The 57,230-nt window shown below is 69.3% G+C and carries 51 protein-coding genes (2 of these 51 running past the window's edge); 28 read left to right on the forward strand and 23 right to left on the reverse strand.

All coding sequences use genetic code 11. The features are described from left to right. A protein-coding gene (locus LWF15_RS08305; protein WP_232809813.1) for an alpha/beta fold hydrolase crosses the window boundary here: on the reverse strand, positions 1–70 show its start. 734 nt of this gene lie to the left of the window's left edge; 70 of the gene's 804 nt are visible here — the first part of the coding sequence; it begins with the start codon at positions 68–70; the stop codon falls past the left edge of the window. Between the two features lie 162 nt (positions 71–232). Here LWF15_RS08305 and LWF15_RS37370 point away from each other — a divergent pair, with 162 nt between their 5' ends. Further along, positions 233–982 (forward strand): GAF and ANTAR domain-containing protein, encoded by a 750-nt coding sequence (locus LWF15_RS37370; RefSeq protein ID WP_232809814.1) that lies wholly within the window; start codon positions 233–235, stop codon positions 980–982. Positions 983–1,100: 118 nt separating this feature from the next. Next, the gene (locus tag LWF15_RS08315; RefSeq protein WP_232809815.1) at positions 1,101–2,036 is read left to right on the forward strand and encodes a GAF and ANTAR domain-containing protein; all 936 of its coding nucleotides are present in this window, start codon (positions 1,101–1,103) and stop codon (positions 2,034–2,036) included. Between the two features lie 129 nt (positions 2,037–2,165). Here the strand turns inward: LWF15_RS08315 and LWF15_RS08320 are convergent, their stop codons facing one another. Then, a complete protein-coding gene (locus LWF15_RS08320; protein ID WP_232809816.1) occupies positions 2,166–2,540 on the reverse strand; it encodes a hypothetical protein in 375 nt (124 codons plus the stop codon). A 247-nt stretch (positions 2,541–2,787) separates the two neighbouring features. On the opposite strand from LWF15_RS08320, the gene LWF15_RS08325 reads away from it, so the two are divergent. From LWF15_RS08325 to LWF15_RS08335, 3 genes are all read left to right on the forward strand, one after another. Continuing rightward, complete coding sequence (locus tag LWF15_RS08325) at positions 2,788–3,474, forward strand: TetR/AcrR family transcriptional regulator (protein WP_232809817.1); 687 nt, start codon at positions 2,788–2,790, stop codon at positions 3,472–3,474. Positions 3,475–3,515: 41 nt separating this feature from the next. Continuing rightward, entirely contained in the window at positions 3,516–5,987 is a 2,472-nt protein-coding gene (locus LWF15_RS08330; protein WP_232809818.1) for an MMPL family transporter, read from the forward strand. Between the two features lie 106 nt (positions 5,988–6,093). Further along, positions 6,094–6,885: a hypothetical protein gene (locus LWF15_RS08335; protein ID WP_232809819.1), complete on the forward strand. Its 792-nt coding sequence runs from the start codon at positions 6,094–6,096 to the stop codon at positions 6,883–6,885. 171 nt (positions 6,886–7,056) lie between these two features. Here LWF15_RS08335 and LWF15_RS08340 read toward each other — a convergent pair whose 3' ends face one another. Beyond that, on the reverse strand, positions 7,057–7,407 hold the full coding sequence (locus LWF15_RS08340; protein ID WP_232809820.1) for a hypothetical protein: 351 nt from the start codon (positions 7,405–7,407) through the stop codon (positions 7,057–7,059). Between the two features lie 296 nt (positions 7,408–7,703). On the opposite strand from LWF15_RS08340, the gene LWF15_RS08345 reads away from it, so the two are divergent. Further along, positions 7,704–8,372 carry a hypothetical protein gene (locus LWF15_RS08345; protein ID WP_232809821.1) on the forward strand — a complete coding sequence of 223 codons (669 nt, stop codon included), beginning with the start codon at positions 7,704–7,706 and terminating at the stop codon, positions 8,370–8,372. Positions 8,373–8,438: 66 nt separating this feature from the next. Here LWF15_RS08345 and LWF15_RS08350 read toward each other — a convergent pair whose 3' ends face one another. Genes LWF15_RS08350 through LWF15_RS08400 form a run of 11 tightly spaced genes read right to left on the reverse strand, consistent with a single transcriptional unit; the run spans position 8,439 to position 19,007 of the window. Continuing rightward, the gene (locus LWF15_RS08350) at positions 8,439–10,202 is read right to left on the reverse strand and encodes a sensor histidine kinase (protein ID WP_232809822.1); all 1,764 of its coding nucleotides are present in this window, start codon (positions 10,200–10,202) and stop codon (positions 8,439–8,441) included. Continuing rightward, on the reverse strand, positions 10,199–10,882 hold the full coding sequence (locus LWF15_RS08355; protein ID WP_232809823.1) for a response regulator transcription factor: 684 nt from the start codon (positions 10,880–10,882) through the stop codon (positions 10,199–10,201). Before LWF15_RS08355 ends, LWF15_RS08350 begins: the two co-directional genes overlap by 4 nt. Then, entirely contained in the window at positions 10,875–12,074 is a 1,200-nt protein-coding gene (locus tag LWF15_RS08360) for an ABC transporter permease (protein WP_232809824.1), read from the reverse strand. Before LWF15_RS08360 ends, LWF15_RS08355 begins: the two co-directional genes overlap by 8 nt. Beyond that, on the reverse strand, positions 12,061–12,732 hold the full coding sequence (locus LWF15_RS08365; protein ID WP_232809825.1) for an ABC transporter ATP-binding protein: 672 nt from the start codon (positions 12,730–12,732) through the stop codon (positions 12,061–12,063). The genes LWF15_RS08360 and LWF15_RS08365 overlap by 14 nt, the downstream gene beginning before the upstream one ends. After that, a complete protein-coding gene (locus tag LWF15_RS08370) occupies positions 12,729–13,931 on the reverse strand; it encodes an efflux RND transporter periplasmic adaptor subunit (protein WP_232809826.1) in 1,203 nt (400 codons plus the stop codon). The genes LWF15_RS08365 and LWF15_RS08370 overlap by 4 nt, the downstream gene beginning before the upstream one ends. A gap of 6 nt (positions 13,932–13,937) precedes the next feature. After that, positions 13,938–14,507 (reverse strand): hypothetical protein, encoded by a 570-nt coding sequence (locus LWF15_RS08375; RefSeq protein WP_232809827.1) that lies wholly within the window; start codon positions 14,505–14,507, stop codon positions 13,938–13,940. A gap of 60 nt (positions 14,508–14,567) precedes the next feature. Continuing rightward, complete coding sequence (locus tag LWF15_RS08380; protein WP_232809828.1) at positions 14,568–15,143, reverse strand: hypothetical protein; 576 nt, start codon at positions 15,141–15,143, stop codon at positions 14,568–14,570. A 34-nt stretch (positions 15,144–15,177) separates the two neighbouring features. Next, a complete protein-coding gene (locus tag LWF15_RS08385; protein ID WP_232809829.1) occupies positions 15,178–16,386 on the reverse strand; it encodes an ABC transporter permease in 1,209 nt (402 codons plus the stop codon). After that, positions 16,383–17,153, reverse strand: coding sequence for an ABC transporter ATP-binding protein (locus LWF15_RS08390; protein ID WP_232809830.1), 771 nt, complete (start codon positions 17,151–17,153; stop codon positions 16,383–16,385). Before LWF15_RS08390 ends, LWF15_RS08385 begins: the two co-directional genes overlap by 4 nt. Then, entirely contained in the window at positions 17,150–18,367 is a 1,218-nt protein-coding gene (locus LWF15_RS37375; protein WP_232809831.1) for an efflux RND transporter periplasmic adaptor subunit, read from the reverse strand. Before LWF15_RS37375 ends, LWF15_RS08390 begins: the two co-directional genes overlap by 4 nt. Then, positions 18,354–19,007: a hypothetical protein gene (locus LWF15_RS08400; protein ID WP_232809832.1), complete on the reverse strand. Its 654-nt coding sequence runs from the start codon at positions 19,005–19,007 to the stop codon at positions 18,354–18,356. The genes LWF15_RS37375 and LWF15_RS08400 overlap by 14 nt, the downstream gene beginning before the upstream one ends. A 100-nt stretch (positions 19,008–19,107) precedes the next feature. Here LWF15_RS08400 and LWF15_RS08405 point away from each other — a divergent pair, with 100 nt between their 5' ends. Continuing rightward, positions 19,108–19,806, forward strand: coding sequence for a response regulator transcription factor (locus LWF15_RS08405; protein ID WP_232809833.1), 699 nt, complete (start codon positions 19,108–19,110; stop codon positions 19,804–19,806). Continuing rightward, positions 19,796–21,571: a sensor histidine kinase gene (locus LWF15_RS37380; protein WP_232809834.1), complete on the forward strand. Its 1,776-nt coding sequence runs from the start codon at positions 19,796–19,798 to the stop codon at positions 21,569–21,571. The genes LWF15_RS08405 and LWF15_RS37380 overlap by 11 nt, the downstream gene beginning before the upstream one ends. A gap of 226 nt (positions 21,572–21,797) precedes the next feature. Here the strand turns inward: LWF15_RS37380 and LWF15_RS08415 are convergent, their stop codons facing one another. After that, complete coding sequence (locus LWF15_RS08415) at positions 21,798–22,739, reverse strand: NAD(P)H-binding protein (RefSeq protein WP_232809835.1); 942 nt, start codon at positions 22,737–22,739, stop codon at positions 21,798–21,800. A gap of 70 nt (positions 22,740–22,809) precedes the next feature. On the opposite strand from LWF15_RS08415, the gene LWF15_RS08420 reads away from it, so the two are divergent. Together LWF15_RS08420 and LWF15_RS37385 are read left to right on the forward strand one after the other, a co-directional pair. Continuing rightward, positions 22,810–23,244, forward strand: coding sequence for a MarR family winged helix-turn-helix transcriptional regulator (locus tag LWF15_RS08420; RefSeq protein WP_232809836.1), 435 nt, complete (start codon positions 22,810–22,812; stop codon positions 23,242–23,244). A 69-nt stretch (positions 23,245–23,313) separates the two neighbouring features. Beyond that, positions 23,314–24,177, forward strand: a complete 864-nt coding sequence (locus tag LWF15_RS37385) for an AraC family transcriptional regulator (RefSeq protein ID WP_232809837.1) — start codon at positions 23,314–23,316, stop codon at positions 24,175–24,177. Here the strand turns inward: LWF15_RS37385 and LWF15_RS08430 are convergent. The 3 genes from LWF15_RS08430 to LWF15_RS08440 form a co-directional block, all read right to left on the reverse strand. Next, positions 24,155–24,913 (reverse strand): class I SAM-dependent methyltransferase, encoded by a 759-nt coding sequence (locus LWF15_RS08430; RefSeq protein ID WP_232809838.1) that lies wholly within the window; start codon positions 24,911–24,913, stop codon positions 24,155–24,157. The two genes, LWF15_RS37385 and LWF15_RS08430, sit on opposite strands and share 23 nt — an antisense overlap. Before the next feature lie 204 nt (positions 24,914–25,117). Continuing rightward, positions 25,118–25,615 carry a WapI family immunity protein gene (locus LWF15_RS08435; RefSeq protein WP_232809839.1) on the reverse strand — a complete coding sequence of 166 codons (498 nt, stop codon included), beginning with the start codon at positions 25,613–25,615 and terminating at the stop codon, positions 25,118–25,120. 66 nt (positions 25,616–25,681) lie between these two features. After that, positions 25,682–26,665, reverse strand: a complete 984-nt coding sequence (locus tag LWF15_RS08440) for an MsnO8 family LLM class oxidoreductase (RefSeq protein WP_232809840.1) — start codon at positions 26,663–26,665, stop codon at positions 25,682–25,684. Between the two features lie 182 nt (positions 26,666–26,847). Here LWF15_RS08440 and LWF15_RS08445 point away from each other — a divergent pair, with 182 nt between their 5' ends. From LWF15_RS08445 to manD, 5 genes are all read left to right on the forward strand, one after another. Then, positions 26,848–27,585, forward strand: coding sequence for a FadR/GntR family transcriptional regulator (locus LWF15_RS08445; RefSeq protein ID WP_232809841.1), 738 nt, complete (start codon positions 26,848–26,850; stop codon positions 27,583–27,585). Between the two features lie 114 nt (positions 27,586–27,699). After that, positions 27,700–28,986, forward strand: a complete 1,287-nt coding sequence (locus tag LWF15_RS08450; protein WP_232809842.1) for an extracellular solute-binding protein — start codon at positions 27,700–27,702, stop codon at positions 28,984–28,986. Continuing rightward, positions 28,986–29,873, forward strand: coding sequence for a carbohydrate ABC transporter permease (locus LWF15_RS08455; RefSeq protein WP_232809843.1), 888 nt, complete (start codon positions 28,986–28,988; stop codon positions 29,871–29,873). The genes LWF15_RS08450 and LWF15_RS08455 overlap by 1 nt, the downstream gene beginning before the upstream one ends. Further along, positions 29,870–30,682: a carbohydrate ABC transporter permease gene (locus LWF15_RS08460; protein ID WP_232809844.1), complete on the forward strand. Its 813-nt coding sequence runs from the start codon at positions 29,870–29,872 to the stop codon at positions 30,680–30,682. Before LWF15_RS08455 ends, LWF15_RS08460 begins: the two co-directional genes overlap by 4 nt. Positions 30,683–30,697: 15 nt before the next feature. Next, entirely contained in the window at positions 30,698–31,924 is a 1,227-nt protein-coding gene (gene manD / locus LWF15_RS08465; protein ID WP_232809845.1) for a D-mannonate dehydratase ManD, read from the forward strand. A gap of 181 nt (positions 31,925–32,105) precedes the next feature. On the opposite strand, the gene LWF15_RS08470 is transcribed toward manD, so the two are convergent. Beyond that, positions 32,106–32,786, reverse strand: a complete 681-nt coding sequence (locus LWF15_RS08470; RefSeq protein ID WP_232809846.1) for a nitroreductase family protein — start codon at positions 32,784–32,786, stop codon at positions 32,106–32,108. Between the two features lie 47 nt (positions 32,787–32,833). Here LWF15_RS08470 and LWF15_RS08475 point away from each other — a divergent pair, with 47 nt between their 5' ends. From LWF15_RS08475 to LWF15_RS08485, 3 genes are read left to right on the forward strand one after another with little or no spacing between them, the layout of a single operon-like run. Beyond that, positions 32,834–33,676 carry an LLM class flavin-dependent oxidoreductase gene (locus LWF15_RS08475; protein WP_232809847.1) on the forward strand — a complete coding sequence of 281 codons (843 nt, stop codon included), beginning with the start codon at positions 32,834–32,836 and terminating at the stop codon, positions 33,674–33,676. Between the two features lie 4 nt (positions 33,677–33,680). Beyond that, positions 33,681–34,973 carry an NtaA/DmoA family FMN-dependent monooxygenase gene (locus LWF15_RS08480; protein WP_232809848.1) on the forward strand — a complete coding sequence of 431 codons (1,293 nt, stop codon included), beginning with the start codon at positions 33,681–33,683 and terminating at the stop codon, positions 34,971–34,973. 12 nt (positions 34,974–34,985) lie between these two features. Further along, the gene (locus LWF15_RS08485) at positions 34,986–35,537 is read left to right on the forward strand and encodes a hypothetical protein (RefSeq protein ID WP_232809849.1); all 552 of its coding nucleotides are present in this window, start codon (positions 34,986–34,988) and stop codon (positions 35,535–35,537) included. A 54-nt stretch (positions 35,538–35,591) separates the two neighbouring features. On the opposite strand, the gene LWF15_RS08490 is transcribed toward LWF15_RS08485, so the two are convergent. Next, positions 35,592–35,990 carry a winged helix-turn-helix transcriptional regulator gene (locus tag LWF15_RS08490; RefSeq protein WP_232809850.1) on the reverse strand — a complete coding sequence of 133 codons (399 nt, stop codon included), beginning with the start codon at positions 35,988–35,990 and terminating at the stop codon, positions 35,592–35,594. A 130-nt stretch (positions 35,991–36,120) separates the two neighbouring features. Between LWF15_RS08490 and LWF15_RS08495 the strand changes: the two genes are divergently transcribed. Next, complete coding sequence (locus LWF15_RS08495) at positions 36,121–36,975, forward strand: SDR family oxidoreductase (RefSeq protein WP_232809851.1); 855 nt, start codon at positions 36,121–36,123, stop codon at positions 36,973–36,975. Between the two features lie 51 nt (positions 36,976–37,026). On the opposite strand, the gene LWF15_RS08500 is transcribed toward LWF15_RS08495, so the two are convergent. Continuing rightward, positions 37,027–41,175 carry a bifunctional nitrate reductase/sulfite reductase flavoprotein subunit alpha gene (locus tag LWF15_RS08500; RefSeq protein ID WP_232809852.1) on the reverse strand — a complete coding sequence of 1,383 codons (4,149 nt, stop codon included), beginning with the start codon at positions 41,173–41,175 and terminating at the stop codon, positions 37,027–37,029. A gap of 563 nt (positions 41,176–41,738) precedes the next feature. On the opposite strand from LWF15_RS08500, the gene LWF15_RS08505 reads away from it, so the two are divergent. After that, positions 41,739–42,332, forward strand: a complete 594-nt coding sequence (locus LWF15_RS08505) for a hypothetical protein (RefSeq protein ID WP_232809853.1) — start codon at positions 41,739–41,741, stop codon at positions 42,330–42,332. A 33-nt stretch (positions 42,333–42,365) separates the two neighbouring features. On the opposite strand, the gene LWF15_RS08510 is transcribed toward LWF15_RS08505, so the two are convergent. Then, positions 42,366–43,550: an MFS transporter gene (locus LWF15_RS08510; protein ID WP_232809854.1), complete on the reverse strand. Its 1,185-nt coding sequence runs from the start codon at positions 43,548–43,550 to the stop codon at positions 42,366–42,368. A gap of 828 nt (positions 43,551–44,378) precedes the next feature. On the opposite strand from LWF15_RS08510, the gene LWF15_RS08515 reads away from it, so the two are divergent. From LWF15_RS08515 to LWF15_RS08530, 4 genes are all read left to right on the forward strand, one after another. Then, the gene (locus LWF15_RS08515; protein ID WP_232809855.1) at positions 44,379–46,031 is read left to right on the forward strand and encodes a family 43 glycosylhydrolase; all 1,653 of its coding nucleotides are present in this window, start codon (positions 44,379–44,381) and stop codon (positions 46,029–46,031) included. A gap of 288 nt (positions 46,032–46,319) precedes the next feature. Then, entirely contained in the window at positions 46,320–47,636 is a 1,317-nt protein-coding gene (locus LWF15_RS08520) for an ABC transporter substrate-binding protein (RefSeq protein ID WP_232809856.1), read from the forward strand. Positions 47,637–47,639: 3 nt separating this feature from the next. Continuing rightward, positions 47,640–48,590, forward strand: coding sequence for a carbohydrate ABC transporter permease (locus LWF15_RS08525; protein ID WP_232809857.1), 951 nt, complete (start codon positions 47,640–47,642; stop codon positions 48,588–48,590). Then, positions 48,587–49,453, forward strand: a complete 867-nt coding sequence (locus LWF15_RS08530; protein WP_232809858.1) for a carbohydrate ABC transporter permease — start codon at positions 48,587–48,589, stop codon at positions 49,451–49,453. The genes LWF15_RS08525 and LWF15_RS08530 overlap by 4 nt, the downstream gene beginning before the upstream one ends. On the opposite strand, the gene LWF15_RS08535 is transcribed toward LWF15_RS08530, so the two are convergent. Beyond that, positions 49,450–50,316, reverse strand: coding sequence for an AraC family transcriptional regulator (locus LWF15_RS08535; RefSeq protein WP_232809859.1), 867 nt, complete (start codon positions 50,314–50,316; stop codon positions 49,450–49,452). The two genes, LWF15_RS08530 and LWF15_RS08535, sit on opposite strands and share 4 nt — an antisense overlap. Positions 50,317–50,400: 84 nt before the next feature. Here LWF15_RS08535 and LWF15_RS08540 point away from each other — a divergent pair, with 84 nt between their 5' ends. The 4 genes in view from LWF15_RS08540 to LWF15_RS08555 are tightly spaced (each overlapping or abutting the next) and all read left to right on the forward strand, a layout consistent with a single transcriptional unit that may run on beyond the window. Further along, positions 50,401–53,643, forward strand: coding sequence for a DUF5107 domain-containing protein (locus LWF15_RS08540; protein ID WP_232809860.1), 3,243 nt, complete (start codon positions 50,401–50,403; stop codon positions 53,641–53,643). Next, positions 53,640–54,869, forward strand: a complete 1,230-nt coding sequence (locus tag LWF15_RS08545) for a cellulase-like family protein (protein WP_232809861.1) — start codon at positions 53,640–53,642, stop codon at positions 54,867–54,869. Before LWF15_RS08540 ends, LWF15_RS08545 begins: the two co-directional genes overlap by 4 nt. Beyond that, positions 54,862–57,105, forward strand: coding sequence for a beta-galactosidase (locus LWF15_RS08550; protein ID WP_232809862.1), 2,244 nt, complete (start codon positions 54,862–54,864; stop codon positions 57,103–57,105). The genes LWF15_RS08545 and LWF15_RS08550 overlap by 8 nt, the downstream gene beginning before the upstream one ends. Then, on the forward strand, positions 57,102–57,230 hold the start of the coding sequence (locus tag LWF15_RS08555) for an aldose epimerase family protein (protein ID WP_232809863.1). It continues 780 nt past the right edge of the window; the window shows 129 of its 909 coding nt (coding positions 1–129); its start codon is at positions 57,102–57,104; the stop codon falls past the right edge of the window. Before LWF15_RS08550 ends, LWF15_RS08555 begins: the two co-directional genes overlap by 4 nt.

Consider the following 57,230-nt stretch of genomic DNA (forward strand, 5'->3'; position numbering starts at 1 on the left):
GGGCAGGTCCCTCGTCGCTGAGCCGGTCGTAGCCGATCGACGTGCCGTCGGCCGAGTGGACGTGCGGCATATGAACTCCCTGGGGGTCGGGACTCCCAAGCTAGACGAAACCGGCGCTCGGCAGGGCCTGCTGTCCGGCCGGGAGTCGGGCATGCGTTCTGTCCGGTAACGTCGGCCGGAAGGACTTTGCGGATTGACCAGATGCCACGCCTTCGTACCAAGGAGCCCCCTTGTGGACGCACACTCCGGACACGGAACGGACGTCGAGGCCCCGCGCGAGCATCACGGTGAACAGGCCGGGGGATTCCTGCGGGAGCTGTCCACCCTGGTCCTCGGCAGTCAGCCACTGAACCTGATCCTGACCCGGATCGCGGTCCTGGCCGCCGAGCACGTGCCCGGCACGCGGGAGGTGTCGGTGACCTTGATCGAAGGCGAGAAGCCGCGCACCATGGCCTTTTCCGGCCAGCTCGCGGCCGGGCTCGATGAGCGGCAGTACCAGGACTTCCGGGGCCCGTGCCTGCATGCTGCTGCCAGTGGGACGGTTGTGGCGATCGAGGACACCGGCACTGACACGACCTATCCGGAGTTCTGCCGGCAGGCGGTCCGGGCGGGGGTCGGGCACGTGTACTGCGTGCCCCTGTGGTCCGCGGTGGCCGGCCACCTGGGGGCCCTGAACTTCTACGGCAGCGGTGAGCCGATGGATGCCCCGGCCCGGGTGCTGGCCGACCAGGTCGGGGCCTACGCAGCGGTGGCGCTGACCAACGCCAGCCTCTACACCGGAGCCGTCGCCGAGGCCGAGCACCTGCGCGCGGCCATGGCTGCCCGGGCAGTGATCGAGCAGGCCAAGGGCATCATCATGGCCGGGCGCGGCTGCACCGCGGAGGAGGCGTTCGAGGTGCTGCGCACCGAGTCCACCCACACCAACCGCAAGCTGCGCGACATCGCCCAGGACCTGGTCACCTCGGTGCTCAGACCGCGCTGACCTTTCGACCGCGGGTGCCGGCCATGCCGGGGATCACATCCTGGGCCGGTTGGCCGCCCCCGGTGATCATTGACTAATATTGTTCGGCACCTCATGCAGCGGGGCGTATCAACGCTGAATGGGAGGTTTCGTGCAGGAGCAGTCGGTACCGGAAGCGGCCCGGCATGAGACGCCACCGGGTCCACGTCCGGGAGGCCTGGAGGTCAGTTCGGTCGACGGCGCAGCAGGCCCGATCGTCCTGAAAGATTTTTCAGAAGATGGTGTCTCGAGCCCCGAGCACCAGGCTGAGATCGCGATCGCGGAGCTGGATGCGTTCGGGGCCGACGGGCTGCGGCCGGCGCTGACCCGGCTGAGCGAACTGGCGTGCCAGCTTCTTCATCAGGTGGACGCGGTCTCGATCGTCCTGGGTTCTCCCGACGAGCCGTACCTGACGGCCACCTCCTCGCCCCTGGCCCAGAAGGCCGACGGTGCCCAGCTCATGACGGCCTCGGGGCCCAGCCTGGAGGCCATGAAACAGCTGTCGGCCGTCACCGTGGATGATCTGAGCGCCGACCCGCGCTGGCCGCGTCTGCATCATCGGTTCTTCTCCGCCGACATGCCGGTGCGCAGTTGCCTGGCCCTGCCCATCCGGTCCCGAAAAAGCCCTGTGGGCCATGCTTCAGCTGAACCCGCCGGAGTCCTGACTCTGTACGCGTGCTCCGCTGCAGCTTTCAGCTCGAGCGAGGTCGGCCTGCACGCGGAACGGCTGGCTGTGCGTGCTCTCGGCCTGGTCCGGACGCACGAGGAGGTCCACCGGCTGTGGCACGACGCAGAAAAGCTGCGCGAGGCGCTCACCTCGCGATCGGTGATCGATCAGGCCAAGGGCCTGATCATGGGGGAGCGGCGCTGCTCGGCAGAGGAGGCCTTCGCCGAACTGGTCCGCATCAGTAACGACACCAACCAGAAGGTCCGGCACATCGCCCAGGCGATCGTCGACGAGGCGCTCACGCCGCGGCACGAGAAGCCGCAGCCACTGCATGGATTCGGCATCCTGCCCCGGCCGGAATCGCTCTAACTGGGGCTGGTTCGCGAATCGGGCGCTGTGTGGGCTCGTAGATTGCAGGGCCGAGGGCTGGCCCCGTGGCCCGGCCCTCGCCCCTGCAATCGTCACTGCATACTCTGGCTGCGACCTACGGAACAGGCCTCAGCAGAGGTAGTTCGAGCCCCCGCCCGGTAGCAGGCTGTCGCTCACCCAGCCGTAGGTGCCGTCGGTGCGGTTGTAAAGGTACGTCCAGGTGGAGAAGTCGGCGTTGCGGGTGTAGCAGTAGTAGTCCAGCGTGTCACGGTTGTCGGCCCAGCCCCGCACGCCGCAACCGCTGTTGGAGCCGCTGCGCATGTTCGCGCTGACCCCAGCGGTCTGCCGGTAGACGGTGCTGTCGCGGTTCGGCCCGCTGGAACCACAGGCCGCGGTGGCCGAGGCGGGTGTGGCGGTCAGGACCAGACCCACCGGCACCGCCAGCGAGGCCACGGCCACCGGCACCATGCCCAGCTGCAGCAGCTTGCTCTTGAGCTTCGACATCATTGTCTTTCCCCCTTGCAGACGGTCATCCATGACGAGGGTCGGGGGTGAGCATTACGAACAGCGCGGCAGAGCGTTCTGCCGTCGTGCCCCCACGAGTCGGACGCCTGACCCCCCAGGCCCGAGAACGTCATCAACGTAACAGAACGGACATGGTCGCGCTATGGCCTCATGGACCGAACCGGCCACTGTCCCGGGGCGGACCCGTCTAATTGCATCCCGTGCAAGTTCTGTTACGTTCGTCGCCGTGACCCAGGAGCGGACCGACGGGCGGAGCGTCCTGCGCGAGCAGCGCCACGTCGCGATCCTGGCCGCAGCCCGCCGGCTGGCCGCCGGATCCGGCGCCGAGGGTTTCACCGTCGACCAGGTTGCCGTCGAGGCCGGGGTGTCCCGGCGCACCGTGTTCAACCACTTCGCCACGTTCGAGGCCCTGCTGGTGGCCGTGTGCGAGGAGATCCTCGAGGACGTGGCCGGCCAGGTGGTCGACCATCTCGAGGAGCACCTGCAGAAGCTGCCGCAGGAGGCCGAACCGGCCCGGGTGCTCGACTGCCTGTGCGTCGCGGTCCAGGAGGCCGACCTGCCTCGCGCCATCGCTGAGATCCACGGCAGCCTCGGGGGTGTGGAGGAGGAGAGGCGACGGACTCAGAGCATCTTCCAGGCCGCTCTGGACCGGGTGGGGGACCGGCTGACCGCAAAGATCGCCGGGCACGCCCCCGAGCTGGACCCGGTCGGGCTGCGCCTGAGCGTCGCATTCCTGATGAACGGCGTCGGTGTCATCGCCGTTCTGTGGCTGAAGGAGAACGCCGTCCCGGTCACCGCCGGGTCCCGGGACGCGTGGAACACCTACATGACTCGTCTGCTCGACCAGCTCGCCCACGGGTACGGGCATCTCGGTCGGGTCTCGGGGGCAGGTCAGGGCCGACCTGCCCGCTGAACGGGGCACTCGTCCGCTAGGAAGGACTCTGGACTCGCACCATGGCTGAGATTCTTTATCGCGTAGGACGGTTCGCGGCGCACCGGCGCTGGGCCGTCATGGGGGGCTGGCTGGTGGCCCTCGTGATCGGGCTGATCACGTTCGTCCTGTTCTCGGGGGCGATCTCGTCGGCCATCTCGATCCCGGACACGCCCACCAGCAAGGTCACCGATCAGCTGGCCTCCGAGTTCGAGTCCACCAGCGGTGGCTCCGGCAGCGTCGTGTTCGAGACCACCAACGGCTCGGCGTTCACCGACCCGCAGAAGGCCGCCGTCGCCGACCTGCTCGAGAGCATCGGTCAGGTCGAGGGCGTCACCGGCGTCACCGACCCGTTCGCCACCCAGGCCCAGCTGGAGAAGAGCGCCACCGAGCTGAGCGAGGGCCGCAAGCAGCTCGAGCAGGGCCAGAGCGCCCTGGAGGACGGCGAGAAGCAGCTGGACCAGGCGCAGCAACAGCTGGACCAGCAGCGCGAGCAGGCCGGCGACGCGGGCGCGGAGCAGCTGGAGGCGGCTCAGGAGGAGATCGACCGCGGCCGGGCCGAGCTCCAGGCCCAGCGCACCCAGGTCGAGCAGCAGACGGCGGCCCTGGAGGCCGGCACCCAGGTGGGCCAACTGTCATCGGGCTTCCGGTTCGTCTCCGACGACGCCTCCGCGGCCGTCGGCACCGTCTCCTTCAGCCTGCCCAACGCCGAGGTCCCGGACGAGACCAAGACCGAGATCGCCGACGTCATCGACGACAACGCGATCGACGGCGTCAACTCGCTGCTGTCGCAGGAGATCTCGCAGACCGCCCCGTCAATCCTCGGCCCGGGCGAGATCGTCGGTGTCGTGATCGCCGCGATCGTCCTGGTGGTCATGCTCGGCACGCTCGTGGGTGCCGCGCTGCCGCTGGTCAGCGCCCTGCTGGGGGTCGGTGTCGCCACCCTGGCGGCAATGTCGTTCTCGGGTCTGGTGGACTTCCAGTCGGTGACCCCGGTCCTGGGGGTCATGCTCGGCCTGGCGGTCGGCATCGACTACTCCCTGTTCATCCTCAACCGCCACCGCAACCAGCTCAAGCAGGGCATGGACCTGCACGAGTCGATCGGCCTGGCCAACGGGACCTCGGGCAACGCGGTCGTGTTCGCGGGGGCGACGGTCATCGTGGCGCTGCTGGCCCTGAACGTCACCGGCATCCCGTTCCTGGGGCTGATGGGAACCGTCGCCGCCGGGGCCGTCCTGGTCGCGATTCTGGTTGCCACGACCTTCACCCCGGCGCTGCTGTCGCTGGTCGGAGTGCGCATCCTGCGTAAGAAGGAACGCGCCGACGCGAACGCTTCCACCCCGGTGATGGGGACCGACAGCACCATGTCGACACGCACGTCCGTACTCACCCTGATCGCCGGCATCGCCGTGCTGGCCGTGATCGCCCTGCCCGCGCTGAACATGCGGCTGGGCCTTCCGGACGGCGCCAGCCAGCCCGAGGACTCCCCGGGCTACCAGGCCTACCAGGTCCAGGAAGAGAAGTTCGGCGAGGGCTTCAACGGCCCGCTGCTGGTGGTGGCCAATCTGCCCAAGCCGGTCGAGGAGGCCGCACTGACGGCCGAGCAGGCCGCCATCGGTCAGGCCGTCTTCGACGAGGGCGACGTCAGCGCGGTCGTTCCGATCAGCGCCTCGAAAGACCGTTCTGCCATCGCTTTCCAGGTGCTCCCCGAAGGGGGACCCAACAGCGAGTCGACCGCCGACCTCGTCCATAATTTGCGTGAACTGACACCCCGGACCTCGGACGGCGGCACCGCCACCCTCGGCGTCGCCGGTAACGCCAGCGCGAACATCGACGTCTCGCAGAAGCTCTCGGACGCCCTGCCGATCTACCTCGTGCTGGTGGTGGGTCTGTCGCTGCTGATCCTGATCCTGGTGTTCCGTTCCATCCTGGTGCCGCTGACCGCGACCCTCGGGTTCGTGCTCTCGCTGCTGGCGGCCTTCGGCGGGATCACCGCGATCTTCCAGGAGGGCTGGCTGTCGGGCCTGTTCGGCGTGCACGACCCGGCGCCGATCCTGAGCTTCCTGCCGATCATCCAGACCGGCATCCTGTTCGGCCTGGCGATGGACTACCAGCTGTTCCTGGTCTCGGGCATGCGCGAGGCCTACGCTCACGGCGCCCCCGCCCGGGTGGCCGTGCTCCGCGGTTTCCGGGCCGGCCGCAGCGTGGTGACCGCGGCCGCGATCATCATGATCTCGGTCTTCGCGGGCTTCATCTTCTCCCACGACACCACCATCAAGCCGATCGGTTTCGGCCTGGCCTTCGGCGTCCTGCTGGACGCGTTCGTGGTGCGCATGCTGCTGATCCCGGCGGCCATGCACCTGCTGGGCGACAAGGCCTGGTGGCTGCCGAAGTGGATGGACCGCATCATCCCCGACATCGACGTCGAGGGAGCCAAGCTGGAACGGGCGCACTCCGCGCCCCCGCAGGAGACCGAAACCCAGGTCACGCACTAACACCTCAGCGAGCCCGCCCGGACGTTCCGGGCGGGCTCGCTGACGTTTGGGCTGGGCTCGTGGCCCCGCCGTCAGGGCCATCGCATTGCCCCGTATGTTCGTGTTCATGACAACCCGCGAGGGACGCGACTGGTCCGGCCGTCCGGCGCTGCTGAAGCTGGCCGTACCGCTGGTCCTGCTGCTGTCGGCCTGCGCAGGCACGCCCGAGGCCGCTGACCCGGTCGTCGTCCAAGGAACGGCCGGTCCCGCGGGCCTTGCCTCGTCCGCAGGCGGGCCGGGGTGCCCGGCCGGTGGAGGGGCGGTGCCCAGCGAGTCCAACCGGGTCGCCACGGACGACCTGGACGGTGACGGATCTGCGGACGAGTTGTGGCTGGCTCACGATGAGGGGCTGCGGCTGCTCGGGGTCACCACGGCCAGTGGGGCCCGCTTCTCCGTCGTGCTGAATCAGTGGGACGAGGGTGCCCAGGAACAGCGCGTCGGGGACCGGGTCAGCGCTGTGGCCGGGCGACTGGGAGACGGATCGGCCGTGATCCTGGTGAACCTGGGTCGCTCGGCGGCTCTGTACAGCGTGGTCAACTGCTACATCGTGGCCACCACGAACGCCGAGAACCGACCCTACCTCTTCGATCTGGGCTACGACGGGACCGGGGACGGGGTCGGTTGCGTCTCGGAGGGGTCGTCGCGTGAACTGGTCGGCTACCGGGCCGAGTACGACGCGACGAAGCAGACGTACAAGGTCTCCCGCAGGACGGTCAGCATCGACGAGACCGGCAGGCAGGCGAGCAACGGCCCGAGCGAGGTGCTGGGGACCGATCTCGCCGAAGGCTCGGCCGAGGTCACTCGCGCTCAGTCCGTGACCTGTGGTGACAACGGCGAGATCGCCGAACCGGTCTACTGACACCGGCTGGGCTCCACATGGCGGTGTCCGCGGCGCCCGTTCCTCGAAAGATCTGGGCGCCGCGAACGTTACGTCAGTGCTGGTGTCAGCAGCTGCGCGAGACGATCGTCGCGGTCTGGTCGTCGGCCACCTTGACCCACAGCGACCTGCTGCTGCCGCGGCTGTCGACGGTCACGTAGATCCAGTTCTGGATGGGCAGGTAGTCGTAAGCTTCATGGTGACCTGGCACCCCACCTCGACCCGGAAGGTGTCCCAGTCCTGGGCGAACGGTGTGTCCTGGCCGGATGACAGGAACTTGACCTGGTCCTCCGAGCCGCAGGGCGGGGTGTTGATCAGCCGCCGGGTGCCGCTGCCGCACCAGTTCCGGGCGACCATGACGTAGTTGCCGGAAGAGAGCCGGTTCTCGGTCTCGGAGCGGAACGGATAGGCACACGTGGTGCCGGCCTGCGCGCCGGTCGCCGGTGCGGCGACCCCTACCAGGAGCAGTCCCAGCACCAATAGAAGGCGCAGTTCCTTGCGCATGTTGTCCTCCCCATGCCGTCCCGGTGGCTCCCCAGGCGGGAGCTGCAACGCCCAGAGCGGCCAGCGCAGACAACTGTGGAACGCCGCGAAAGGGCAGAGCCGAGAATTGAGGACAAATCCGGACAACGGACTGGCGAGACTCGTTCTGACCTGCGGTGATGGTGCATGGGTTCCGATGTCCGGTGCGGGCCGGGCGCCGAACACCGGACATCTTTGCGGACAGCAGGCGTGCGACCTCCCAGATCGGGCGTGCACCAGACGCTTCTGGTCACGAGATCTGCTGGCAGGATCGCGGGGTGGACGAGGACATGCTGCGGCAGGCAGCAGAAGAAGGAAAACACCGGGCCGAGGCCCTGGATGCTCTGCGAGCGTGGCTGCTTCTGGAGGACTCCTACGAAAGAGGTGGTGTCCCGGACGAGGTCATGCACTTCATCCAGGACCACATCAGCGGCCTGCTTGGACCTCGCGCGCAGGCGGTGGCCGGCGAGCACCTGCGTGGGCAGCTCGAGGCTGGCAGGACTCTTTCTGACCTGGCGCGTGACCGCTCGTTCCTGATCGACCTGCTGGCTCTGGTCGAGGGCAAGCGGCGGCCAGGCTTTGAGCTGCAGTGGAGAGCAGATCGCCTCGTGCTCCAGCAGGAGGGACAGGCGTACCGGCCGCAGGCGCTGCTGGTGATGGCCGAGTACAGCGTGGAGGACCCGGTGTGGGACCGGCCGGTGGGAACGGGCGAACCGGTGTCGTTGGCCGAGCTGGGCGTCTCTGACGCTCTCGTGCAGCGGCTGCGGGCCTGGAACGAGCAGTTCGAGCAGCTCGCACTGACCGACTTCGAGTGGGAGAGTCCCGAGGTCGAGGCTGCGTGGGTCCGGCAGGGTCTGGACCTGGCGTACGAGCTGCAGCGAGAACTGCCGGACCTGGACGTGCGTTACTTCCACGCCGACGACGACCGTCCTCTGCACAGCGTCTGATCGGGTGGTGCAGGCTGCCGCGTGCCTGCGGGGAAACGATCGGTCGTCGTTGGCCCGCGCATCGGTTCAGGCTGCCGGGACGGTGACGGTGAACGTCGTCCCTTTCCCGAGGCTGCTGGCCACTGTGATCGTTCCGGCCTGGGCCTCGAGGAGCTGACGGGCGATGGCCAGGCCGAGGCCGCTGCCGCCCGTGGCCCGGGCCCGGGAGTGGTCGGCGCGCCAGAACCGGTCGAACACGTGTGGCAGATGCTCGGGTGCGATCCCGACCCCGGTGTCCTCGACCGTGATGACGGCCCGGTCCCCGGCGCGCGAACCGCTGACGCGCACCGTCCCGCCGGCCGGGGTGTAGCGGATGCCGTTGGAGACCAGGTTCCCCAGCGCCTGGCGTAACCGCACGGGGTCGGCGAGCACCGGGACGCCGTCGTCCACCGCGTCCGTCAACCGCACTCCGGCTCCCTCCGCCCCGCCCCGATGCGCGTCCACCACGAACTCCACGACCTCGCGCAGGTCCAGGCGCACCGGCCGGACCCGCAGACGTCCTGCGTCCGCTGCTGCGAGGTCGGACATGTCCCGCAGGATGTGCTCGAGGACGACGGTCTCCTCGTGCAGCAGTTCGATCAGGTTCGTGTCGGGCTCGGCCAGGCCGTCCTGGGTCGCCTCCAGCCAGCTGCGGATGTTCGTCAGGGGACTGCGCAGCTCGTGCGCCACGTCGCTGACCAGGGCGCGGCGCTGTTCCTCGGCGGTGTCCCGGCGCTGCATCGCCTCGTTCAGGGCGAGGGCCACCGCACCGATCTCGTCCTTCGACAGGACCGGTACCGGCTGCTGGCGGGCCGCGCCCTCGGCCAGCACCCGCAGCGGGCGCACGAGCCGGCGGCCCACCAGCACGGTCAGCGCGGCGGCGGCCAGCACCACCGCGCCGGCCACCAGGACGATGCGCACCACGTTGTCCCGGGACAGCTCGAACGTGGTCGCGGCCCGGCCGGTGTCGGGGTCGGTCAGGTACAGCTGGGCCGCCGGTGCTGTCCACGGGCGCAGCTGCTCGCGACGGGAGCGGTCCAGGCAGGACTGCAGCCGGTCGTTGCTGCTGGGGCGGGCCGTCCTGTCGACCACCGCGAAGGTGGGGGGCATCCGGGTCGGGTTCATCGCCACGACGATCTCGACGGCGTCGCGGGCCTTGCCCAGGCACTGCGCCACGTCCTGCCTGAGCGCCTTCAGGGCGCGTCGCTCGGTGGGCAGGTACTGGCTGGAGAACACCGAGGTGCACGCGGGTGCCTCGCCGCTGGGGTCAGCAATGATCTCGACGATCCAGCGGCCGCTGGGGGACTGCTCCAGCTGTCCGCGCGCGCTGATCTTGCGAAGACAGCTCATGACGTCTGTGGTCAGTTTCCGGCTCATCGTCACCTCGTCGGCGGTGAGCCGGAAGGGGCCGACCGCGCGGGCGTCGAACGTGCCCGGCTCGCCCGGCGGGCCCGTGTCGGTGCGCAGTGGATCGATCGTCGCCACCGGCTGGGCGCCCGGCAGCGCGAGACCGGGGGCGGAGTCGGCCAGCACCTGCTGCTCGGGGGTGGTCAGGGTGACGCGCCGCTCCAGGACGGCCGCCTGCTCGGTCACCAGGTCGTCCACTCCCGACCAGTTCGGGTGGGTGGCGGCGTACTTCGTCAACGTGTCGTACAGAGCCCTTTCGTCGGACAGGGTGCGCCCCTGGGCCTGCTGCAGGGCCTGGGTGGCGGTGCGGGTGGCCAGCCAGGCGGTGGCGGTGACGGCCATCACCACGATGAGCAGCGAGGTGGCCAGCAGCCGGGTGAGCAGCCGGTGCCGTAGGCGGATCATGCGCCCAGCCGGTAGCCGACGCCGTAGACGGTGGTGAGGTACTGCGGACGACGGGGGTCGGGCTCGATCTTGCGGCGCAGGTTCAGCACGTGCATGTCGATGCCGCGTTCGGTCGCGCCGCGCTCCAGCCCGGCGGTGTGCTGCAGCAGCTGGCCCCGGCTGAGGACCGAGCCGGGCCGGGACGCGAGCGCCGCGAGGACCGCGAACTCGCCCGGGGTGCAGTCGATCTCGGTGCCGTCGAGGAAGGCCTGGTGTCGTTGCGGCAGGACGACGAGGGGGCCCACGCGCAGTACCGGTTCGGCGTCGCGGTGGCGTGCGGCCCGGCGCAGCAGCGTACGGACGCGTGCGGTCAGTTCGCGGGGGCTGAAGGGCTTGGTCATGTAGTCGTCGGCCCCGACGTCCAGCCCGGTGAGCAGGTCGTCCTCCTGGGACAGGGCCGTGAGCATGAGGATGGGCACGTCGGAGATCTCGCGCAGTCTCCGGCAGACGCTCAGCCCGTCCAGGCCGGGCATCAGGACGTCGAGGACGACCAGGTCGGGTCGCCGGGTGCGGGCCAGGTTCAGGGCGGTGGCCCCGTCGTGCGTCACCTGGACGTCGTACCCGGCGTCGGTGAGGTAGCGGCGCACCACCTCGGCCTGGCGGGGGTCGTCCTCGGCGAGGAGGACGCTCGCTTCAGACACTGGACAACGACTCCGTGGGATCCGTGCGGGCAGCCCGGACCGCCGGGTACAGGCCCGCGAGGGCGCCGATCACCACGGCTCCCCCGAGTCCGCCGAGTGTCGCGCCCGGCGGGATCGTCACCGGCCAGCCCTGGAAGGCACAGTAGCCCAGCACCGCGAGTACCCCGGCGGACACCCCGGCGGCCGCGCCCAGCAGGGAGAGCACGACCGACTCGGTCACGAACTGTGTGCGGATCTGGCCGCGGTGGGCGCCCAGGGCCCGGCGCAGGCCGATCTCACGCCGGCGTTCCAGCACCGAGATGTACATGGTGTTGGCCACCCCGATGCCGCCGACGAGCAGGGCGACGCCGGCCAGGGCGAGAAAGAGCGCGCCAAAGGTCTGGGCCACCGCGCGTTTGGCGCTCAGGGCGTCGGCCGGGCGGGTCACCAGCACGTCGCTGGGGTGCTGCGGGAAAACCGTGGCCGCCAGGACCTGTTCCACGGCCTCGACCTGCTCGTCGCTCGTGCGCACGTAGATCCGGGTGGGCCGGCCGTCGAAGCGCAGCAGGTCCGCCGCGACCGGCCAGCCCACCATGACCGCGCGGTCGAGCTCGGCCGAGAGCGGCACCGGGTCGAGGATGCCGATCACGGTGAACCATCGGCCACCGACGAACACCCGTGCGGGCTCGTCCACTCCGACCTGGCTGAAACCGAGTCTGTCGGCGGCGACCTTTCCCAGGACCGCGGTGGGGTAGGCGGCCGTGGCCGGGTCCAGGAACTTCCCCTCGCGTACGGTGCCCTCGACGGCCTGCAGCAGGTCGGTCCGGGCTGCGAGCACGGCCAGGGCGTTGAAGTCTCCCGGCCCGGTGCGGTCGGTGCGGGTGACGCGCAGCCCCCAGTCGCCGACTGCGCTGGCGTGGGTCACCGGCCCTATGCGGGCCACCATGTCGGCGGCCTCGGCGGGCAGCTGCACCGGTGGGTCCTGGTCGGGGGCCGGGGCGGCCTGCAGCCGGTCGGTGCCCAGGGCCGAGAGCTCCTCGTCCAGGGCCTGGCGGCTGGAGGCGGGCACGGCCGTGACCAGGACCAGGGTGGCGACGCCGATGGCGATGCCCAGAGCCGACAGCGCGGCGCGGGCCTTGCGGGTCCGGATGCCCAGCAGTCCCAGCCCGAGCAGGTCCAGCGGGTCCAGCCGGGGGGACTCAGAGCCGCGCATCGCAGACCACCCGCCCGTCGAGAAGCCGCACCTGGCGCGGTAGCTGGGCGGCGATGTCCTGGTCGTGGGTGATGAGCACGATGGTGGTTCCCTGCCTGTTGAGGTCCTGCAGCAACTGCAGTACGGACGCGCCGTTGGTCCTGTCGAGGGCACCGGTCGGCTCGTCGGCCAGCACCAGGGCCGGGTCGTTGACCAGGGCCCGGGCGATCGCCACGCGCTGGCGTTCACCGCCCGAGAGCTGTTGCGGGGTGTGGGCCGTGCGGTGGGCCAGGCCGACGCGCTCCAGGGCCGCGTGGGCCCGGCCCGTGCGCAGGCGGCGGGGGACGCCGGCGTACAGCAGCCCGGTCGCCACGTTCGCGGCGGCGCTCAGCCCGTCGGTGAGGTGAAAGTGCTGGAAGACGAAGCCCAGCCGGCGGGCCCGCAGTCCCGACAGGCGGCGGTCGGACATCCCGGCGACGTCGATGCCGTCGATCAGCACCGTGCCCTCGCTCGGGCGGGTCAGGGTGCCCATGATGTTGAGCAGCGTGGACTTTCCCGATCCGGAGGGCCCCAGGACCGCCACGAACTCACCCGCCCCCACGCTCAGCGAAACCTCGTGCAGGGCCGTGACCGCGCCCGGGAAGCGGACGCTCGCGTTGCGTACCTCCAGAACGCTCATGACGTCGTCTCCACCACAGTGCCCTCGGCGATGCCGTCACCGGTGATCTCGACCTTGCCGTCGGCGTACAGCCCGGTCTCGACGGCGACCACGGCGCCTGCGGAGATCTGCACGCCGTACCCGCCCCCGCTGAGGGCCAGGAGTGCGCCGACCGGCACCGCGAGCACGGCCCGGTGCGTGGTCCCGGTGAACTGCACGTCGACCGGGGTCGAACTGATGCGGGCGAGCAGGGACGGCTTGTCCAGCCCGAGCGTGACGGTGACCTTCGGGCCCGAGGCCGGGTCCTCCTCCTGGCCCGCGACGATGTTCGTGCTGACCGTGTGGACCTTCGCACGGGCCGCCCTTCCGTCGGGGAGCACCACGCGCACCCTCTGCCCGGCCCTGACCTGGTCGGCGCGCTCCATGGGCAGCTCGACCGTGACGGCCTTGGCCTGAGCACTGACCGCCATCAGGTCGCCGCCGGCGTCGTCACCCAGCCGGGCCGAGAGCGCCCCGACCCGCACGGCGCCCGGCAGGACCAGCACATCGCCCCGTCTCACCGTGCCGTCCACGGGCTGGCTGCCGATGTTCTGCTGCCACCTTCGCACCGCAGCGCGCAGGGCCGCGGTGAACACAGCGTCGTGCTCGGTCAGCCTGACCTGGTACCCCGAAGCCTTCCCCTGCGCGCCGGGACCGGGCTCCTCGCGTTCGCTGTCGTCCTTCGCCGGTCTGGCAGTCTCGGAAGAATCGTCGGGCGCAACGTCCGGCACCCTCACCACCGTGCCCACGGCGGGCTGGGAGCCGATCTCGTATCCCATGGCCTGGAGGTTCACGGCGATCACCCGCACGTCCCGGCCGACCTGCCCGACGGTGTCCAGATCCCGGAAAGCCGGTGTGCGGCCGTAGAACAGCGTGACCGGGCGATCGTCCACCCGCAGCAGCGCGTCACCGCGCCGCTTGAGCGCCCCGGACTTCGGCAGCCAGGTCACCACCCCCGGGGAAGCGCCTCGGATGGTGCGCTGTTTCTGGTAGCCCACCGTCCCCGCCTCGGTCCAGCTGTCCGACAGGTCGGTCCTCTCCACCGCCACGGTCGCCACCTGAACGTCCGAGAGTGGCATCGCCACGTCCTGCCGGTCTAGGCCGTGATGCACGAGATACCCGCCCCCGAGCACCAGAGCCACCGACAGCCCGGCCAGCCCGATCATCCGCTGAGCACGCACCTGATCTCAGCCCTTGCCGCCGAAAGCCTGCGCCTCACAGGCATTCAGGTCGGCCGTGCCCTGCGGGCTCTCAGCCTTGGCCAGGTTGGCCTTGGTGGCCGGGGCGACCCACAGTCCCTGCGATCCCTCGCGGATCTCCATGGCGTAGCCCTTGCCGGTCATGCAGGCCAGTTGTGTGCGCAGCTGGTCCCAGTAGCCGGGGTTGGTCTGCGGGTCGGTCTCCGGAGGATAGAGCGGCTCGCTGTCCGAGCACGCATCCACCGCCTTCTGCCAGCGCTCGGGATCCATCTTGTAGGTCAGAAGCCGCCCGCCGCTCTCGCCGTTCGGCATCTTCGTGTCGGGTACGCCCTCCTGGGCCCAGCAGGCGTAGTACGCGTCGAACAGGCGCTGCTCCTCCTGCGGGGTGAAGCCGAGTTTCAACTGCCGGTCCAGTTTCGCAGTGACCGCCTTGGACGTGCTGCTGGAGGTCGTGCCCTCGGCCCCCGCCGGGGCGGCCACCGAGGCGACCGGCGTCCCAGCCGGTTCGTCACCGCCTGCGCAGGCGCTGGTCAGGAGCGCGGTGGCCAGGAGACTCATGCCTGCGAGGGTCTGTGCTGTCTTCGTGAGGACCATGCGGCTGAGCCTGGCGGCTCATTGTCATGAACCGGTCAGGCTGTGCCGGAGGGGTACCGCAACCATGGAGCGGCCCTGGGCGGATCCTCCTGGAATCGCTCTCGCAACCTGGCAATTGCGTCGAGCTCTCACCTCGTTCGCCTCCGGCACGTACTGGCCGAGCCAGGTGTAGAAGGTCTGCGTGGCATCCAGGACACCGGGAACGAAGTCTGCCGGATCGACGGCCCGCCGCTCCTGCCCGACCGAGAACATCGCCACCGCCCCCTCTTGGTACATCCTGAGGGGCAGCGGCTGGTCGGGAAACAGCGCTTCTCCCGCGCCGGACGTCACGAAGCCGCCGACGGTGTGCAGCACCAAGTCCATGAGATCCCCCACATCGTCCCAGTGCTCCGGCCGGATCAGGTCATGGCCGTGGTAGCTGAGCCGCAACCATCCATCGCGATTCCCCTTGCGCCACAACTGCGCTGCTGCCTGCGGTTCGGCGTAGACGTTGAGTAGGGAGGTGGCCGGTTCAGCGGCTACGCCATCGAAACTTCGCAGCATCCTGTCCGGCCGGAAGAAGTATGGGGTGATCTGCACCGCCCGGGGGGCTTCACTCACGGAACGAACCTATCGGGGACGAACTTCGTCATGGTCACGCCGCCACGGAGAGGGCCTCAGTCGGGGTGAGACGAGAGGCCCGGATCGACGGGTAGACGCCGGCGGCCACTCCCACCACCACGGCACCCGCGCATCCGCCCAGCACGGAACCGGCCGGGATCACCGGGGGCCAGTTCTGCCAGGTGGCGTAGCCGAGGGTGGCAACGACACCGAGCAGAGTGCCGGCCAGACCACCGAGCCCGGAGAGGATGACCGACTCCGTCAGGAACTGGGCCCGGATCTGGGCCCGACTGGCTCCCAGTGCGCGTCGCAGGCCGATCTCCCGGCGTCGCTCCAGCACCGAGATGATCATGGTGTTCGCCACCCCGATGCCACCCACCAGCAAGGAGACCCCGGCCAGTCCGAGGAACAGCGAGGAGAAGGACTTTTCGGTGGCCCGTTTGGCGGCCAGGGCGTCCGAGGGACGACTGACGGAGACCTGCCCCGGCCGTTCGGGGAAGACCGTGGCGGGCAGTACCGCTGCGACATCCTCCAGGACCTGCTCGCGGGCCCGCACGTAGAGCACGGTGGGGTGGCCGTCGAAGTGCAGCAGTGTCTCGGCCGAGGACCAGCCGATCAGTACCGACTGGTCGAGATCGCCGGCCAGGGGGACCGGCTCCAGCACACCGATCACGCTGAACCAGCGTCGGTCGATGTAGATCTGGGCCGGCCGGTCGCTCTCGGAGATCGCCCCCAGCCCGAGCCGGGTGGCCGCCGCGAATCCCAGCACGGCGGTGGGGAAGTGCTCGTCCACGGGGGTGAAGAAGCGCCCGGAAGAGAGGGAGGCACCCATCACGCCCATCAGGTCCGAACGCGCGGCCAGGACGCTCAGGCCGGAGAAGTCGCCGGCGGCGATCCGGTCGGAGCGTCGCACCGTGGCATGGGTGTTGGCCACGGCGCTGACCGCGGTGACCGGACCGATCCGCTTCACCATGGCGATCGACTCCTGGGGTAGTAGCACCGGTGGGTCCTGGTCCGGGATCGGCTGCGCGGTGAGCAGATTGGGCCCCAGTTCGGACAGTTCCCGCAGCAGCGCCTGGTGGCTGGAGGCAGGGATGGCGGTGACCACGATCATGGTGGCGATGCCGATGGAGATCCCGAGAGCGGACAGGGCGGCCCGCAGCTTGCGGGTGCGCAGGCCCAGCATGCCGAGTGCGAGCAGATCGCGTGGTGGCAGCCGGGCCGCGCGATAGGTCGCGGTCACTGCCCGCCTTCCGGGGGAGCGTCGAGCCTTGCTCGGCCATGGAGGTGACGGCGCCCAGAAATGTCTGCGCCGGAGCGGATCTGAGCCATGGATGGGTCGGCGCTGTCGGAGATCATGCGTCCGTCGCGGATCTCCACCCGGCGGGGCAGGTGCGCGGCGATGTCCCGGTCGTGGGTGATGACGGCGATGGTGGTGCCTTCCTCGTTCAGTCGCTGCAGCAGGGCCAGGACAGCCACGCCGTTGGCTGTGTCCAGGGCGCCGGTGGGTTCGTCGGCCAGCACCAGGGCAGGATCGTTGACCAGGGCCCGGGCGATGGCCACCCGCTGGCGTTCGCCGCCCGAGAGCTGCTGGGGCCGGTGCTCGATCCGGTGGCCCAGGCCGACGCGGCCCAGCACCTCGACAGCCCGGGCTCGACGGTGACGGCGGGCCACCCCGGCGTACAGAAGGCCGGTCGTGACGTTCTCGACGGCGCTCAGGCCCTCGCTGAGATGGAACTGCTGGAAGACGAAGCCCAGCCACTGCGCTCGCAGGGCGGACAGCTGACGGTCGGTGAGTGCGGCGACGTCCTGCCCCCGGATCAGCACGCTGCCACTGGTCGGGCGATCAAGGGTGCCCATGATGTTCAGCAGGGTGGACTTGCCGGATCCGGAAGGCCCGACGATGGCCAGCATCTCGCCCTCGGCGATACTGAGGCTGACGTCGTCCAGCGCTCGCACCCCACCCGGATAGGCCATGGTCGCGTTGCGGACCGTCAGGACCTCGCTCACGCGGTGGTCTCCACGAGCGTGCCCTCGGCAATGCCAGGGCCGCTGATCTCCACCAGCCCCATGGCGAACAGCCCGGTCTCGACCGGGACCAGTTCACCGCCGGAGACCTGCACCCCGTAGCCACCTTCGCGCAGGGCCAGCAGAGCGCCGACCGGAACGGCCAGGACCTTCGGACGGGCCTTGGCGATGAACTTGACCTGTACCTTCACCGTGTCCACGCCACGGGGCAGGCGTTTCTGCCCGATCTTCACGGTCACTCTGAGCTGGGACGGGGCCCCGTTGCCCTCGGGATCGTCCTGGTCGTCCGGGACGATGCTGCTGATCGCGGTGACGGTTCCGGGGACCGAGGACTGGTCGGGCATGATCACCGTGACCCGTTGCTTCTGCCTGATCGAGCTGAGGTCCTGGGAGTCCACGACCACGGTCACCCTCCTGGTCGTGCCGGTGACCTTCAGCAGGTCCTCCGAAGCCGGACCTGCGACACGGCCCGCCAGACTCTGGACCCGGACCGGTCCCGAGGTGACCACCACGTCCCTCGCCTCCAGGACGCCGGTGGGGTCGAAACCGGCCGTGGGCTGCCAGCGTTTGATGGCCGCCACCAGTTCGGCGGTCAGGAGGCCGTCGCCGCTCTGGACCTTCAGCGGGGGAGGAGCTGACGGGTGCGGCTGCTGGCTCGGTTGCTTCGCGCTGGCTTTCGTCCCGCTGACGTCCTGCGCCGGGTCCGCGCGGACGGCCGCGTTCTCGGCCGGTGGGACCTGCTGTGTGATCGAAGTGCCGGGCCCGGGTTGCACGCCGATGTCGTAGCCCAGGGCCGTCAGGTTCTCGGCGACGACCCGTACGTCACGCCCGACCAGGCCCACGGTGTCCAGCGGCCGGTACAGCGGGGTGTCGCCGTAGAAGACCACCGAGGGCCGGTCGTCGACCCGGAACAGGGAACCCGACCGTTTGATCGTCCGTCCTGCCGCCGGGAGCCAGGTGACGATGCCCTCACCGCCACCCTGGATCGTCCGGACTGCTCCGAACCCGAGGGTGCCGTCCAGTTCACGGGTGTCCGACAGGCTGGTGCGCGTCACCTCCACGCTGTGCACGGACGGTTTGGCCGGCGCCGGTTCTCCGTCGGAGGAACGCTTTCGGGCCCAGAGCAGTCCGGCTCCCACGCCGAGCGTCAGCAGCAGGACGAGCGCCGCGCTCAGAGCCTTCCTACTCCTTGCCACCGAAAGCCTTCATCTGGCAGTCTTCCTCGATCTTGTGGGCCTCCTCGTCGGGCTGGTATCCGTCGCGGTAGGTGAAGCCGCTGCCGTCCGGCAGCCCGGTCACCTTGACCCCGTTGGCCTCCAGGCACTCGATCTGGGCCCGGAAGTCCTTCATGAAGTCGTGATTGGTCTTCGGGTCCAGTTCGCGCGGCATCAACGGCCTGATGGGGTCGCACTCCTTCTCCGCAGCGGGGTAGTCGGCCGTGTCCACACTGGGGTAGTAGAGCCATGAAGGATCCGACATAGGAACCTTCCCGCCGGTGCCGACGCGCTGGATAGGAACCTCGTTGTCCTTCAGGCACTGCAGGTAGGGCTGGAACATCCCCAGCGTCTCTTCCTCGGTGCTGTCGAGCCGCCGCTGGGGAGCCTTGCCGGCGGATTTGCTCGGGTCAGCGTTCTTGCCGGCGTCCTCGCGGCCGGAGGGCTGGGCGACGGACGCCACCTGGCCGGAGTCGGCCGCCCCCTCGCTGTCAGAGGCGGACGAGCAGGCGGTGAGCAGGTTGGTGAGCAGGGTGGTGATGAACACCGCGCCCAGTCCGGCCCGCAACAGCGGGTGCAGGGAACGACCAGAAACCGACGCGTGGAGAGCAGATCTCGTCATGCAGGACACTGTGCCGTGTGGATGTTAGGAGGTTGTGAGCGAGTCTTCGAGCATCACCGTCGGGCCCTGAGCCAAGTGCCTGTGGCTCTATGGTTGCCGCATGGGCGCTCATGTTCTGGTGGCCGAGGACGACGAGAAACAGGCCGCCCTGGTTCGTCGCTATCTGGAGCACGACGGTCACACCGTGGCCGTCGTCCACGACGGACGCTCGGCCATCGAGCGCGTACTGCAGCGACCGCCGGACCTTCTCGTGCTGGACTGGATGCTGCCGGTGGTGCAGGGACCCGAGGTCTGCCGCCGTGTCCGGGACGCCGGAGACCTGCCGGTGCTGATGCTGACCTCGCGTTCCGCCGAGGAGGACCTGCTGCGGGGACTGGATCTCGGTGCGGACGACTACATGACCAAGCCCTACAGTCCTCGCGAGCTGGTCGCCCGGGTCCGCAGCCTGCTGCGGCGGGCCGGGGCCCAGGCCGGGTCGGGCCTGCCGATCTGGCGTGTGGGGCCACTGACCGTCGATGTTCAGCAACACCAGGTGATCTGCCGGGGTGAGCCGGTGTCCTGCACCCCGGGGGAGTTCCGCATCCTGGAGACGATGGCGGCCGAACCGGGGCGGGCCTTCAGCCGTCGTCAGTTGCTCGACTGCACCGAGGGTTACGACCGGGCGGCCACCGAGCGCGCCATCGACGTGCACATCGTCAACCTGCGCAAGAAGATCGAGGTGGTTCCGCGGTCCCCGCAGCTCCTGCAGACGGTTTTCGGTGTGGGGTACCGGCTGGCCGGCGGACCCCGTGAGACCTAGGAACCGCCTGCGGCACAGCCTGCTGGCCCGGATGCTGACCGCCTCCCTGGCGATCACCCTGGTGTCCGTGCTGGCCACGGCCTGGCTGGTCACGCGCAGCACCACCTTGTCGATCGCGCAGGAACGCGGCCAGGTACTGGCTGACGACACCCGCATCCAGGACGTCCTGACCGGGTACGCGGCCCGTAACCCGGACTGGTCCACGGTGGGCCCGGTCGTGCACGACCTGGCCGAGGACACGGGCCGGGTCATCACCCTGACCACCCCGGACCGTGAGCTCATCACCAGCTCTGGGCAGGGCCGGCCCCGGCTGGCCACCCGGGCGGCCGCCGTGATCGATCCCCTGCACCCGGACCAGGAGGCAGCGGGCCCGGGGCGGAGCGCCGTGGTGATCGACCCCCGGGTCGTGGGTCCGTTCGCGCTCCCGGTCGCGGAACAGGACCGGCTGCGGGTGATGGCGACCAGGCGCGTCACCTGTCTGGAACGTCTGGGCTACGACGCCCAGAGCCTGGTCAGGTCCAGCGGGCGCTCGGACGTGCAGATCTTCTGGCCGGCGAGTCCGGTGGCCAGCAACTTGTGCCACGGGGATGACCTTCGGCAGCCGACGAGGACCGAAGCCGTGGCCCTGGCGGACCTCCGCCGGCTGGTGGTCGACTGCGCCGAGCGCCGGGCCGTGCCCCGGGCCAGGAAACTTCAGCTCACCCTCGAACGCCAGATCCGGTACACCGGGACGCCTGGGCAGATCGAGACCGTCAACGACTGCTCGGCCCAGGCCCAGCGGACCCAGATGGCCCGTTACGTGGCCCCACCGGCCCTGCTGTTCATCAACGCCAGGTCCGCGGTCATCATCGCCGGGCCCGACCTGTCCCAGGCCGGCGCCACCCGGATCGCCGCCGTCACCGGTCTGGTCCTGGCCCTGACCTTCCTGATCACCGCCCTGGTCGCCTTCCGGCTGGCCCGCCCGCTGCGGGCCCTGGTCAGTGCTGCACAGGACACCGGCAACCTCAACGTGCGGTTCGCGGTGGACACGACGTACGAGATCGGTTCTCTGGCGCAGGCTCTGAACGATCTCTCGCGTCGCCGGGAACAGGCCGAAGAACAGCGAAAGGAGATGGTCAGCGACATCGCGCACGAACTGCGGACCCCGCTGACCAATATCCGGGGCTGGCTGGAGGCGGCGCAGGACGGGATCGCCTCGCCCGATGCGGCCCTGTTGTCCTCCCTGCAGGAGGAGGCCATGCTGCTGCAGCACATCATCGACGACCTGCAGACCCTCTCCAGCGCCGAAGCCGGCACGCTGTCGCTGAGCCGGCAGCAGGTCCGGGCGAGCGAGGTTCTCGGCCAGGTCGCCGCCGCCCACCGCGCGACTGCCGAGGCGGCCGGGGTCACCGTGCTCACGCAGGTCGTCGGCGAGCCGATCGTGGACGCCGACCCGCTGCGACTGCGGCAGGTGCTGGGCAACCTGATGTCGAACGCGATCCGGCACACCCCGCCCGGTGGCACCGTCACCCTGAGCGCGTCCCCGGACGCATCACACACGACGATCAGCGTGACGGACACAGGCCAGGGCATCCAGCCAGACGACCTGGCGCACGTCTTCGATCGTTTCTGGCGCGCGGACAAGTCCCGTAGCCGCCGCAGCGGGGGCAGCGGGCTCGGACTGTGCATCGTCAAGCAACTCGTGGAAGCCCACCAGGGGGAGGTGGAAGCCTTCAGCCGGCCGGGTGTCGAGACGGTCTTCACTCTCCGGCTGCCCACCGGTTGATCCTCGCGAGCAGCGCGACCGTGACCCAGACGGGTTGCCCCACCCGCGTCCGAGGGGACAGCTGCAGCCGGAGCCAGTCGTAGCTGTCCCCTCGAGAGGGCGGGACCCGATCCTGAGCCAGAACATTCAGCCGGCCCGGGGGAGGTGGTGAAGCGGCCCAGGGGCAGCACCTTCCGGTCGCCAGCGATGCTCATGAAGAAGACAGGTCGCATCCCGGCCCTGCCGGTCAGGCGCGGCTGAGCTCGGAGCGATTCTTCAGCGCAAAGTCAGCCACGGTGATGGCCGGGCGCCCCAGCAGGTCCGGGATGTCGCTGCTGCACAGCCGTCCGCCGTCCTGCCCGCGGCGCACCACATCGACGAACTGGTGAACCAGGCCGCGTGCCTGCCACGCAGGAACCCCGGAGGCTCGCAGCCCGGCGTAGAAGGCGGGGGCGGGCAGGTGGACGTAGCGCACCCGGTGTCCGAGGGTGGCGGTCAGGATGCCGGCGATCTCGGGGTAGGAGAGCGGGCGATCGCCGGTCAGGAGGTACGCCCGGCCGTTCTCGCCGGTCTGTCCCTGGACGTCCGCGTCGGTCAGGACGCGCGCGGCCACCGCTGCGACGTCGCTCGTGTCGACCCAGGCGGTGGCGCCGTTGCCGCTGGTCTGGGGCAGCCACCCCCGGCGGATGGCGGCGGCCTCGGTCAGCAGGTTGCTGATGAAGGCACTGGCTTTCAGGACGGTCCAGGCCAGGCCGCTGCGCTCCAGGTACTGATCGGCCAGGGCGTGGTCGCGGGCCCACGGGATGGCCGAGTGCGGGTTGGCGTCGGAGGCCGACACCTTCACCACATGCCGCACTCCGACCTCGACGGCGGCGTCGATGGCCAGACGGTTCTGCTCGTACTGCTCAGGGCCCACCGGAGTGTTCAGGAACAGTTGCGGGCAGTCCTGCAGCGCCTCCCGCAGAGCTTCGCCGTTCTCGAAGCTGGCCTGGACGGCGTCGACACCGCGTTCGGTGAAGGCACGCACCTGCTCAGGGCGCCGGCACATCACCCGCACCGCGGCACCGCTCGCGAGCAGCTCCTGGACCAGGGCACTACCGATGGCACCGGTGGCGCCGATGACCAGGGCGCGCTCCTGCACGCCGGCCCGGGCGAAGGATGAGGGTCGAGGGGTCAACGTCGTGGACACATCCACCTCACTAGTAGCAGGAACCTGTTACTGGGATAGTGGGGTCTCGACGAGGAGGTGGCAAGTCGGCATGGAACTGGCTCCGCAGGACATCGACGGCCTGGTCAAGTGGTCCCTGATCCGGGCCGCCCGGCAGGCCGAGCGCGAGTTCACCGAGGTGTTCGCCGCGCACGGGCTCTCACCGGTGCAGTTCGGCGTGCTGTGCCACCTGTCCACCGGGGCCACGTTCACCCAGGCCCAGCTGGCGCGGGAGGTGCTGGTGCGCCCGCAGTCGATCAGCGGCGTCCTGGACGGACTGGTCGAGCGCGGCCTGGTCCGCCGGGAGGGCGGGCGGGCCAAGGGGCGCCGCAACCCGCTGACGCTGACCGATGCGGGACACGCGCTGATGGAGGAGGTCTGGCCCGAGGTGCAGGCCCAGAACCAGCTGGAGCAGGCGGGGCTGAGCCGCGCCGAGACGCAGGACTTCAACGCGGTGCTGCTGAGGATGGTTTACGGCCAGCCCTGATCCGGTAGCCCGGACGTGGGGCGGGCCGGGCGGACCGGGCCTGTGAAGCGGCCGAAGTACGCTCACGGGGTGGACGTTCTCGATCAGGCCCTGGCCGGGCTGAGGATCGGTCGCGCACAGGCCTGCACGGTTCGTCTGTCCGGCACCTGGGGTTATCGCTACCCGGCCTTCGACGGCAGCGGCTTCCACCTGTTGCTGTCCGGCTCCGCCTGGCTGCTGACCTCGACCGACGCCCCGCGCCTGCTCACGGCCGGCGACGTGGTCCTCACACCCCACGGCGCCGAGCACGGCCTCAGCCACGCACCGGCCGCCCTGGCCGCCCTGCCCCGCGCGGTGCCGGAGGTGGACCTGCCCCAGCCGGCCCGGCCCGACGTGGAACTGCTGTGCGGCGCCTACTGGCTCGAGCACGGCCAGGTTCACGACTCGCTACGGGCCCTGCCGGACGTCGTGACCGTCTCACCCGACCTTGAAGGCAATCCTGAACTGGGTCCCCTGTTCCAGCTGATGCGAGCGAAGCTGGCTGAGAGCGGGCCGGGATCCGGCACCACCCGTCCCGCCCTGCTGGACCTGATGCTCACGAACCTGCTGCAGCAGTGGATCTTCGACCACCACGACCCGGCGATCGCCCGGGTGCTGGAGCAGATCCACGCCGCTCCCGAGCGGCCGTGGACCGTCCCGGACCTGAGCGCACTGGCCGGCCTGTCCAAGACCACCTTCAGTGAGCGCTTCACCGACGCTGTGGGCCGCCCTCCCAAGCGCTGCCTGACCAGCTGGCGCCTGGCGCGCGCCGCCGGTTTCCTCCGTGACACCGACCTGCCGCTGGCCGCCATCGCCCGCAGGGTCGGCTACGCCAGCGAGTTCGCCCTCAGCAGCGCCTTCCGCCGCGAATACGGCGTCGCCCCAGGGCGCTTCAGGACCTACCGCGAGCCGTGACGAGACGCGCGCGGGCCGGGAGGCGGTAGCTGCCGGTGCCAGTGCGGTGCTGCGCCAGGTCGTCGGTCATCATCTGCCGGGCCCGGGCCAGTTGCTGCTCGGTGAGGGCACCGAACAGCGCCGCGAGCGGTCCGAAGCCGGTGTCGAAGCGCCACCAGGTCTCGAAGTCCGGGTACTCGGCCTCCCAGGCGAACCAGCGGGCCTCGACGTCGCGCAGTCCTGCTGCCGAGAGGTGCGACTCGATCGGTACCGGCTGGGCGAACACGGCTTCGAAGTCCGGCACCGCCCCTGCCGGCAGCACTGCGCGCAGCACGGCCAGCCCGATCCGGGTGTACGGGCTGTCTGCGGTGTCGGTCCAGGCAGCCAGGCCCAAGACCCCTTGGGGCCGCAGGATGCGGGCAGCCTCCCGCGCTGACTGGGCGAAGTCGGGTGTTCCGGGGCTGAGCAGACCCACCCGGGAGATCACCGCATCAGCGCTGTGGTCTTCCAGCCCCAGGGCCGTCATGTCCATCACCTGGAAGTCGACGGCCGACCCAGCTGCTTTCGCCTCGGCGATCACGGCCGGATCGATGTCGATGCCGGTGATCCGCAGATCCGGCCTGCGTTCGGCCAGTCTCAGGCTCAATGTGCCTGTCCCGCAGGCCAGATGGACGACGCGGGCAGCTTCGGGCAGTCCGTCCAGCCGGGACAGGATCGGGTCGATCAGACCGTCGAGCAGGCGCATGGTGTCGGGCACGAACGTTCCTCCGAGTACGAGAGTGGGGACGTCGTCATTCCACCAAGTCGGGCTCAACGGCGGCCATACTGCTGCGACCAGAGCACATACGCGTGTGGACGCATCTCCCCACGAGGGCTGAAAGACAGTTCGGCCGTGTCGAGCAGGCCTCGGACCCCACCCCGGACACGTGGTCAGGCCGCCGGCCAGATCCAGGTCTCCTGGCTACGACCGCCTCGGGAACACCGCCGACTGCGCGTTCCACTCCTGTGCCGCGCGCAGCACCGACTCCCGGGGGCAGGTCAGGTCGACGATGATGTCCTCGGCCCAGTCCGGGGCGGACTCGTACGCCATGTGCACCCGCAGGGAGATTGTCTCCTCTGTGTAACCAGCCACGCTGAAGGCCAGGTTGGGTTCGACGAAGATGGCCGCCGCATCCGGGCTCTCGTCATCGTCGGGCAGGACAGCCGCCTGTTCGGGCGCAACCACCTCGACCTGTCCCTGGGCCGCCCCGGCCAGCCACTCGCCGAGTTCGCCGGCCTCCCAGGTCAGCAGGGCAGGATCGGTGAACGCCCAGGCGCGGCCGTCCGCCAGAACGACTTCGCCCTCGATGATCAGCCAGTTCGCGTCGTAGTCGGCGTGGGCGCGGCTGACCGCGTCAGGGAACTGGTAACCCACCGGCTGCAGGCGCACCGAGGTGCCGTCAGCGGAATGCAGATCCATGTCACCCAGGGTGCCGCACGCACCGCCGCCGCGGGGACGGGGTGCCGCTGGGGCAACGCCCCGGGACTATCCGGCCGTTGCAGTCCTGGGCAGCAGCAGAGACGCGAGTTCGGCGTCCGAGGCGTGCAGGGCGTCCCTGTCGTATGTGGCTCCGGACGCCAGGATTTCGTCGGCTCCGGTCCGCTCGGCCAGCTGCTCGAGCCGCTCAGCCACGGACCGGCGGGTTCCCCAGACCATCCCGGCCAGGTGCGCCTCCACTTGGTTCGCCATCCGGGCGGTCATCGGCTGGGACCTGATCGAGGAGAGGGGTTCCAGTGCGGGGAACAGACCGGTCTGCCGCGATCGGGCCATCGCCCAGGCTTCCGGCAGCGCCAGCTCGCGGGCCTGCTCCTGGGTGTCGGCGATCAGGACCTCGGTGGAGACGATGATCGACGGGCTGGTGTTGCCCCGGAACTGGGTGCGGTAGGACGCGAGCAGGTCAGGCAGGTCGGGGCTGCTCAGGATCGGCCCACCGATCACGACGGGCAGTCCGAGAGACGCGGCGATGCCGATCCCGGCGCCGGTGGCCAGGACGAGAACGGGGATGGGCTCGTGGGCGACCGGGTGGGCGGTGATGTCGGCGCTGCCGCGTAGGTAGGCCAGGGTCTCGGTGATGTCGGCCGCGAAGGTGTCGGTGCCGGCTTCCTGACGCAGCGCGCGGCGTACGGGGGCCGTGAATCCGAGCGAGCGTCCCAGGCCTAGGTCGACCCGTCCGGGGTAGAGCGCCGCCAGCATCAGGAACTGCTCGGCGACGACCAGTGGCTGGTGGTTGGGCAGCATGACGCCGCCCGAGCCGAGGCGGATGGTTCGGGTCTGGGCCCCGATCGCGGCCAGGAGCACGCCCGGTGCTCCCGAGGCGATCCCGGGCACCGCGTGGTGCTCGGCGACCCAGAAGCGCTCGTACCCAGATTGTTCGGCTGTACGGGCCCGTTCGATCGAATGGACGAGTGCGTCGCCTTCGGGATGTCCGGCGCGGGTGCGTGACCGGTCGAGCAGGGAGAGGCGGAGCATTGGCCCTGCGTTCCTCCCTGCTGGCGGTCCTCCTGGGTGGCCGGGTGCCACGAAGGGACTCAACTCGACGGCTCCGGAGGCCATTCCCACCATGGCGCCGCTTTGCCACTCACTCCGGCTGGACGAGGTCGGCTCGCGGTCCGGAGCCTCGGGGGATCAGCCGTAGTCCCTATCCTTCAGGCATGTCCTCCGACGATTCCTTCCGCCCGGCCGTGCGCGGTCTGCTGACCGAGCGCATCGCCCGGCAGTTGGAGCACGAGATCCGCGAGGGCGAGCTGGCCGTCGGTACCAAGCTGGCGAGTGAGCGGGAGCTGGCGCAGCGCTTCGGGGCCAGCCGCAACGTGGTGCGTGAGGTGTTGCGCCGGCTGGAGGCGCAGCATCTGATCGACGTGCAGCCGGGGCGCGGGTCGTACGTGACGGCGCAGGGGGACCGCTCGCCGTTCGCCGGTGCGCGGCCGACGGTGCGGCAGCTGATCGAGGCCCGTCTGCCGGTCGAGGTGGAGATCGCCGGTCTGGCGGCGGAGCGCGCGGGCCAGGCGGAGATCGAGGTTCTCAACCGGGCCCACGAGCGGGTGCTGCAGGCTCCGGACGCGGCCGAGAAGGCTCGGGCCGACCTGGCGTTCCATGACGCGATCGCGGCGGCCAGCGGAAACCCGGTGCTACAGGTGATGCTGTCCTCGATCGGGGGCCCGATGTTCGAGATGATGCTGCGCTCGAACTCGGATCCGGCGATCGGTGAGCCGGGAGTGCCGCACCACGCCGAGATCCTGGACGCGATCATCGAGCACGACGTGGCCCGGGCCCGTTCGCACATGCACGAGCACCTGGCCCTGGGGCTGCGCACGTACGGCGCGGACCTGGACACCAGCCTGGACGTGATGGCCACCCGTCATCTCGACCGCCTCCTGCGTCAGGCCTGAGAGGGCTGCGCCGACCGTCTTGTGCCCTCGTCGCTGCGTTGCTACCGTCCAACTGGTCCAACTGGTACTACCAGTTGGACCAGAGCTTCGAGTGAGTCGACGGCAAGGACGACGATGTCTGGCACAGACCTGAACAGGCGCGCTTTCGGGCGACTGCTGGCCGCAGGGGTGGGCGCTGCGGCGCTGTCCGCCTGCGGGGGCCGCAGCACGCCCGGCGCCAACACCCCCTTACGCATCTCCGCGATCAACCACGTCTGGTCGCAGGCGGTCCAGGAGCGGCTGCCCGAGTTCGAGGAACGCATCGGCCGACGGGTCAGCATGCAGATGCTCACCGCCGACCAGCTCTCCAACAGCTACAACGTCAAGCTGAACGCATCGGCCAAGGACATCGACGTGATGATGGTCCGGCCGCTGCAGGACCAGCTGCTCTTCGCCCGTAACGGCTGGCTGGCCGACCTCAGCGACCTGGTCGGGGACACGGCGTTCGGATGGGCGGACTTCCAGGAAGCACCCCGGGAACGCTCGATCACCCGCGACAAGGTGCTCAGCGTGCCGGTGGTCACCGAGCGCCCGGCCCTGTACTACCGCAAGGACCTGGTCGAGGGCCCACCGGCCACCCTCGAGGCGCTGCGCGAGGAGGCGTTCCGGCTCACCAGCGACGAGCTGTTCGGCTACGTCGGGCGGGGTCAGCGCAGCGGCGCCGTCACCCAGTGGTCCAGCTTCCTGTACTCCTTCGGCGGGGACTTCACCACCGCCGAAGGAGGCTCGGGCATTGGATCGCCGGAGGCGGTGGCCGCCTACCGCTTCTACGGCGAGCTCCTGGACCGCGCCGGGCCGCCCGGTGCGACCAACATGAGCCTGGAACAGGCCATGCCGATCTTCGCCCAGGGCAAGGCCGCCTTCTACATCGACGCCGACGCGATCTACTCCAACTTCCTGGACCCGGCCATCTCGACGGTCCAGGAGCAGGTGGGGTTCGCGCCGTTCCCGGCCGGGCCGGCCGGGTCCAGGCCGCACAACATCCCGTCCTGGAGCGTGGGCATCAACCAGTTCTCGATGCTGCGCGAGGACGCCTGGCAGTTCATCGAGTGGATCTCCGGTGCGCAGATGGTCACCGAACTGCAGGCGGCCGGCATCCCTGGCGCCCGTACATCGGCCTGGGACGACCCCGAGACGCTCACCGCCTTCCCGGCGGACCTGGCCGAGGCGATGCGGATCAACGCCGAGAACGGCATCGGACACGACCGTCCCGAGGTCATCCAGGTGGGACGGGCCCGCGACATCGTGGGACGCCCGCTGGTGGCGGGAATCATCGGTGAGGACGTGGCCCCGGTCGCGGCCGACGCCCATGCCGAGTTCGCCGATTTCCTGGTCCGCGACAACCGTCAGCAGGAGTTCTGATGTCCGGCTTCGACAGGTCCAACCGGCGCCTGCGCTGGCTGATGCTGGCCCCGGCCCTGGGTTTCGTCGGCGCGATGATCATCTTCCCGTTGCTGTTCACCCTCAACCTCTCCCTGACCGATGCCTTCGGCGCCGTCAACGCGGGCAAGGGCTACAACGGCGGGCAGAACTACTTGGACGCCCTCGGCGACGGGCGGCGTTTCTGGCCCGCGGTGTGGCGCACCCTGTACTTCACGGTCGGCGCCGTCCTGATCGAGACCATCCTCGGCCTGGCCATCGCCATGCTGCTGCGCAAGCCTTTTCGGGGCATGCGGGTGGTCCGCTCGATCCTGATGGTGCCGCTGCTGGCCACCCCGGTGGCGATCGGCATCCTGTGGCTGCTGATCCTCGACCCCACCAACGGCATCGCCAACCACCTGCTGGGTTCCGTCGGGATCGCCCCGCAGGAGTTCCTGGGGTCGGTCAGCCAGTCGCTGCCGGTGCTGATGCTCATCGACGTGTGGCAGTGGACGCCGATGATGGCCCTGCTGCTGCTGGCCGGGCTGAGCACCCTGCCGCAGGATCCCGAGGAAGCAGCCCAGGTGGACGGCGCGAACGCCTGGCAGCGCTTCCGGTACGTGATCCTGCCGGGCCTGATGACCACGCTGATGACGGCGCTGGTGCTGCGCGCGGTCGACGCCCTGAAGACCTTCGACATCCTGTATGCGACCAAGGGCCCGGGCGGAGGCTCGGACTTCGAGGTCGAGACGCTCAACGTGTACGCGTACGGGCTCACCTTCGACTACCAGGAGTACGGCCTGGCCGCCGCCGTGCTGGTGCTCTTCACCCTGTTCATCGTCGGGGTCGTCGTGCTGCTGCGACGCCGCTCCCGGGAGGCCTCCGCATGAAACGCTCGTACTGGACGGCGCTTCGGGCGCTGGCCATCACCGTGGTCTGCCTGATCATCGCGATGCCCGTGGTCTGGATGATCGCCGCCGCGTTCAAGACGAACGTCCAGGTCACCGATCCCAGCGTGGGCCTGGTCTTCAGCCCCACGCTGGAGAACTTCCGCAATGTGCTCGCCGACGGCGAGATCGTGCGCTCGCTGGGCAACTCGGCGCTGGTCGGTGTGGTCTCGACCGTGCTCTCGGCGCTGATCGCGGTACCGGCCGCGTGGGCGGTCGGGCGGTTCCGGATGCACTCGACCGGTTCGCTGGTGCTGGTCGCGCGGATCGTGCCTGCCATCTCGCTGCTGGTGCCCTGGTACTACCTGTTCGCCCAGATCGGGCTGGTCGGCTCGTACACCGTGCTGGTGCTCAGCCACATGTTCGTCTCGGTCCCGCTGATCCTGTGGATCATGATCGGCTTCTTCGAGGGACTGCCGATCGAACTGGAGGAGGCCGGCCGGGTCGACGGGCTGAGCGCGTTCGGCGCGTTCCGGCGCATCGCCCTGCCGCTGGCCGCGCCGGGCACCGCCACCGCCTGCGTGCTGGCGTTCATCTTCAGCTGGAACAACTTCATGTTCGCGCTGATCCTCTCGGACGAGAACACCAAGACGATGCCGGTGACGCTGTTCAACTTCATCTCCTACGCCTCCACCGACTGGGGCGGGCTGATGGCCGCGGCCACGCTGATGACGGTGCCGGTGCTGATCGCCGCCGTCCTCGGCCAGAAATACCTCGTGGCCGGCCTGACCGCCGGCGCCACCAAGGGCTGAAAGGGGCCTGCCTTTATGAAGATCGTCGACGCCAGGGTCATCGTGACCAGCCCGGGACGCAACTTCGTCACCCTGAAGATCACCACCGACGAGGGGGTCACCGGTCTGGGCGACGCCACCCTCAACGGCCGCGAACTGGCGGTCGTGTCGTACCTGCGCGACCACGTCGTCCCGCTGCTGATCGGCCTGGACCCGCACCGCATCGAGGACACCTGGCAGACGCTGTACCGGGGTGCGTACTGGCGGCGCGGGCCGGTGACCATGGCGGCCATCGCCGCGGTGGACGTCGCCCTGTGGGACATCAAGGCCAAGGTGTGCGGGCAGCCGCTGTACCAGCTGCTGGGCGGGGCCTCCCGGGAGCGGGTGCGCGCCTACGGGCACGCCAACGGCCGTGACATCCCCGAACTGCTCGACTCGGTGCGGGCGCGGCTGGCCGAGGGGTACAAGAGCGTGCGGGTGCAGACCGGGGTTCCCGGCCTGGGGACCGTCTACGGCGTGCACTCGGGTACCGCGATCGCCGAGACGGTGGACGGGCAGCGGGTGGACGCGCGGGCCCGGCCCGTGGTGGAGGACTGGGACACCGGCGCCTACATGCGTCACCTGCCCACGGTGCTCGAGGCCGTCCGCCACGAGTTCGGCCCGAACCTGCCGCTGCTGCACGACTCCCACCACCGCCTGACCCCGCAACAGGCCGCCCGCCTGGGCCAGAGCATCGAACCGTACGACCTGTTCTGGCTGGAGGACTGCACACCGGCCGAGGACCAGCAGGGCCTGCGGCTGGTGCGCCAGCACACCACCGTGCCGCTGGCCATCGGCGAGGTGTTCAACACCGTCTACGACTACCAGACGCTCATCGACGAACGCCTCATCGACTACGTCCGCTCGGCGGTCACGCACTTCGGTGGCGTCACCCCCATGCACAAGCTGTTCTCCTACGCCGCGACCCGGCAGATCAAGAGCGCCATCCACGGGCCGGAGGACATCTCGCCGGTGGGCATGGCCGCCGCCATCCACCTCGACATCGCGGTGCACAACTTCGGTATCCAGGAGTACTCCGGGCACACCCCGCTGACCAACGAGGTCTTCCGGCACAGCTACGTCTTCGAGGACGGCCACCTGCTGCCGGGCGCGGAGCCGGGACTCGGGGTGGAACTGGACGAGGAACTGGCCGCCGCGCACCCGTACCAGCCGGCCTATCTGCCCATCAACCGCCTGCAGGACGGCACCATTCACGACTGGTGAGCCCAGCCGCACCGCACCACATCGCACTGCGCCGTCCGGCCGTCACCACTGGCCGGACGGCGCGGGAGCCTGGACCGGACGACAAAGTCTAGTCATTTTGTAGAGTATTGGTTACGATCGTGACCGGTTGTCCGCAGCGGCGGTTCGCTCATCACCGGATCACGAAGGAGCACAGCGTGTCTCAGGTGCGTGGGCGGGACTCGCCCCAGCGGTTGAAGTGCACGACCTGCTCCACCGGCAGACGCCGCGGCTGGGCCCAGCGCCCGCGGGCGGGGTAGCCCAGCGGGATCAGGGCCATGGTCAGGGCGTCCTCGGGAAGGCCCAGCAGTGAGCCGATCTCACTCTCGTAGGCGACGTGGAACGTGGTCAGGGTGCTGCCGATGCCGTAGGCGCGGGCGGCCAGCTGCAGTTGCTGCACCGCGCCGTAGATCGAGGAGCCCAGTCGCGGGTTGGTGGAGCCGGCGGCCTGCCGCAGCACCGGGATCACCCACACGGGAGCCTCGTGCAGGTGGTGGGCCAGGTGCTCGGCGGCCCGGTAGGTGGCCGGGCTCATCCCCGCATCGGTGGGTGGCGCGTTCAGCACCTCCGCGCGGCGGGAGCCGTAGGCCCGGTCCCAACCGTCCCGGTACCGGGCGGCCACCTGCTCCTTGATCGTGGCGTCGGTGACCACCACCCAGCCCCAGGACTGGCGATTGCCGCCCGAGGGGCCGCGGGTGGCCGCATCGAGTACGGCCCACAGCACGTCGTCCGGGATCGGTCGGTCGGAGAGGTAACGCCGTGACGGCGTCGAGTGCAGGGCGTCGAGAACCGAGAGGCTGTGGGGATCGCCTGTGGGGGAGCCGGATTCGCTGGAAGCGGTCATGCCGTTCGACGATAGGGCAAAGCGGCGTGCAGGGGGAGAGGACTGAGATGGTCGATCGGAAAATGCTTCTCGGCGTCACCGTCGCACCGTCCGATCCGGATCTGCTGATCGAGCAGGTCCGCTTCGCCGAGCAGGCCGGCCTGGACTTCGTGCTGTTCGAGGACGCCGGCGCACCGCTCAGCCCGATCGAGGCGGCGGCCTTCGCCGCCGCCCACACCCGCTCGATCGCCCTGGTGGCCGGCGCCGCGGCGACCCATGCCGAGCCGTTCCACCTGGCCAACCAGTTCGCCAGCCTGGACTGGGGAACGCACGGGCGGGCCGGCTGGTTCGTGAGCACGGACCGCACTTCCCAGCGCAGCCAGGCCTATTCAACGAGCGTGCCCGATCCGGACACCGCCCAGCGGGAGAGTGAGGCCGTCGTGCAGACGGCGCGGCGGTTGTGGGACTCGTGGGAGGACGAGGCCCTGATCGCCGACCTGGACACGGGACGCTTCCTGGACGCCGGGAAGATCCACTACGTCGACGTCGAGAACGAGTTCTTCCGGATCCGGGGTCCGGCGCTGATGCCCCGGCCGGTGCAGGGGCAGGTCGTCGTGCTGGCCCGGCACAAGGACCAGATCCCAGACGTGGACGTTGTTCTGGTCGAGACGCTCGAACAGGCAGATCGGACGACGTCTCGAGTCTTTGCGGAAACCAGTGACGTGAACGACATCCGAACCCTGGACGGTCACGTCGACGGCGTGCTGGTGCGAGCCGACGATCCCCGCAACGTGTTCGGCGAGAACGTCCTACGGGAACTGGGACGCCCCGGTGTTCCTGTGGCCGCGGAAACTCTGCGCCAGAAGCTCGGACTACCGCGCCCGGCCAGCCAGAACCGAAAGGAGAGGTGACCCGATGGGCGAGTACGCACGTCCTCAAGCACGTATCCATCTCAACGCGTTCTTCCCGTTCGGCCCGATCTACCGGTGGAACGAAGTGGACCGGCCCGAGCGCTACTACGAGTTCGAAGGGTTCGCCCAGCTGGCGCAGACCGCCGAACGCGGGCTGTTCACCGCCGTGTTCCTGGGGGACAGCCAGCGGCTGCGCGAGCATCTGGGCCGGATCACCGACACGGCGGTCACCGGACGCCCCGACCAGCTGGTCCTGTTCGCTCACCTGGCCGCCCTGACCAGCCGGATCGGGCTGGTCGCCACGGTCAACGCCACCTACACCGACCCGGTCGAACTGGCCCGCCGCATCGCCACCCTCGAGACCCTCAGCCACGGGCGGTCGGGCTGGAACCTGGTGACCACCCACAATGCTTGGACCGGCGAGAACTTCCGCCGCGGAGGCTATCTCGGCCACGCCGACCGTTACCGGCACGCCCTGGAGTACCTGCAGATCGTGCAGGGGCTGTGGGCGGGGGAGCGGGTCGAGCACGAGGGCCCCTTCTACCGGATCACGGCCGGGCCCTTCGCTGAACGGCACCCGCAGCAGCAGCCGGTGCTGTTCCAGGCCGGCGAGTCCGACGAGGGCCGCGACTTCGCGGCCCAGCACGCCGAGGCCATCTTCTCCCGCTACCTCGACTTCGACTCCGCCCTGGCCTTCGCCCAGGACCTCACCCGCAGGGTCCAGGCCCAGGGCCGGACCCGCGAGCACCTGCGCATCTTCCCGGGCGCGCGGATCACCCTGGGCGAGACCGCGCAGGACGCCCAGGAACGCAGCGACGAGTTCGAGCGCAGTACCTGGAGCGACCGGCGCATCCTGGCCGTTCTGGAAAGTGTCTGGGGCACAGACCTGTCCGCCTACGACGTGGACGGCCCGCTACCGGCGACCGATCCGGTGACGCCGGAGCAGACGGTGACGCACGGGGTGGTCAACAGCAGCGACCGGCCGGTGGCCACCGCCCGGGCCTGGCGGGATCTGGCCGAGGGCAAGGGGTGGTCGATCCGTCAGCTGGTGCTGCACCTGAACCGGGGCGGTGGTTTCGTCGGCACGCCCGGAGAGGTGGCCGACCGCCTGGCGCACTACGTGCGCTCCGGGGCGATCGACGGTCTGAACCTGGTCGCGAACGGTGTGCCGCACGGTTTCGACGACGTGGTGGAGCGCCTGGTCCCCGCACTGCAGGAACGCGGCGTGTATCCGGCGGAGTACGCCGGTGACACCCTGCGCGCGAACCTGGAAATGCGACATTACGCCACGCCCTAGAAGATCTTGAGCATGCGCACATGGCTCGTCGGAGCACCCCGCTGGAAGCTCGGCCTGTTTCAGGGGACCCTCTTCGGGACCTTCATGGCCGTCTTCGCCGCCTTCTTCTCCAGCGGTTCCGGGGAGGGCGCGGGCCGTTTCGTCGGTGCCGTGGTCGGGGGTGTGGTCGGCGGCGTGTTCTTCGGCTTCTTCATGAGCCACTTCATCGCGAACAAGAACGCGGCCCTGATCGGTGCAGCCGGGCTGGACGATCCCGCGGAGCTGCGCCAGGCCGTCCGCGCCGCCCGCCGGGGACCCGTTCCGGCCGATCCCCGTATCCGTCAGGCCGCCCTTCGGGTGGCCCGGCACCAGCTCAGTGAGCTCGAGGGCCAACGCACCGGCTCGCTGGCCGTTTTCGCCCTGTTCATTCTCGTCTACGTCGCCATGGCGTTCCTGAGCTCGCCCTGGTGGCTGGTCGCAGCGGTCTTCTTCACGGCCATGCTGATCGTCACCGTGATGCAGCCCAGCCGCCTGGCCAACCGCATCGTCGACCTGGACACCGCGGACAGCGAGGCCACCCTCTGAGGAAACGCCTCATGCAGGAGGCGTTTCCTCCTGTCCTTCGATCAGCCTGACAGCTCAGCGTTTTCCGGTGCGGTCGTCGTACGCCTCACGGGCGTCGACCACGTCCTCGATGTGCTGCACCGACCACTCGGTGAGGGCCTTCAGGGGACCTCGAAGAGTCTGGCCCAGTGGTGTCAGCTCGTACTCCACGCGGATCGGCGCCTCCGGGTACACGGTACGCACGAGGAGTCCGTCGCGCTCGAGCGTGCGCAGCGTCTGCGTGAGCATCTTCTCGCTGATGCCCTCGAGCTCCTGACGTAGCTGCGTGAACCGGCACGCCCCGCGCCGGCCGAGCTCACCCAGCACGAGGACGGCCCACTTGCTGCCGATCTGGTCGAGCAGGTCGCGCGAGGGGCAGCCACGGGCGTACGGATCCCAGGACGATGTGCGCTCGCTCACGTTCTCGGTACTCATCACACGCCTCACCTCGATCCTTTCGCCCGGGTGGCCACCTTACCTCGAAGTTCGTTCTTACCAAAAGAGAGCGACCAGGTCATCGTGGGGTTTGCGCCGGGGAACGTCCGCGGCGGAAAGGACAATCATCATGTCGATCGTGGTCACTGCCGCTTCGGGCAACCTGGGCCGGCTCACCGTCGAGGCGTTGCTGAGCCGTGGGGTGCCGGCCGCCGACATCGTTACGACCAGTCGTGACATCACCCGGATCAAGGACTTCGCCGATCGCGGGGTTCAGGTCCGCCGGGCCGACTTCGCCGAGCCCGACAGCCTGCCCGCGGCCTTCGAGGGTGCGGACAAGCTCCTGCTGATCTCCACCACGACCCCGAGCGAGCGCGTCGCCAACCACCGGCGCGCCATCGACGCCGCGGTCGCGGCGGGCGTGTCCATGGTCGCGTTCACCAGCATGTTGCACGCGGACTCATCCACCACCATTCTCGCTCCCACCCACTGGGCGACGGAACAGTACCTGCACGAGCGCATCCCCTATGTGATGCTGCGCAACAGCTGGTATCTGGAGAACTACACCGTCCAGCTGCCCCAGGTGCTCTCCGGGGGAGTGCTCCTGGGGGCCGCCGGCCAAGGCCGGATCAGCGCCGCCACCCGAGCCGACTACGCCGAGGCCGCCGCCACCGTGCTGAGCACCGACGGCCACGTCGGCCAGACGTACGAGCTGGGCGGGGACGAGGCCTTCACCCTGACGGAGCTGGCTGCGGCGATCTCGGCCGCTGCCGGGAAGCAGATCGAGTACACCGATCTCCCGGTCGAGGCGTTCGCCCGGGCGCTGACCGAGGCGGGCATGCCCGCCGATCTGGCCGGCGTCCTGTCCGACGCCGACCGCGCCATGAGCCACGACGAGCTGTACACCGAATCCTCAGACCTGAGAAAGCTGATCGGACGGGCGACCGTGACTCCTGCCGAGGCGATCGCGGCCGCGCTCAGCTGACCGGCTCACGCTGCCCCCTCCAGGGCGCGTCGAGTGCTGTTCGGCCCGCTCTCAGTAGACGTCCCGGGCGTACCGACGTTCCGTGATCATCTTCTTGCGGTACTCCTGCGCCTCGTCCTCGCTCAGACCGCCGTGCCCACGGATGATCTCGAGCAGGCTCTGGTCGACATCACGGGCCATCCGGGTGGCGTCACCGCAGACGTAGAAGTGGGCGCCGTCCTCGAGCCACTTCCACAGCTGGGCACCGTGTTCCTGCATGCGCTGCTGAACGTAGATGCGCTGGCGCTGGTCCCGGGAGAAGGCCAGGTCGAGGCGGGTGAGGAAGCCGTCGCTGAACATCTGCTGCAGCTCGTCGCGGTAGTAGAAATCGCTGTCGCGGTGCTGGTCGCCGAAGAACAGCCAGTTGCGGCCGGTGTGGCCGAGCTCCCGGCGTTCGTGCAGGAAGGCGCGGAAGGGCGCGATACCCGTCCCTGGCCCGACCATGATCATCGGCGTGGACGAGGCCGTGGGCGGGCGGAAGCCGGGTGCGGCCTGCACGTACACGGGGACGGGCTCGTCGCCCGCCCGGTCGGCCAGGTAGGTCGAGCAGACCCCGCCGCGCGCCTCGTCCGCCTCGTTGGTGTACCGGACGACGGAGACGGTCAGCTCGACGCGGTGGGGGTCGTGCAGCGGGGTCGAGGAGATCGAGTACTGCCGGGGCTGAAGGCGCCGCAGGACGCCGAGCCAGTCTGTCATGGGCCGCTGAACCGGGAAGTGCCGCAACAGGTCCACGGCGTGCCGGCCCCACAGCCAGCGTTCCAGCTGTTCCTTGTTGTCCCTGCGTAGCAGGTGGGCCAGGGCTGGGTCGCTGTTGTGCCCGGCGACGAACTGCAGCAGTTCCCGGTTGATCCGGCTGATGTCGAACGAGGTCTGCAGGGCCTCGAACAGTCGCACATGCTGGCCGTCGACCTCGATGGTGTGGTTGCCGTCGAGGCCGGTGGCCTGCAGCCAGTCGTGGACGTGCTCGGCGTGGTTGGTCGGGAGCACGCCGAGGGCGTCCCCGGCCCGGTAGGTCACGCTCTCGTCGGTCAGGGCGAGGCCGATCCGGCGCACCTCCTTACCGGAGCCGGGCCCGGACAGGACGTCGTTGGTCACGAGGTGGGCGATGGCGGGATTGGCCCGGGTTCCCAGCGCCCCGGGGGAGCGGGTGGGTGACGGCGCGGTGCGCGGTTCGGTCCGCGCTGGGCTGGTGTTCGGCCGGGCGGCGAGAAGGTCGATGACGCGATCCAGCCAGGCTTCTGCCTGTTCCTCGTCGTCGGGTTCGCAGTCCACGCGCTCGGCGATCCGGACCGCGCCGAGCTCGCTCAGGCGTGCGTCGAGGGCCTTGGCGTGGCCGCAGAAGTTGTCGTAGGCCGAGTCGCCCATCCCGAGCACGGAGTAGCGGACGCCGTCGAGGCGAGGGGCGTCCGCGGCGGCCAGGGCGCTCCACAGGCCGGCGCCGTTGTCGGGCGGGCCGCCGTCGCCGAAGGTGCTGGTCACCAGCAGTAGCGTCCCGCTTGACGAAAGAGTCGCGACGTCAACGGAATCCATCTCGATCACACGGGTGGAAAGGGTGCGGGTGGCGAACTGCTCGGCTGCCCGCGCGGCGAAGTCCTCCGCGTTCCCGGTCTGCGAGGCCCAGAGAATCGTGGCCGCAGCCGGATTGGCCTCAACAGTGGTTTTGAGGACGCTTGTGGGCACGCTTTCGGGGACGGCTTCGGTGTGGGCCGGGCGTGGGTCGGGCAGTCGGGAGTAGGTGCCCGCGAGCAGGCCGTCGACCCACAGGCGCACCGGCTGGCTCAGGGGCGCGCCGTCGGGCAGAACGGGAACCCGCTCGGCGACCGCAGCTGGCGTCAGGGCAGTCAGGAAGCCGCTCAGGTAGAGCTGCTCCCGGTCGCTCAGTTGCGGCGGGGTCAGTGTGGTGAGTCCCAGTGCGGCAGCCAGGGGATGGGTTTCGGGCTCCACGGTTGGTGCGGGCGCGGGGGTGGTGGGGATCCGGGTGAGGGCGACGGCGCAGGCCTTGAACTCCGGTTGCAGGGAGTCGGGGTCGACGGCGTCGTTGGTGACGGCGTTGATGGCCAGGTACTCGCCGTGCTCGTCGTTCCAGTGGAACGGCACGAAACAGCAGCCGGGGCGGATCCGATCGTTGACTACGGCCGGCAGGACCGCTCGGCCCCGCCGGGAGGCGACCTCCACCTGATCACCGTCGGCGATGCCGAGCCGGGAGGCGTCGTCGGGGTGGATCTCCACGAACGGGCCGGGGTTGAGCTTGTTGAGCTTGGCCACCTTCCCGGTCTTGGTCATCGTGTGCCACTGGTGCTGAAGGCGTCCCGTGGTCAGCACCAGCGGGAAGTCGTCGTCCGGCATCTCCTTGGCGGGCATGTGGGGCCGGGCGTGGAACACGGCCCGGCGCGAGGGGGTCGCGAACGCCAGGCGCGGGGCGACGCCGTCCGGGCTGACGTGCAGGGTCTGGCTGACGCCGTCGTTGAGGTAGCGGATCGGGTTGCGGGCCGGACCTTCCGGCGGGCAGGGCCACTGCACCGGAGACTCCCGCAGCCGTTCGTACGTCACCCCGCGCAGGTCGTAGCCGGTGTTCGGGTTCGAGAACCGGCGGATCTCGTCGAAGACCTCCTCGCTGGAGGCGTAGCTGAACTGCTCACCGAAGCCGAGCGCGCTCGCCACCTGGGCGATCAGCTGCCAGTCGGGACGGGAGGCGCCGGCCGGCGGAACCGACGACGACAGCAGGGTCAGGTTGCGCTCGGAGTTGACCATGACGGCGTCGGACTCGGCCCACAGCGTGGCCGGCAGGACGATGTCGGCGTAGTCGTTGGTCGCCGTGGCCCGGTAGGTGTCCTGGGTGATGACCAGCTCGGCGGCCTCGAGCCCGGTGATCACGGTGCTGCGGTTGGCCATGCTCGCGACCGGGTTGGTGCAGATGATCCAGCAGGCCTTGATCGTTCCCTCGCCGAGCTGCCGGAACAACTCGACCGTGCCCGGCCCGACCTCGGTGCGAATCGTCCCGGCTTCGAGTCCCCACTGCTCCTCGACGAACGTCCGGTCGGCAGCGGAGAGCACCGAGCGCTGCCCGGGCAGGCCCGGGCCCATGTAACCCATCTCCCGGCCGCCCATCGCGTTGGGCTGGCCGGTCAGCGACATCGGCCCGCTGCCGGGCCGGCCGATCGCCCCGGTGGCCAGGTGCAGGTTGCAGATCGCGTTGGTGTTCCAGGTGCCGTGGGTGCTCTGGTTCAGGCCCATCGTCCAGCAGGTCATCCACTCACCGGCCTCACCGATCCACGCGGCCGCCGTGCGCAGGTCGGCCTCGGGGATACCGGTGATCTCGCTGACCCGCTGCGGCGGGTAGTCGGCCAGGAACTGCGGCATCCCCTCCCAGCCCTGGGTGTGCTCGGCGATGAACGCCTCGTCGATCTGGCCTGCCAGGACCAGCAGGTGCAGCAGGCCGTTCAGCAGGGCCAGGTCCGTGCCCGGGGTGATCTGCAGGAACAGGTCGGCGCGCTCGGCGGTGGCGGTGCGGCGCGGGTCGACCACGATCAGGCGCCCTCCCGCCTTCAGCCGGTTGGCCATCCGCAGGAACAGGATCGGATGGCAGTCGGCCATGTTCGAGCCAATGACCAGGAACAGGTCGGCGTGGTCGAAGTCGTCGTACGAGCCAGGCGGGCCGTCCGCGCCCAGGCTCTGCTTGTACCCGGTGCCCGCGCTGGCCATGCACAGGCGGGAGTTGGACTCGATGTGCACGGTACGCAGGAAGCCCTTGGCCAGCTTGTTCGCCAGGTACTGGGCCTCGATCGACATCTGCCCCGACACGTACAGGGCCACCGCGTCCGGCCCGTGCTCCTGGACGATCCGCCGCAGGCCGTCGGCCGCCGCCTGCACGGCCTCGTCGACGTCAACCGGCTCCAGCGGCGCCTCCCGCGACGTGCGACGGTAGGCCGTGACCGCCCGGTCGTCGTCGGCCTTCATCAGGTCCGCGTGCGTGGCCCCCTTCGTGCACAGCCGTCCCGCGTTGGCTGGGTGCGCCTTGTCCCCGCTGACCTTGGTGATCACCGGCCGCCCGTCCGGTCGCACCCCGGTCTGCACGACGACCCCGCAGCCCACCCCGCAGTACGAGCACTGCGTGCGGCTCGGTGGCCGGCCGGTGGGGGCAGGAGCGTTCGGATCAGGCACCGGCTGATCGTTGCAACCGTGTGTTGCGAGCCGTGTTGCTGTGGTGAACAGGACGTCAAGGACATCTCACGGCGGGGTGGGGGCTCGGAGAGGTTGGCGGACGCGGTCCCACAATGAGTACGCACCATGCCCCCACCGTTGCGTCGTGTGGTTGGCTCATGTGGACCATAGACCCATGGATTGGTTGAAGCGGGTGACCCGGCCGCGAGACAATCAGGTGAGTTGTAGCGGGGCTGACATTCCGAGTGATTTCCCGGACCAAAGGCCTGCGGGATCCGACAACATGTGGAGCCGCGTCGATCCTTAGCATGGGGTCCCGATATTTAAAACCCTCCCGGCGCCAGTCGTGACACGGCTGTGCGAAAACTAATGCGTCCGGAAGACAGTTACACGGTGTGCGCTGACGGTCTGCGCGCCGACCATTCGACTGTCTAGATCTTGGGCTCGGTCATCAAGGAGAATTTATGCCCGGTCAACGGAAAAACATTCCTGCTGCTACCGAGGCGGCGCTATGGGTGCTTAGTAACGGTACGTGCTATGCGCCCGGTTGCAGTGCGCCCGTCATGACTGAGGTGCGGGAATCTGTGTACCGGAAGAATGCTCAAGTCTCGCACATCTATGGGGTCAGGCCAACGGCTCCTCGTTTCCGGAAAGACTTGTCGGACAGTCAGCGTGATTCGTTCGCCAACCTACTCCTGCTCTGTTTGCCACATCATGGTGAGGTCGATGATCGTAAGACCGGGGAACAGCTTTATCCCCCAGCCATGCTTTTCTCTTGGAAGAAAGCTCATGAAGGATCTAACGCGAAACCTCTGGCGGCCTTGGGAACTCTAAGAGAAGACGACTTGGACGAGCTGCTGGCAAGCGTCTTCACCCCTCCTTTGGAGAGGCTGGAGGCTATTGCGGAACGTCTCGAGAAGACTGGAACAGTCACTGAGGGCACCGCTCAAGAACTGAAACAAATCGTGGATGTGCTGCGGGAAACGCCTTCATTGGATGGAAGCACTGCATCGCGGCTGATGGAGGCCGCTGAGATCTTCAGTTCAACAAACTTGAGTGAGACCGCTCGCCAACTGTCGAACGCCGCCGAAGTCTTGGATGCTCGGCGCCTCGAGGCGGCCGCCGATAAACTTATGAGGGCAAGCGAATACCTCTGATCGGCCGTCTACGCCTCGTCCCAGGGGCAGCGGCTACCGGTGATCTACTACGCCCACTCCCTCACGGCCTGGTCGGGGCTGCTCGTCGAGGCCGGTCTCGTTCTGGAGCGGGTGCGGCACGTCCGCGAGCCCTCCGGGCACACCGTGCTGCTTCTGCGTGCTCGCCGTCAGGACCAGCAGGGCCCCGGCTGCTGCAGCGACCACCAGGCCCGCCGTCGTGAACGCGGCACCGACTGAGGCTGAGACCAGCAGCGGTAGGGCCGCCATGCTCACCATGCACCCGATGTCCAGGCCCGCTGTGTAGACCGTCATCGCCCTCAGGCGGTCCGGGCCCGGAAGCTGCCCGAGCTGCGTGCCCAGCGTGACGTCGCCCAGCGGCATCAGGGCCGAAGCCACGGCCGACAGGATCAGCAGCTCGGCCAGTGATCCGGCGAACGCGAAACCGACCAGGACGATGCCGCGGGCGATCCAGGCTGCGCAGAGAACCGTCAGCCAGCGCCCTGGTGCTGGGGCGGGAGTGTTGCCGACAGCGAGGTTTCCCAGGACGGCGCCGAGGCCGGAGGCCATCAGGACCACCCCGAACGCCTGTACGCCCAGGCCGAGTTGCACCGTCAGCAGGACAGGCACCCCGACCGAGATCACGCCGTAGAACGCCTGGCCCAGGCTGTCGACGGCCACCGCCCACGCCAGTACCGGGTACCGGCGTGCGACAGTGCGGGCGGTCGGGGCCGCCTCAGCGGCACGGCCCTCGGTGCTTGCCTCGGGGGTATCCGGTTTCACGACGGTCTCGGGTGCGCGCCGGGCCAGCCAGAGCAGCACCAGCGCGGACACGGCAAAGGTCGCAGCGTCGATCAGGAACAACGCATCGGTCGAGACCACGGCCAGCAGCGCCGCGGCTGCACCAGGGCCGAGAATCCACGTCAATCGGCCGGTCACGTCCATTAGCCCGGTGACGGCCCGCAACTGCTCGGCGGGCACCAGTTCGGGAACCAGCGAGGCCCGGGCCGGGTCGCTCAGTGAATCCGCGGTCCCGATGATCACGATGACGACGATGATCCCGGCGAGGCCCAGGCTGTCCCACAGCCAGGGGATCGCGGCGATCACCGGGATCTGCGCGGCCTCGATCCCGGCCAGGGCGCGGAACGAGGCCACCCGTGCGACCAGCTTGCGGCCGAACAGTCCGATCAGGATGTGCGGGACCGCCTCGGCGATGACCACGATGCCCAGGGCGAGCGCGCCGGATTTCTCCCATACCGTTCAGGCGAGAGCCAGGGTGAAGAACCGGTCTCCGAAGACGCTGATGAGCTCGCCGAGCCAGAGCGCCAGGACGCGCCGGTCACGCAGGAGCTGCAGGTATCGCTTTCGACTACCCCCGGGAGTCAGGCAACGACCGGGCAGACCCTAGAGCAGAACGCCGCTCAGCAGAACCGAACCGGCTTGCTTCCGGAGTGCACATATGTACTTCGGGAGGTGGGGAGCGAGCTCCAGCGAGCTGGGATACGTGCAGGGGATGGCGCGGGCGTGATCATCATGCAAGAGGCCTTCGCTACCTCGTGACCTTGCGTCGTCTTCCTGGCTGTCTGCTGAGGGATACGCCCGCTGCGTGCGCCGAAACGGAAGAAGGGTGTTCCGTGACCCGTCTCAGGTTGGCTGTCCGCGAGTGGAACTCAGGACGTTTGCCAGCAGCAAACATCCATTGGTTGCAGTTAGGTTCGGGTCACTTGTAACTGAGAACCGTCCCACAGGTGCGCTGTTGGCGGTAGAGTCGGCGGCCACTACCAGGCACATAGTGCACAAAGGCTTGCACGCGGCCCGTGTGCCCAGATCCCACACCGCGTTCATCAGTGCGGCATCAGCAGGCGCTGCCACCGGATCTGGCAGCTCGCGCAGAGCGGCGTAGAAGCGGACTACCCGCACAGGCGAACGCGCCGGGAGCAGCGGATTGTCCAGATAGTCCATTGCTGAGTCCATTCGGCCGCAGAAACATGAGTCCTAGGGTCCTGCGTGAACACTGGATGACGGAGTCCGGTGGCTAGGAGGATCTGCATGTTCGGCGTCACCTCTGTCCTGCGGCGCGGAGCCCTCGCGGCCGTCGCCGCGGGCCTTCTCGTGGGGCTCGCGGGGATCAGCCCATCGGTGGCCGCCCCGGCTGACCTGGCTCACCCGGCCGGCCCGGTGAAGGCTGCGGGGAAGTCCCAGGAGATCACGAATGACTCGTTCTGGAAGGACACCTCCGGCAACCTGATCGCCTCGCAGGGCGGGGGAGTGTTCAGGTTCGGCGACACCTACTACTGGTACGGCGTTCACTACCAGGAGGCCGAACCGTACGCTGCGTCTCCCTCAAAGGCTTATTCCACGGCAACCTTTGAATCGATCGACGTCTACTCCTCCAAGGATGCGGTCAACTGGACGTTCCGCAACCGCGTGGCGACCCGGGCCACGGCCCTGGACATACCGACGTCCAAAGATGTCATCGGTGATGCCTTCTCCCGGATGACGTCACTGGCCGACGCCAGCTGGGTCGGACGGATGGGGGTGGTGCGTAACGAGCAGACCGGGAAGTACGTGCTGGTCACCCAGATGGAGACCGGCTTCGACAAGAACGTCAAGACCAACCACAGCGTCCTGTTCCTGGAGAGCGACACTCCCGCCGGCGACTTCACCTACGCCAACGTGCAGACGCAGATCCCGGGCGTCCTCTATCAGGGCACCGGCGACCAGACGGTCTTCACCGACGACGACGGCCAGGACTACCTGGTCTTCAGCAACCAGAGCGGCCGGGCCAACACCTATGTCGCCCGGATCGACCCCTCCGACTCGCCGATCGTGGAACCGGCGGTCCGGGTCGCGGTCAACCCCGCCGGGCGCGAGGGCAACGCGATGTTCAAGGCCAACGGCCGCTACTACATCGCCAGTTCGGACCTGCATGGCTGGAACACCTCGGTCACCCACGTCATCAAGTCCGACAGCGCCGACATTCAGGGCTCCTACGGCCAGGAGTTCGTGATGAAGGGCACCGAGAAGGACTACAGCCACGTCACCCAGACCGGGTTCTTCTTCACGGTGCATGGAAAGAAGCAGAGCACGGTCGTTTTCGCGGGAGACCGCTGGGCCGACTTCGCCTGGAACGGCATCGGGTACAACCAGTGGATGCCGCTGAGCTTCGACGGTGGCGACCCGGTGTTCCACTCCCTCAGCTCGTGGAAACTGGATGCCAAGAGCGGGAAGTGGAGCGTGGGTAAGGGCAACAACTACATCCTGAACCCTGAGTTCGCGGCCGACCGGGTCGCGGTCAAACAGGTGACGGGCTGGACGACGACGGTCGCGGAGGGGTCCCCGTCCACCGACTTCGTCTCCAACCCCACCCCGGGGGCCAACAGCAGCCGTTTCGCTGCCGCTCTGGGGAACCCGGCGGGCTTCGCCGGCTCGATCTCACAGCAGAACGAGGTGCCTGCCGGCACGTACACGCTCTCCCTGCTGGCCAGGACGACGCCGGGGCTGCAGTCGGCCAAGATCACGATGAAGGACGCCCGTGGTCGGGTGACGTCGCTGGATCTCGGCGGCGTGGGGTCGGCCTGGTCTGCGGTGAGCAAGACCAAGGTCAAGCTGCCCGCCGGCGTGGTCACGGTGTCGGTGGAAGGCAGTTCGTCCGCAGGAGGGACGCTCGCCGTCGATGGGCTCTCGCTGACCCGCTCCTGACGGGCTCCTGGCTGGCGAAGGTATGAACCGGACCGCCCGGGGCTTCACGCCCCGGGCGGTCCTGCTGTTCGTGGCCGGGACAGCCGTAGTTTTGTCCTTAATCAGGACCCACATCGAGCTCGCCGGGACAACCGACCGGCCTGGGCCTGTGCGATGGCCCTTCCCGAGATCATCAGATCCTCCATGTCGGCCCGGCAATTTCCTATAAACCGAAGGCTGGTCCGGCCACTAGCGTCGGCTCCAGGCAGGGAGGCGGGGGCCCTACAACGACGTAAGGGAGACAGATCCGTGAACGGTCTGAAGTCACTACGCACCGTGGCCGCAGCCGGTGTTGTGATGATCGCGCTGGCCGCCTGTGGCGGCGGTGACAGTGGTGACAGCGGTGACAGTGGGACGCCCTCGGGTCCGGTGGACCTGGGCTACATGGGCTGGGTGCCCAAGGCCGAGGAGGCGGTCGCCCTCTGGAACGAGGCCAACCCGGACGAGAAGGTGACCTACACGCCGGTCGCCAACGGCCAGGAGGCCTACCCGAAGATCCGTTCGTCGGTGCAGGCGGGCAACGCCGGCTGCCTGGCGCAGCTCACCTACGACCAGGTGCCGAGCTTCGTGGCCGACGGCATGCTGATGGATGTCACCGCGTACACCGGTGACATCAAGGACTCCTACCTGGACTGGACCTGGTCCCAGGTCAGCCCGGGCGGCAAGACCTACGCGATCCCGCAGGACACCGGCCCGATGGGCCTGTTCTACCGCAAGGACCTGTTCGAGAAGTACGACATCGAGGTCCCCACCACCTGGGACGAGTTCGCCGCCGCGGCCAAGAAGGTCCGCGAGGCCGACCCGGACGCCTACCTGACCTACCTGGCCACCGACGACTCCAGCACCGTGGCCGCCTACGCCTGGCAGCGCGGCGCCTCCTGGTTCTCGATCCAGGACGGCGGCTGGAAGGTCGGGATCGACGACGAGGCCAGCCAGGCGTCCGCCGCCTACTGGCAGGGCCTGCTGGACTCCGGCGACATCAGCCCGACCAAGCGCTGGGACCCGGGCTTCTACAGCCAGCTGGCCGACGGCAAGTACCTGTCGATGATCGGCGCCGCCTGGAACTCGGCCCTGATCGAGCAGAACGTCGGTGACACCTCCGGCAAGTGGGCCGTCGCCCCGATGCCCACGGTGGCCGGCTCGGACACCACGGCCAACTCCGGTGGTTCGGCCGTGGCCGTGCTCAAGGGCTGCAAGTTCCCCGAGCAGGCGGTCAAGTTCGCCAACTGGCTGAACAGCAGCGAGGACAGCATGAACGTCCTGGCGGCCTCCGACGGGGGCGGCCTGTTCCCGGCCGCCGAGGCGGCGCTGCAGTACGACGTGGTCAACCAGGAGCCCGAGTTCTTCGGCGGCCAGAACATCTCCACCGTCTTCGCCGACGCCGCGCAGAAGGTGAACACCCAGTGGGCCTGGGGCCCGACGTACTCCTCCACCGACACCGAGCTCATCGACGGTCTGGCCTCGGTCGCGACCAAGAAGAGCACGCTGCCCGAAGTGATGACCTCACTGCAGGAGTCCACGGTGGCCACGATGAGCGAACGCGGCATCACGGTCGCGGGCAACTGATCCATGACCGCAACCACCGCTCGCCCGAGGGCGGTGCGCGGGGGCCAGAGCCCGCGCACCGCCCGACGGCGGGGGCCACGTCAGTTCCGGGGCGCCATCCTGGCGCTGACGCTGCCCTTCGTCCTTCTGTTCCTGTTCGTCTACGTGGCGCCGGTGATCTACGCGACCGGGCAGAGTTTCTTCTCCCTGAAGACGAGCGCGCTCGGCTTCGAGGCACCCGAGACGGTCTTCGTCGGCTTCGACAACTACAGCAAAGCCCTCACCAGCGGCGAGTTCTGGGGTGCGCTGGGCCGGATCCTGCTGTTCGGCGTGGTTCAGGTCCCGCTGATGCTGGGAGTCGCGCTGGGGCTGGCCCTGCTGCTGGACTCGCTGGCCAACCGCTGGGTCAGCGTGTACCGGGTGATCTACTTCCTGCCCTACGCCATCCCCGGTGTGATCGCGGCGGTGCTGTGGTCCTACCTGTACTCGCCCTCGCTGAGCCCGTTGGTGGACGCCGGTAACTCGCTCGGTGTGCACCTCGACTTCCTGGCGCCCAGCGTGGTGCTGTGGTCGATGGCCAACATCACCACCTGGGTGTTCACCGGCTACAACATGCTCATCCTGCTCTCGGCCCTGCAGGCGATCCCGCGTGACCAGCTGGAGGCGGCCCGGATCGACGGCGCCTCCGAGGTGCGCATCGCCCGCTCGGTCAAGACCCCGCAGATCCGCCCCGCCCTGGTGCTGACCGGCGTCAACTCGATCATCGGCACCATCCAGCTGTTCAACGAGCCGCAGGTGATGCGCGTGATCGCCGACTCGGTCAACAGCAGCTACACCCCGACCATGCTGGCCATGGGCTCGGCCTTCGTGAAGAACGACTACGGCTACGCGGCGGCCGTCTCGGTGTTGCTGGCCCTGGTCGCCGGCCTGCTGTCTCTCGTCTACTACCGCGTCGCCATGAGGAGGGCGGAATGACCGCCGCCACCGACCGTCACCAAGAGCTCCAGGTCAGCCGGAAGAACGCCTGGCTGACGATGGGCGTGCTCACCCTGGCCGCGGTCTACTTCCTGATCCCGGTCTGGTGGCTGCTGGTCTCGGCCACCAAGGACAACACCTCGCTGTTCAGCTCCAACGGTTTCTGGTTCTCCGGCCAGAGTTTGAGCGACAACGTCAGCGACGTGCTGACCCGCCAGGACGGCCTGTTCGTACGCTGGCTGGGCAACTCCCTGCTGTACGCCGGGATCGGCGGGGCCCTGGCGACGCTGCTCGGGGTGGCCTGCGGTTACGCCATCGCCAAGTACGACTTCCGCGGGCGCGGCGTGCTGTTCGGCGGGATCCTGGCCGGGGTGCTGATCCCCAGTGCGCTGCTGACGGTGCCGCTGTACCTGCTGTTCTCCCGTCTGGGACTGGTCAACAGCATCTGGGCCGTGATGATCCCGGCCGTGGTGAACCCGTTCGCGGTGTATCTGGGACGCGTCTACGCCGCTGCGGCGGTGCCGGACGAGCTGATCGAGGCGGCCCGGATCGACGGTGCGGGGGAGATCCGGATCTTCTTCAGCATCGCCCTGCGGCTGATGTCGCCCGCGCTGGTGACGGTGTTCCTGTTCACCTTCGTGTCGATCTGGAACAACTTCTTCCTGCCGTTGATCATGCTGAGCGACCAGAACCTGTACCCGGTGACCCTGGGCATCTACAACTGGTACACCCAGACCCGCGAGGCCAACTACAACATCGTCATCACCGGTTCGCTGCTGTCGGTGATCCCGCTGGTGGTGGCCTTCCTTTCGCTGCAGCGGTTCTGGCGGGCGGGTCTGACCGCGGGAAGCGTGAAGTCCTAACCCTTGTGCAGGGCCCGGTAACTGGTCGGGGTCTCGCCGTGCAGCTTGTGGAACTGCCGGGAGAAGTACAGCGGATCGTGGTAGCCCACGGCCCGGGCCACCTCTCCGATCGGCATGGTCGTGGTGTCCAGCAGGGCCCGGGCCCGGGCCATCCGCAGGCTCAGGTGGTAGGCGGTGACCCCGCCGCCGGTCGCCTGCCGGAACAGGGCGCTCAGGTGGGAGGAGGAAAGACCCACCAGGGCGGCCAGTTCCGGCACGGCGATCGTGGAGTCGGTGCGCTCCTCGAGATAGCGGATCGCCCGCTGCAGAGGTGTGCCGTTCTCGGGCAGGGCCCGGTCGACGATGAGCTGCGTCAGCAGGTGCCAGGCCACACCGCTGGCCGCGGTCAGGTGGCTGGGCGTCTGGCCGCGCTCCAGGATGGAGACGATCTCGTCCAGCAGGGCGGTGGCGCGGTCCAGGGAGCGCAGCACGATCTTCGCCACCGCCCCCTGGGCATCCAGTAGGTCGGGTACCTCGCGCACCTCCGACCCACGCAAGTGGCACCACCAAATCGTCCATGGATGGCGTTCTGACGAGCCGTACTCGTGGGCCATGTGGGTGGGAATGACAACGCAGGTGGACGGGGTGACGTCGATCCGCTGATCGCCGGCGCTCACCCAGCCCGCACCTTGGATACACAACATCAGGATCATCTCGGGCGTCCCAACGGGACGATTCCGCAGGTGATCCTTCGCTTTTGGGAAGTACCCGGCGTCGGTGACCACCAGACGCCGGGTGAGCGGGCTGTGCAGGGCGGCCTCCACCAAGGGGCGCGGCACCACGCACAGGCGCTGATTCTCGAAACCGTCGCGCCGCGCCACCATGTGCCCAACCTCGCCGTCGTATCGTCCATGTAGACCGTTGCTGGAACCATATCCGGCAGGGGCGCAAGTGCCTAGCGTGTCGGTATGACCGGCCGACCTTCTCGCATCACCCTTCCCGCGGCCCCACCGGCGCAGCAGGACACGCTCGCCGCCGGTGGGGTGGCCTGCTGGCAGCAGGACGTGGAGATCCTGACCTACGAGCCGGGCGAGCCGGACGCGTTCCCGATGTTCTTCGACCGCCGGGTCTACCAGGGCTCGGACGGCGGCGTGTACCCGCTGCCCTTCACCAGCCGCATCGACCCGCAGCCGCATCCCCGGGCCTGGCGGGCGGTGCACCTGGAGAACCGCTGGGTGCGGCTGATGCTGCTGCCCGAGCTGGGCGGGCGCATCCACATCGGCTACGACAAGACCCGAGACTACGACTTCTTCTACCGCAACAACGTGATCAAGCCTGCTCTGGTCGGCCTGGCCGGCCCCTGGATCTCCGGGGGTGTGGAGTTCAACTGGCCGCAGCACCACCGTCCCGGCACCTACCTGCCGGTCGAGACCAGCATCGAGCACCAGGACGACGGCAGCGTCATCGTCTGGCACAGCGACCTGGACCCCCTGCAGCGGATGCGCGCGACCCACGGGATCCGCCTGCGCCCGGACGCTTCCACCATCGAGGTGGTGGTGCGCCTGCTGAACCGCACCGACCAGCCGCAGACCTTCCTGTGGTGGGCGAACGTGGCTGCGGCCGTGCACGAGGACTACCAGTCGTTCTTCCCCACCGACGTCCGCTACGTCGCCGACCACGCCCGCCGCGCGATCACCGCCTTCCCCCGCGCCGATCGTCCCTACTACGGGGTCGACTACCCGGCGTTGGCCTCGATGAACGAGGGCGCGGACGAGATCGACCGCTACAGCTACATTCCCGTGCCCACCTCGTACATGATCACCGACACCCAGGACGCATTCTTCGGGGGCTACGACCATCGCGCCGGCGCCGGTTTCGTGCACTGGGCCGACCGGGACATCTCGCCGGGCAAGAAGCAGTGGACGTGGGGCAACGGCCCGATCGGGCACGCCTGGGACCGTCAGCTGACCGACGGCGACGGCCCCTACGTGGAGCTCATGGCGGGCGTCTTCACCGACAACCAGCCCGACTTCAGCTATCTCGCGCCGGGCGAGACCCGCCAGTTCAGCCAGTTCTGGTACCCGATCCAGGACGTCGGCGTGGTCCATCAGGCCACCGCCGAGGCGGCGATCAGTGTCGAGGTCGATGAAGGACGTGTGCGGCTGGGGATTGCGGCGGCCCACCGGATCGAGGGGCGCGTGGAGGTCTCGTACGCGGGCCAGGTGCTCGAGCACCTCGACGTGGTCCTGGAGCCGGGTTCGCCCTACGTGGGTCAGCTGAGTGTCTCCGGCTGCCGCCACCGCGACGAGCTCGTCGTGCGTCTGCTGAGCGGAGAGCGGGAGGTCGTGGCCTGGCAGGCCCACCCCGAGGCCCCGCAACCGTGGTCGGCCACCGCTCCGGCGCCGGCCGCGCAGCTGGACTCGATCGACGAACTGCTGCTGACCGCCCAGCACCTGGTGCAGTACCGGCACCCCACACGGGCCGCGCGTCCTTACCTGAACCGAGCGCTGGAACTGGACCCGGAGGACTCGCGCGCCCACCTCGCCCTGGCCGAGATGGACTACCGGCAGGGCCGGTACGCCCAGGCCCTGATCCACGTCGACGCCGCCGCCGGGCGGATACTGCGGCGCAACCTGAACCCGGCCACCGGGCAACTGCCCTACCTTCGCGGGCTCATCCTCGAACGCCTCGAACGTCATGACGAGGCCGCCCAGGCCTTCGCCAAATCGGCCTGGGACGGCGCCTACACCCTGCCCGGGCACCTCGGCGCCGCCCGCGCGATGCTCCGCTCGGGCAACGTCGAGGCCGCGGCGGCCCATGCCGACGCGGCGCAAGACAGCGACCCGCGCAACCCCATGGCCCAGGCCCTAACGGTGCTGTGCCGGCACCGCGCCGGTACTCCCGGGCAGGCCGACGAGCTACTGGCCGAGGCCAGGCGCGCCGACCCGCTGGACCCGTTCCTGGCTGCTCTGGACGCAACACTGGACGTGGCCGATCCGCGCACCTACCTGACCGTGGCGCAGGACCTGGCCCGGCTGGGGGAGGACGAACGGGCCCTGCACTGGGCCACCCGCGCCGCCGCGAGCGGCCCGGGGCCCTTCGGCAACCCGGTGCCGGTGGCCCACTACCTGCGGGCCATCCTGTTCGAGCGGCTCGCCCAGCCGGAGCAGGCAGCCGGAGCCCGCCGGGCGGCCGCCCAGGCCGACCGGTCCCTGGCCTTCCCGGCCGGCCTAGACGACCTGGACGTCCTGCAGGCGAGCCTCCCCGGCGACGCGGTCGCCCTGGGACTTCTGGGCACGTGGCTCCTGGGGGCCCGCCGCGGCGAGGACGCCGTGCCCGTACTGGAGCAGGCCGTCCAGCACGGGTCCACCGACGTGGTGGTCCTGCGCAACGCCGCCGTGGCCGTGGCCAACGTCCACGGCGACCTGGAGCAGGCCGAGCACTACCTGGCCCGGGCGCTGGCCGAGGCCGGCCCGCTCCCGCAGCTGGTCTACGAGCGCGACCAGCTGGCCCGTCTGCGCCAGGTCCCCAGCGGTCGGCGCCTGCAGGTGCTGCAGGAAAGCGGCGCGGACCTGTTCGCCCGCGACGACCTGGCCATTGCCTACATCGGTCTGCTCCTGGAGGAGAACCGGGTGCAGGAGGCCTGGCAGATCCTCACCACCCGCACCTTCCAGCCTTTCGAGGGCGGCGAGGGACAGGTGATCGCGGCGTACGACCGGGCCTGCCTGGCGCTGGCGGCCACGCTGGACCCGGCCGATGCAGCCGCCCTGCTCGACCAGGAGCTGCCCGAGAACCTGGGGGAGGGACGCCACCCGGCCCATCCACTGGCCCAGCGTCTGGTGGTGGCCGGAGACGCGCACCAGGCGGCCGGACACGACGCCCTGGCGCGAGAGCGCTGGCAGGCCGCCGCCGAGGCCGGGGGAGCACTGGCGGTGGCCCCGCGCCCGGCCCGGGAGGACGACTACTGGATCGGCGTGGCGCACTGCCGGCTGGGTCGCGCCGACCTGGCCGGGCAGGTCTGGTCGTCGCTGGAGGCCACGGCCGCCGACCTGGAGGCAGCCGCGGCCGAGCCGGACTACTTCGCCACGTCGCTGCCGGAGCTGCTGCTGTTCGACGTGGACGACGTGCCCGGGCGCCAGCGCCAGGTGAGCGCGTTGCGGGAGGCGGCGAGCCGGGGCAGGACCCTCACCCAGGAGGCGGTCAGCCCGTGATCCCCGAGCACCTGCCGCCGAAACTGACGATCTGCCTGTGGGACTTCTCCTGGTACACCCTGGCCGGTCCCGGCGAGCCGTACGAGGACCTGGACGTGGCCCTGGAGCAGACGGTGGCCCGGGGGTACAACACGGTGCGGATCTGCGCTGCCCCCATGCTCCTGTTCGGCGAGCTCGGACTGGACGACCTGGCCGAGAGCCTGCCCATCGAGGGGATGGGTGGCCACTACGGGCAGCGCACTCGCTGGTACGCCGTTCCCGGCGGCTACCAGACGCCGCTGAGGGCCCGGTTCTTCGAGCTTCTGGAGAAGTGCCGGCGCCGGGGGGTGAGCGTGATCCTTTCCAGCTGGGAGTACCAGCAGTCACCCGCCTTCGCCGGCGACCCCCGCTGGCACCGGGCGCTGCAGGCGATCCCGCACCGCCAGCGCCTGGACGAGCTGGCCGCGGCCCTGGGCCGGATGCTGAACGCGATCCGTGAGGCAGGTCTGGAGCAGGTCGTCGCCCTGGTGGAACTGCACAACGAGGTCGACTTCTCCCACGTGCCGAACGAGCGGGACAGCATCACCCGCGCGGTGGCGCACCTGCAGCAGGAGCATCCGGCGCAGCTGGTCACCGTCAGCTGGGGCAAGCCGCCGCACCTGGCGATGCACACCGTGCCGGACGGGCTGGGCGCCGGGCAGTTCCACGTCTACTCCTACGGTGTGCTGGATGCGCTGCAGGAGCAGATCGACATCCGGGCCACCGGCACCGACGCGTACCCGAACGCGGCTCTGCGCGCGCTGCAGCGGCCCGCCAGCCCGAGTTTCCAGCAGTACGGCCGCCCGGCCGCCTGGAAGCTGGAGGCGACGGTGGTCACCGACCAGATGCTCTACGGCTACGACACCATCGACGCGGTGCGCTGGGACGCCTGGCTCTATCAGAACTACGGCCGCTTCCACGAGGTGATGCGCCGCGAGATCGCCTCCCGGGTGACGGCGATCGCCGCCTGGGGGCGCTGGAAGGATGTCCCGGTGCTGGTCGGGGAGGGGTGGATCGGCTACACCCCGCTGGAGGGCACCTTCGAGGAGGGCCCGATCGGCAAGGCACTGGCCGAGCACGGTGTGCGCACCGCGGCCGAGCAGGGGCTGTGGGGCGTGCTCGCCTGCTCGAACGCGGCCCCGCACCATCCGATGTGGCAGGACGCCGCATGGCAGATCGAGATCAACGAGGAGTTCCGCAGTGCCTGAACTGAGCATCCGCTTCCGCGACTGGGAGGAGCCGGCCGGACGGCTGCCGATGGGGGACGCGGGTGCGCACCACCGGGTGGGCCTGACCTCCCGGCACCTGCTCAGGGACGGACGCCCGTGGATCCCGGTCTCGGGGGAGATCCACTACTCGCGGGTGCCCCGCGAACGCTGGCGTGAGCGTCTTGTGCTGATGCGCTCGGGCGGGATCGACGTCGTCTCCACGTACCTGATCTGGATCCACCACGAGCCGGTGCAGGGCCAGGCCCGTTTCGACGGCGACCTGGACGTGGCCGAGTTCGTGCGGTTGTGCGCGGAACTGGACCTGCACGTGGTGCTGCGGCTCGGGCCCTGGGTGCACGGTGAGACGCGCAACGGCGGCTTCCCCGACTGGGTGCAGCAGGCGCCGGTCCGCCACCGCACGGACGACCCGGGGTACCTGGAGCTGGTGAGCGCCTGGTTCCAGCGGCTGGGCAAGGAGCTCGCCGGGCTGTGCGGGCCCGACAGCCCGGTCATCGGCCTGCAGCTGGAGAACGAGCTGTACACCGAACCCGGTCACCTGCTCACCCTCAAGCGCCTGGCCCGCGAGGCGGGGCTGAGCGCCCCGATCTGGACGGCGACCGCCTGGGGCGGCGCGGATCTGCCCGCGCACGAGGTGTTCCCGTTGTGGGCCGGGTACGGCGACGGGTTCTGGGTGGACGCGGCCGACGGCTGGGCGCCGAACTTCCGCGCCCACTTCTTTTTCTCGCACGAGTGGGACGACCCGGGCGTCGGGGCGGACGTGCGTGACCTGCAGGCGCTGGAGCAGACGTCCACCGCCTCCGAACCGGGCGTCTCCGGTTTCCCGCCCGCTACGTGCGAACTGGGCGGCGGGATGGCCAGCACCTACCACCGGCGGATCGTTCCGGCAGCGGAGGACATCGCGGCCGTCGCCAACGCCAAGCTCGGCAGCGGGTCGATGTGGCAGGGCTACTACATGTACGCCGGTGGCCTGAATCCGGCCGGGATCGGCCCGGTTCAGGAGTCGCACGCCACCGGCTACCCGAACGACCTGCCCGTCAGCGACTACGACTTCCACGCCGCGATCGGCGCGGCCGGCCTGCCTTCTCGCGCGCATGCGGCGCTACGCCGCCAGCACGCTTTCCTGCAGGCCTTCGGCAGCGACCTGGCCGACATGCCCTCGGTGCTGCCCGAGCAGCAACCGCACGGGCTGGGTGACGTTCAGACCCTGCGCTGGGCGCTGCGCTCGGACGGCCGTTCGGGCTTCGTCTTCATCAACTGGCACCAGCCGCACGTCCCTCTCCCGACCCGCCGCAACGTCCACCTGAGCGCCGAACTGGCGGAAAACGTCATCAATCTGGGGCCCTTCGACGTACCGCCCGCAACGATCGCCCGCTGGCCCATCGGTCTGTCGCTCAACGGAATCCAGCTGCGCTCGGCGACCGCATCGGCGCTGACCGCCCTGACCGACGGCACGCTGGTCCTGGTGGCAGAGGCCGGGATCGACGTGGTCGTCGACGCCGACGCCGAGCAGAGCGCCGAGGGGGACGTCCTGCGCCTGACGGCCCAAGACCGTTCTGCCACGGTCATCGTCATCGCGGCCGCGGACGCCGACCGCGTCTGGGTCCTCGACGATCGTCTCGTCGTGCTCAGCGAGCACCCCGTATGGTGCGACGGCGGGCGCATTTTCGTCGAGGCGGACCGCGCACCACGGCTGGAGATTTTGAGGGCCGACGGCCGTCGGGTGCCCGCTCTGAGCGCCCTGGCTGAGGCAGAACGCGCCCGTGCGGTCCAGGTGAGCCAGACCCGGGAGTTCGGGCCGCCGCTGGCTTCCTACGGTTCGTTCGGCGGCCGCGCCTCCGCACCGTCCCCTGAGTCCATTGCGCAGCAAGCGGGCGTTTTCGAGCTTGAAGACGTCGGTGAGCCCGTAGCGGGAACGCGGCGCCTTCTGGAGATTGAGTGGGCGGGCGACGTGGCCCAGTTGTGCGTCGACGACGAAGTGGTGGCCGACCGCTTCTGGGATGGCACCCCCTGGACCGTGGACCTGGACACGGTTCCCGGAGCCTCGGGCGCGCAAGTCTCGCTGCGTATCCTGGCCCTGCACCCGGAGGCCGACGTCTGGCTCGATGTCGCGGCGCTGGATCGCCGCCGGGCTGAGATCGAGCCGCTGGCCGCGCTGGACGCGGTGACCTTGTCCCGGCTCACGACCTGGTCGGCATCCCTCAGTGAGCTGGGGTGAGCATCGGGCTCGCTTCGGCGGACGGACGCGTCCGGGCTGCCGTCGACCTCGTCGGCGGCGGCCTGCAGGCGCTTTCGGTGGACGGGTGCGACATCGTGGAGGGCTACGACCAGGGTCCTCCGCCC

This window comes from Kineosporia rhizophila (assembly GCF_021277265.1).
GTDB classification, from domain to species: domain Bacteria; phylum Actinomycetota; class Actinomycetes; order Actinomycetales; family Kineosporiaceae; genus Kineosporia; species Kineosporia rhizophila.

Bases quoted from the DNA above. Each gene is read 5' to 3' on its own strand.
- LWF15_RS08315 (WP_232809815.1), top strand. From the start codon at position 1,101: ATGGGAGGTTTCGTGCAGGAGCAGTCGGTACCGGAAGCGGCCCGGCAT.
- LWF15_RS08320 (WP_232809816.1), bottom strand. From the start codon at position 2,540: ATGTCGAAGCTCAAGAGCAAGCTGCTGCAGCTGGGCATGGTGCCGGTG.
- LWF15_RS08330 (WP_232809818.1), top strand. From the start codon at position 3,516: ATGGCTGAGATTCTTTATCGCGTAGGACGGTTCGCGGCGCACCGGCGC.
- LWF15_RS08335 (WP_232809819.1), top strand. From the start codon at position 6,094: ATGACAACCCGCGAGGGACGCGACTGGTCCGGCCGTCCGGCGCTGCTG.
- LWF15_RS08340 (WP_232809820.1), bottom strand. From the start codon at position 7,407: ATGCGCAAGGAACTGCGCCTTCTATTGGTGCTGGGACTGCTCCTGGTA.
- LWF15_RS08350 (WP_232809822.1), bottom strand. From the start codon at position 10,202: ATGATCCGCCTACGGCACCGGCTGCTCACCCGGCTGCTGGCCACCTCG.
- LWF15_RS08360 (WP_232809824.1), bottom strand. From the start codon at position 12,074: ATGCGCGGCTCTGAGTCCCCCCGGCTGGACCCGCTGGACCTGCTCGGG.
- LWF15_RS08365 (WP_232809825.1), bottom strand. From the start codon at position 12,732: ATGAGCGTTCTGGAGGTACGCAACGCGAGCGTCCGCTTCCCGGGCGCG.
- LWF15_RS08375 (WP_232809827.1), bottom strand. From the start codon at position 14,507: ATGAGTCTCCTGGCCACCGCGCTCCTGACCAGCGCCTGCGCAGGCGGT.
- LWF15_RS08400 (WP_232809832.1), bottom strand. From the start codon at position 19,007: ATGACGAGATCTGCTCTCCACGCGTCGGTTTCTGGTCGTTCCCTGCAC.
- LWF15_RS08405 (WP_232809833.1), top strand. From the start codon at position 19,108: ATGGGCGCTCATGTTCTGGTGGCCGAGGACGACGAGAAACAGGCCGCC.
- LWF15_RS08420 (WP_232809836.1), top strand. From the start codon at position 22,810: ATGGAACTGGCTCCGCAGGACATCGACGGCCTGGTCAAGTGGTCCCTG.
- LWF15_RS08435 (WP_232809839.1), bottom strand. From the start codon at position 25,615: ATGGATCTGCATTCCGCTGACGGCACCTCGGTGCGCCTGCAGCCGGTG.
- LWF15_RS08440 (WP_232809840.1), bottom strand. From the start codon at position 26,665: ATGCTCCGCCTCTCCCTGCTCGACCGGTCACGCACCCGCGCCGGACAT.
- LWF15_RS08445 (WP_232809841.1), top strand. From the start codon at position 26,848: ATGTCCTCCGACGATTCCTTCCGCCCGGCCGTGCGCGGTCTGCTGACC.
- LWF15_RS08450 (WP_232809842.1), top strand. From the start codon at position 27,700: ATGTCTGGCACAGACCTGAACAGGCGCGCTTTCGGGCGACTGCTGGCC.
- LWF15_RS08455 (WP_232809843.1), top strand. From the start codon at position 28,986: ATGTCCGGCTTCGACAGGTCCAACCGGCGCCTGCGCTGGCTGATGCTG.
- LWF15_RS08460 (WP_232809844.1), top strand. From the start codon at position 29,870: ATGAAACGCTCGTACTGGACGGCGCTTCGGGCGCTGGCCATCACCGTG.
- manD (WP_232809845.1), top strand. From the start codon at position 30,698: ATGAAGATCGTCGACGCCAGGGTCATCGTGACCAGCCCGGGACGCAAC.
- LWF15_RS08470 (WP_232809846.1), bottom strand. From the start codon at position 32,786: ATGACCGCTTCCAGCGAATCCGGCTCCCCCACAGGCGATCCCCACAGC.
- LWF15_RS08475 (WP_232809847.1), top strand. From the start codon at position 32,834: ATGGTCGATCGGAAAATGCTTCTCGGCGTCACCGTCGCACCGTCCGAT.
- LWF15_RS08480 (WP_232809848.1), top strand. From the start codon at position 33,681: ATGGGCGAGTACGCACGTCCTCAAGCACGTATCCATCTCAACGCGTTC.
- LWF15_RS08485 (WP_232809849.1), top strand. From the start codon at position 34,986: ATGCGCACATGGCTCGTCGGAGCACCCCGCTGGAAGCTCGGCCTGTTT.
- LWF15_RS08490 (WP_232809850.1), bottom strand. From the start codon at position 35,990: ATGAGTACCGAGAACGTGAGCGAGCGCACATCGTCCTGGGATCCGTAC.
- LWF15_RS08495 (WP_232809851.1), top strand. From the start codon at position 36,121: ATGTCGATCGTGGTCACTGCCGCTTCGGGCAACCTGGGCCGGCTCACC.
- LWF15_RS08505 (WP_232809853.1), top strand. From the start codon at position 41,739: ATGACTGAGGTGCGGGAATCTGTGTACCGGAAGAATGCTCAAGTCTCG.
- LWF15_RS08515 (WP_232809855.1), top strand. From the start codon at position 44,379: ATGTTCGGCGTCACCTCTGTCCTGCGGCGCGGAGCCCTCGCGGCCGTC.
- LWF15_RS08525 (WP_232809857.1), top strand. From the start codon at position 47,640: ATGACCGCAACCACCGCTCGCCCGAGGGCGGTGCGCGGGGGCCAGAGC.
- LWF15_RS08530 (WP_232809858.1), top strand. From the start codon at position 48,587: ATGACCGCCGCCACCGACCGTCACCAAGAGCTCCAGGTCAGCCGGAAG.
- LWF15_RS08535 (WP_232809859.1), bottom strand. From the start codon at position 50,316: ATGGTGGCGCGGCGCGACGGTTTCGAGAATCAGCGCCTGTGCGTGGTG.
- LWF15_RS08540 (WP_232809860.1), top strand. From the start codon at position 50,401: ATGACCGGCCGACCTTCTCGCATCACCCTTCCCGCGGCCCCACCGGCG.